This window comes from Rhizobium sp. FY34 (genome assembly GCF_005222845.1).
GTDB lineage: Bacteria > Pseudomonadota > Alphaproteobacteria > Rhizobiales > Rhizobiaceae > Neorhizobium.
The window spans coordinates 453,695-510,087 of record NZ_STFZ01000018.1; the positions used below are offsets into that span (position 1 = coordinate 453,695).

Sequence of the window (56,393 nt, forward strand, 5' to 3'; positions counted from 1 at the left end):
CGCTCAGAAAGCCCAGGCCGAAGAGAAGCGCGAATTCGATCACAGGAGACCTTTTTCAACAATGGTGATGCGGATGGAGCTACTCCATCCGCTCTCGCACAACAATAAGCGCCTGAATTTCGCGATGAAAGCTTCGCCGGCGTTATGCCAGTCTCAGAAGGGATTCCAGGTGGCGGCCTGGGTGAACTTCAGATAGCCGACATTGACACCTAAGCGCGCACCGATGCCGGTGCGGATCGGCACGATCAGCACATTGTTGTTGCGCAGCGCCGTCATGCCGACACCGGCCACCACGAAGGCTGAACCGCTGACGCCGCCATAGCGGGTGTAAAGGGTGTTGATATCCGGCAGGTTATAGACCAGCATCATGGTGCGCGCGCCCTGGCCACCATAATCGATGCCGAGCGACGGCCCCTGCCAGAAGGCCGGGTGCTGGCCGGCATTCTTGGTATAGAGTTCACCCTCGCCATAGGTCAGGCCGGCAATGAAGGCGCCGGACCCTTCCTGGCCGAGAATATAGCCATTCGGCAGTCCATATTGCTGGAACGCCTTTTCCACCACCTTGGCCAGGCCGCCGCTGGTCGAGCCGAAAAAGCCGTGGCCGGCATCGATGATTTCCTGGACATTGTATTGGGCAGAGGATTGTTGTGCGAAGGCAGTCGCCGGCGGCACAGCCGCAAGCGCCGCAAAAAGCGATATGGCAAGCAGCCGGGCGGCAGCGGTAAGTCTTTCGAAGCGCATTGGCCTGTCCGTTTTTTTCTGAATAGGATGCCTATAGTCGCGGCCGCACCATCTTGCGACCATCCTGTTAACAACCGGTTTACCAAAAATGGTGTCATTATGGCGGCGAACCGGGCACCTGCGGCGTCATTCGCTCAGGTTCACGCAATATTGTCGTGCAAGACGGTGTCATTGCACCGACGCACCAATCAGGAAAAGCCAATGCCGAAGAATCCGAAGCTCAACCTCAGTGGTCATGATCTGGCGGCGCTCCTGTGCAGCCGCGTCTGCCATGACGTCATTTCACCGGTTGGCGCCATCAACAATGGTCTGGAACTGCTGGACGAAGGCGGCGCCGATGCCGACGCGCTGGACCTGATTCGCACCTCGGCCATCAATGCTTCGGTTCGTCTGAAGTTTGCGCGTCTGGCTTTCGGTGCCTCCGGCTCTGTCGGTGCCTCGATCGATACGGGCGAGGCCGAAAAGGCCGCCAAGGATTTCGCCATCGCGGAAAAGAAGACGGAAGTGACCTGGAGCGGTCCGCGCGCCATCATTCCGAAGAACCGCGTGAAAATGCTGCTCAACCTGTTCATGGTTGCCTATAGCGCCATTCCGCGTGGCGGCTCGATCGATGTCGTCTTGGAAAACCCGGAGACGGACGCGAAATTCACGCTGACCGTCAAGGGCCGCATGCTGCGCCTGCCGACCAAATATGCCGAGATCTGTGCCGACTCGCTGGAAGAAGCTGTCGATGCCCATTCCATCCAGCCCTATTACACGGTGCTGCTGGCCGACGAATGCGGCATGGAACTGCGCCATGTGGTCTCGGAGGACAATATTGCGTTCATCGCCGAAGTGCCGGCCGTGTGAGGCTACGGTAACGGTTCTTTAGCCATCGCCGATTAACCTGCCCTCTGCTCCCGCCTTGCGGGGGGCAGCCCTTGTAGTGTCGAGGTTGGAGGTTCCATGACGCGCCTGATGATTGCCGACAGTTCCGATATCGTTCGCACCGTCGCAAAGCGCATTCTCTCCGAACTCGGCTTCGTGGTCATCGAGGCGGCACATGAGCAGGAGGCGCTGATGCGCTGCCAGGCCGAGTTGCCGGCCATTCTCGTTGTCGATGCGAGCATGGAAGGCGCGCTGGGCCTGATTGCCAGCGTCCGTGCCATGCCGGGTGCCGAAAAGCTGCGGATCTATTACTGCGTCATCGAAGCCGATCTGAAAAAGATGATGATGGGCAAGCGCGCCGGAGCCGACGACTTCCTGATGAAGCCGTTTGACCGCAAGATCCTCTCGGCGGTCTTTTCGCCCTATGCGGCTGCGGCCTGACGCCAGCGTTTTTCATCTCCCGTGACTATCCTTTGCGCCTCGAGCTTTTAAAAGAAGGCCGGGCCGTTTTTGCATGCGCGCTTTGTGTCTGGGCAAGGTGCCTTGCATTCGCGTCTCGGGGCGCAAACGAAAAACGCCCGGACAATGCCGGGCGTTCAACTATGGATGATCGCGACTGTGACGAGGTTTACGCGGTTTCGGCGTATTCGTTGCTGTCCGGCTCGCGCAGCACATAGCCGCGGCCCCAGACCGTCTCGATATAGTTTGCGCCGCCAGCCGCATTGGCAAGCTTCTTGCGGAGCTTACAGATGAAGACGTCGATGATCTTGAGTTCCGGTTCGTCCATGCCGCCATAAAGGTGGTTCAGGAACATTTCCTTCGTCAGCGTCGTGCCCTTGCGCAGCGAGAGCAGTTCGAGCATCTGGTATTCCTTGCCGGTCAGGTGAACCCGCTGGCCGCCGACCTCAACGGTCTTGGCATCAAGGTTCACGACCAGTTCGCCGGTGACGATGATCGACTGGGCATGGCCCTTGGATCGGCGCACGATGGCGTGGATGCGTGCAACAAGCTCGTCCTTGTGGAACGGCTTGGTCATGTAATCGTCGGCGCCAAAGCCGAGGCCGCGAACCTTGTCCTCGATGCCGGCCATGCCGGACAGGATCAGGATCGGAGTCTTGACTTTCGACAGACGCAGCGTCCGCAGAACCTCGTAGCCGGACATGTCCGGAAGATTGAGATCCAGCAGGATGATGTCGTAGTCGTACAGCTTTCCGAGGTCGACGCCCTCTTCTCCGAGATCCGTCGTATAGACGTTAAAGCTCTCGGACTTCAGCATCAGCTCGATGCTCTGAGCAGTCGCGCTGTCATCTTCGATGAGTAGAACCCGCATATTTTTCCCCTTTACCGCCGCGAAGGTGTGGATGCCCCCCAACGCGAAACGGATCCAGACGTTGCCTGATGTGGAAGCTGACACCAATTGGTTAACAAACTCTGACCGCCTTTGGCAAGGCATAGGAATTTGTTAAACAAAGTCGGTATTGGCCTGATTTTCATTGTGAATCTGCCAGCGCCATACCTGAATCCCTTTGGCAGGTTTTACCCTTAAGTGATTCATACGACTCATCATTGTCGTCAGCCGAAATCGGCCATGGCATTTACGGACCCTTAAACGATCGTCCCTATCATTAACGATGCCCGTAAATGAAAGGTTACCGCGGACGCCAATTCCTTAACGCCGCAGCAATTTTTTCGTCCGAACTGTGGCAGTTCGGACTCAGGGTCTAAGAGTGTAAATAGCCGGGGTCTCGCTATCCACGGGAGTATTGCGTATGAAGACGCGTGACAGCCTTGTGCGCCTGAAAGAATTTCAGGTGAATGAAAAGCGCCGCCAATTGCAGCAGTTGCAGCTGATGATGGCGGAATTTGAACGTATGTCGAAAGAACTGGAACACCAGATTTCGATCGAAGAGAAAAAATCGGGAATCACAGACCCGAATCACTTCGCCTATCCGACCTTTGCCAAGGCGGCCCGCCAACGTGCGGACAATCTGCAAGGCTCCATCCGGGAACTCCGCGTCCAGCAGGACAGCGCAGAACTTGCCCTGGAGGAGGCTCAGGCTGAGCTATCCAAAGCAACCGCTCTTGAAGAGCGGGACGGCGGCATGCGCGCTCGCGCCTGATCCGTTTGTCAGCACTGTCCTAATCATGCGTGGATGCCAAGTGTATCCGCGCGTGCTTTTTTGTGAATTCCTGACAGGTTAACCTTGGATCACATTCCGCCAGTCGGGGTGACGGGAAACCTGTGCCTGAAAGAACGGGCAGAGCGGGATGATTTTCCAGCCACCCTTGCGGGCTTCATCGACGGCATGTTCGGCGAGCGCCTGACCGACACCTTTGCCCCGAAGGGCATCATCCACCTGTGTATGATCGATGACGATCAGGTGCGGATCGGCGCGTGAAAACGTCATTTCAGCGCTATGCCCAGCCAGTTCGGCGTGGTAGCGGCCGCCGGACTGCGTGTCTTCGAGGATGATCTGCATGGGCTTTGCGTCCAATCGTCAAGGCGTATCAAAGCTGATATGGGACGCTTGCGGTGCAAAACCAGACGCGGGCCAAATGCCACACTCTAAAACGGGAGATCACATGGCCCGATGGCGGATGCTGCTGATGGCCCTGGCGGCGGTGTCGCTGGTGCTTGGGCTTGTGCTGCCGATCATGCGGCTGGAACGGCTCTATGTGTTTGCCGACAGCCCGTCGATCCTTGATCTGGTCGTCGGATTGTGGCGCGAGGGCGAGTGGCCGCTTGCACTTCTCATCGGGCTGTTTTCGGTGGTGTTCCCGCTCCTCAAGCTCATTCTGCTTGCCTGGCGCGAGGCCGGGCGGGCTCTGCCGGAGGGGTCTTTCGGCCGCGCGCTGCCGCATCTGTCGAAGTGGTCTATGATTGACGTGATGCTTGTGGCAATTGTGATATTCGCGGCCAAGAGCAGTGGCCTGGCATCCGCAGTCGCGCAGCCTGGCCTCTGGTTCTATGCAGCCTCGGCGGTGATCGTCGGGCTGATGATGTCGACGTCTTCCACGTCTGGCAGGGGATAGGGGCACGTATTCCGACCGAAAAATCCCATTGGGCCAAAGGCCCTGGGATCTCGGTTGATGCCGTCAGCCCTTCAGCCGCCTAATGGCGGTACTGCTGGATGCGGGTGGTGCGCAGGCCAGCCAGGCCATGATCGTTGATGGATGCCTGCCAGGACAGGAATTCTTCGACGGTAAGCGTATATCGTTCGCAGGCTTCCTCGAGGCTCAAGAGGCCACCACGCACCGCTGCAACCACTTCCGCCTTGCGACGGATGACCCAACGGCGCGTATTGGCCGGCGGAAGATCCGCAATGGTCAGTGGGCTGCCATCGGGGCCGATGACATATTTAACTCGAGGACGGATCATTTCGGTCATTGGACTCTCTACACTACACAAGACCACATGAACGACCGTACCGTCGCAGCTTTAACAATTGACTAAATGGGAACCTTGAATTGTCTGAATCCTGCCCGGAAGGCTTGATATTGCAGAGAGATAATCAGTTTCCCCCTTGATTCCCGAGTGTATCTCGACTTTCAAATATGGGGTTTATGCTTGGAAAAGAGATGGCGACCCGGCTTCAACCGGCCGAACGCCATCTTTTTCCGCCTTTGTGAAGGTCAGACGCGCAGGATCGACAGCTCGGTTTTGCCCGGTCCTTCGTCAAATGTGGCGGTACCGGCATGCTGGAATGTCAGCCGGTCAGCAGCGTAGAGCTGGAAAACGCCACTGGCATGGATGGTCAGCGGAACGGCGGTTGGCCCGCGCAGCGCAAGCAGCGTCGTTGCCGCATTGCGCCGGACATTGACCGTATAGCCGGAGGATGCCGTCGCCGTGATATTGGCGCAGATGAGGTAGAGCCCGTCCGCCGGAACGGTCAGCGCATTGCCGCCGCCAGCCGCCGCCAGACCCAGCGTCACGCCGCCTTGCTGGAGCGCAAGCGTCGTGAAGCCTGTTTCAGCGCCGGCTGCCGGTGCGGACGTGCCGGCCGTGCGGTGCGCGCGTGCCAAAGGCGCATTCGGCAGAGTGACACGACCGCCGCCGTCGATGGTAAGGCCGGTATTCCAGCTGCTGCCATCGGCACTCACTTTCACGGAAAACTGGTCATTGCCGGCAAGGCCCATTTCGGCCCGGCCGGACCAGCCGCTCTGGTAAAGCAGTGAGGCCGTATCGCCGATGCCGGCCTTGTTGATTTTCAGCTGATGGCCGGCGCCGGCATTGTTGAGAAGGGTTGCAGGCGAGGTGACCGCCAGCCGGTTGGTCAGGTCCGGCGTTGCGCCGACGCCGAGCATCGATGGCGCCAGTGTTGCGGGCAGAGCCGGGCGCTCCCAGATACTGCCTGAGAACACTTTGATGGCGCCGGCATCCCTGAACCAGGCAAGATAGCCGGGGCGCGGCGCGGCAAACAGCCAGCGTCCATCCTCGAAGATGGCAATGGTGCCAGCGCGTCCGCTCCAGGCGCCCGATGGGGTGCCGATCACCGAAAAGCGCTGGCCTTCCTGGGGCAGGCCGGGCGGTGCCGCACCCTCATATTCGATGATCAGCTGCACCAGCCGGTCGAGGATGACGAGGGCCTCGTTATGGGTAACGTGCTTCTGCGCCTGCGAAGGCAGGATGAAGGGCAGGGCAAGATTTGCGGTAGTATCGGCCATGGAAATGCGCTCCGCTCGGGTTTCGCATCAAGAATAGCCGCAGGCGTCGAGGCGGGGAGGCCATGCCGCCCAAGCCCTTGATAAACATGAGGCACGATCAGGGATTTATCCCCAGGCCGTGCGGCGTGGCAGAGGGGCCACGGTGGCGATCTTCCTGTCTTGCAGCAGTACAACCTGCTCTTTGGCGCCCGGATTGCGCTTGTCCTTTGTGGTGCATGTGCGAAGGTGAGACGCATACAGTCAGGGTATTGAAATGCGCTATTCCGCTCTCGAGATCGTCCGGCAAGCCTTTTCCGGCAACCGCAACTGGAAGCCCGCCTGGCGCGAACCGCAGCCCAAGCCGCATTATGATGTGATCATTGTCGGCGGTGGCGGCCATGGCCTGGCGACGGCCTATTATCTGGCCAAGGAATTCGGTATCACCAATGTCGCCGTTCTCGAAAAGGGCTATCTCGGCTCCGGCAATATCGGCCGCAACACCACGATTATCCGCTCCAATTACATGCTGGAGGGCAATGAGCCCTTCTACGAGTTTTCCATGAAACTGTGGGAAGGGCTGGAGCAGGACTTCAACTACAATGCGATGGTCTCGCAGCGCGGCATCGTCAATCTCTTCCATTCCGATGGACAGCGCGATGCCTATGCGCGGCGCGGCAATGCCATGAAGATGCATGGCGTCGAGGCCGCTCTTCTGGATCGAGAAGGGGTGCGCAAGATGATGCCCTACCTCAATTTCGACCATGCCCGTTTTCCGATCCTCGGCGGTCTCTATCAGAAGCGCGCCGGCACTGCCCGGCATGATGCGGTCGCCTGGGGCTATGGTCGCGGCGCTGACATGCGCGGCGTCGATATCATCCAGCAGTGCGAGGTGAACGGCATTCGTCGCGATGAGAGCGGCCTTGTGACGGGCGTTGAAACCTCGAAGGGTTTCATTGGCTGCAACAGGCTGGCACTGGCCACGGCCGGGCATACGTCTGTGACGGGAAAGATGGCCGGGCTCGACCTGCCGATCGAGACGCATGTGCTGCAGGCCTTTGTCTCGGAAGGGCTGAAACCGGTGATCCACAATGTCATCACCTATGGTGCCGGGCACTTCTACATCTCGCAGTCCGACAAGGGCGGCTTGGTATTCGGCGCCGATATCGACTATTATTCCTCCTATGCCCAGCGCGGCAATCTGGCCACTGTCGAGCATACGATCGAGGAAGGGGTATCGCTGATCCCCGGTCTGTCGCGAGCCCGCGTGCTGCGCGCCTGGGGCGGCGTGATGGACATGTCGATGGACGGCTCGCCGATCATCGACAAGACGCCGATCGCCAACCTCTATCTCAACTGCGGCTGGTGCTATGGCGGTTTCAAGGCGACACCCGCCTCCGGCTTCTGCTTCGCCCATCTGATTGCCAAGGATGAGCCCCATTACACGGCGCGGCTTTTGCGCCTGGATCGCTTCGAGCGCGGCCTTGCCATCGACGAGGGCGGCAAGGGCCCGCAGCCGAACCTGCATTGACGAGATGATATCATGGCAAGCCTGATCACCTGTCCCCATTGTGGGGTTCGCCCCAAGGAAGAATTCTCGATCCGCGGCGATGCGGTGCCGGTGCGTCCGGCGCCCAATGCGTCTGACGAGACCTGGAACCGCTATGTCTTCGTGCGTGACAACCCCAAGGGTGTCATTCGCGAATACTGGCATCATGTTTCCGGCTGCCGTCGCTATCTGGTGGTCGAGCGCGACAATGTCAGTCACGCGGTGTTGTCCGTGACCGATGCGACTGTGGCTGGGCGCGCGGGCCAGAAGGAGGGGGTACGATGAGTTCGTTTCGGCTTTCCTCCGGCGGTATCGTCAACCGTGGCAATGCCATCTCGTACACCTTCGACGGCAAGGCGATGCGCGGCTTCGAGGGCGATACGCTGGCCTCTGCACTGCTTGCCAATGGCGAAATGCTGGTTGGCCGCAGCTTCAAATATCACCGCCCGCGCGGCATCGTGACGGCAGGTGCCGCCGAGCCGAATGCGCTGGTGACGATCGGCGAGGGCGCACGCCGCGAACCGAATACGCGGGCAACCGTTGCCGAGCTTTACGACGGGCTGACGGCTGCAAGCCAGAACCGCTGGCCGTCACTCAGATACGATATCGGCAGCGTCAATGGCCTCTTGTCGCCCTTCCTGTCGGCGGGCTTCTACTACAAGACCTTCATGTGGCCGAAAGCCTTCTGGGAAAAGCTCTACGAGCCGCTGATCCGCCGGGCCGCAGGTCTTGGCCGCATCGTGACCGAGGCTGATCCGGACCGCTACGAGAAGGCCTGGGCGCATTGCGACCTTCTGGTGGTGGGGGCCGGACCGACAGGGCTGATGGCGGCTTTGGCGGCGGGACGCGCCGGTGCGCGGGTGATCCTGGCGCATGAGGATTTTCGCTTCGGCGGCTCGCTGCTGTGCGAAAAGCTCAACATTGGCGGTGTGCCGGCGGACGAGTTTGCAAGAGCGATCGTTGATGAGCTTGTGAGCCTGCCGAATGTGACGCTGATGGCGCGCACCACCGTCTTCGGCTGGTATGACGACATGGTCTTCGGCGCGGTGGAAAAGGTGCAAAAGCACGTGGCCCGCCCAAGCGCTGATCTGCCGGTCGAGCGGCTCTGGCGCATCGTGGCCAAGCGCGCCATCCTGGCCTCTGGCGCGGAAGAGCGCCCGCTGGTGTTTGGCGGCAATGACCGGCCCGGCGTGATGATGGCTGAGGGCGCCCGTATCTATCTCAACCGCTATGGCGTCGCGATTGGCCGCAAGGTCGCCGTCTTTACCAATGGCGGTTCCGGCTATGGGCTGGCGCGCGACCTGATGGCAGCCGGTGTCGAGGTGACGGCGCTCATTGATCCGCGTCGCGATAGTGGCGATGCCGTGCCCGAGGGTTTGCGCGTTCTGCGCGGTGCGGGCGTGATCGCCACCACGGGGCATCTGTCGCTGAAGGGCATGATTGCCGAGCGATCCGGTTATGAGGAAGCGATCGACTGCGATGCGCTTGCCATGTCCGGCGGCTGGTCGCCCATCGTGCATCTTCTGTGCCAGCGCGGTGCAAAGCCCGTCTGGTCGGACGAAAAACAGGCATTTCTCGCCCCCGATTTTGGTTCGGCCTTTGTGGCAGCCGGCAGTGCCGCGGGCCTTGCCGCACTTTCCGAATGCCTGAAGGATGGCGCCGACAAGGCGATAGCGCTCTGTCGCGATCTGGGCTTTGCCGCCTACGAGATGGACATGCCCGAGGTTGAAGGCGCCTATGATCCGGCCTTTGCATCGCTCTGGTATATGCCGGGCTCCAGGGGCAAGGCCTTTGTCGATTTCCAGAACGATGTGACCGTTGCCGATCTTGCGCTGTCGCAGCGTGAGGCCTTTGGCCATGTGGAGCATACCAAGCGCTATACGACCGCCGGCATGGCAACCGACCAGGGCAAGCTTGGCAATGTCAACGCTATTGGCATTATTGCCGGCATGCGCGGCATGTCGCCCGCCGACATCGGCACCACCACCTTCCGGCCCTTCTACACGCCCGTTTCCTTTGGTGCGCTGGCCGGCACGGCGAGGGGGGAACATTCACGCCCCGTGCGCCGCTCGCCGCTGCATGGCTGGGCTGCCAAAAATGGTGCGGTCTTTGTCGAATCCGGGCTCTGGCATCGCTCTTCCTGGTTCCCGCGCGAAGGTGAAAAGACCTGGCGCGAGGCGGTTGATCGGGAAGTGAAAACCGTTCGCTCCAGCGCCGGGCTCTGCGATGTCTCGACGCTCGGCAAGATCGAGATCTTCGGGGCAGGCGCTGGGGAATTCCTCAACCGCGTCTACAGCAACAATTTTCTGAAACTGCCGGTCGGCAAGGCGCGCTATGGCCTGATGCTGCGTGAGGATGGCATCGTCTATGATGACGGCACGACCAGCCGGCTTTCGGAAAACCATTATGTGCTGACCACGACCACGGCCTATGCCGCAGAGGTGATGGCGCATCTGGAATTTGCCGCCCAGACGCTCTTTCCTCATCTCGACGTGCGGTTTGCCTCCTCGTCCGACCAATGGGCGCAGATGTCGCTGGCCGGGCCGAAAGCCCGCATCATCCTGCAGCGGCTGGTGGAAGATGATCTATCGAATGCCGCCTTCCCGTTTCTTGCCGCCCGCGAGGTGACCCTGAAGGGCGGGCTTGCTGCGCGCCTCTTCCGCATCTCGTTTTCCGGCGAACTGGCCTATGAACTGGCTGTGCCTGCCGGCTATGGCGAGGCGGTGGCGGATGCGATCATGGAGGCCGGGCAGGGCGATGGCATCTGCGCCTATGGCGTCGAAGCGCTGAACGTGCTGCGCATCGAAAAGGGCCATGTGACGCATAACGAGCTGGAAGGCCGCACCACCGCCGATGATGTGGGGCTTGGCCGCATGATGGCGATGCAGAAGCCGGATTTTATCGGCAAGCGGCTCTCCACGCGCTTTGGTCTCACCGCTGCCGACCGGCTGCAAATGGTGGGTCTGAAGCCGGTCGAAGCCGATGGCGAGATCAAGGCCGGTGCGCATCTTCTGAAGGAAAACGCCAAGCCGTCCATGATCAATGATCAGGGCTTTGTCTCGTCTGCCTGCTATTCGCCGACGCTTGGCTCCCACATTGCGCTTGCCATGCTGAAATCCGGGCGCGAGCGGTTTGGCGAAAAGATCGTTGTTTGGGATGCGCTGCGCGGCCAGGAATTGCTGGCGGAAGTCTGCGCGCCGGTGTTTGTCGATCCCGACAATCTGAAACTGCATGTGTGAGGGAAAGAACCGATGACCATTTCCTTTGCCCACCGTCATGTGCTGGAAGATCACATCATTGGCTTTGAAATGAAGCCGAATGCCCATCACCTGAGTGTTTCCCGCCGCCCGACCATCGTCACGGTGCTCGCGCATGCCGAGGCCGAGGAGGATGTGCAGCTGGCGCTCGACCTTCTGGAGGATGTCTCGATCCGCAGCTGCGGCCCGTGCGAGTGGCTCGCCGTGTCGCAATCGTCATCGCCCGAGGCGCTGCTGCGGCTCCTGCGTGCCATTCCCGGCAGCTCGGCTTTCGACCAGAGCGACGGGCGCGTGCTCATGCAGATCTCTGGGCCTGATGTGCGCCGCATCCTCGCCAAATGCGTGGGCATAGATCTGCATGCCGATGTGTTTGCTGTGGGTGCCAGCGGCAATATGCTGATTGCCCATGTGGCCGGCAATCTGGCGCGTAGCGGGCCAGACAGTTTCGAGATCATCGTGCCGCGTTCCTATGCCGGCACGGTGTTCGAAGAGTTGAAGGAAATGGGCCGCGAATTTGCCCTGACGGCTGCATTCGGGTGAGGTGTGAGCGCATGGGCCTAAGGAACTGCTACCCCACGTAAATCATCTGTGGCATGATAGGAAACAGTTGGAAAAGGTCCGTGCCATGCAGGGTTCTCGCTCACTCAACATTATCCTGCCAGCCGATCTGGCGGATATGGTGGCGTCAAAGGTCGCATCCGGCGAATATGCCAGCGAAAGCGAAGTCATTCGTGAGGGGCTTTTGTCGCTCGTCTCCAAGGACGAGGAGATGGAGCGCTGGCTTCTGGATGAGGTTGCCCCGGCCTATGATCGCTACAAACAGGATCCGGCCCGCGCCCTGCCTATCGATGATGCAATGACGAGGCTTGATGCCCGCATTGCCGCCCTGGAGAGCCAACGGTCGTGAAGACCTATTCCGTTCGCCTGACACCCGAGGCCGAAGCGGATCTTTTCGACATCTATCTCTACATCCGCGATGCGTCAGGGTCTGCAGTGCTTGCGGCGAATTACCTGTCGAGGCTCCGTCGGTTTCTCTCGGCTTTGGAGATCGCCCCTGAACGCGGCACGATCCGCACGGATGTGCGCGAAGGGTTGCGCATCATCGGTTTCGAGCGGGCCGCCAGCATTGCCTTTGTTGTTGAAAACGAGAACGTCGTCATTCTGCGGATAGCCTATCGGGGCAAGCTTCTGGGGCTTTAAGCGGTCTTGGTCTTTGGGGCAAAGCGCACGCCACCGCCTTCTCCGCAGTGACGCAAACGGTACAGTTTCTTTCGTAAAAGCGACTATTGTCTGTCATGCGCAGTCACTAGGCTTCGCTCTATCGTCGTGCAGCAAAGGAATGTCTTTCTATGAAAAACCATGCCAGGGTTGTCGTGATCGGTGGGGGTGTCGTCGGCTGCTCGGTGCTCTATCACCTGACGAAATTCGGCTGGACCGATGTCGTTCTGGTCGAGCGCGCCGAACTGACCTCCGGGTCCACCTGGCATGCGGCGGGTGGCATGCACACGATCAATGGCGATCCCAATGTTGCCAAGCTGCAGAAATATACGGTCGAACTCTACAAAGAGATCGAGGAATATTCCGGCCAGGATATCGGCTTGCACATGACCTCCGGCCTGATGCTGGCGGCCACGCCCGCGCGCTTCGACTGGCTGAAATCGCTGCTGGCCAAGGGCAAATATGCAGGCGGGGAAGCGCGCCTGATTTCGGTGGAGGAAGCCTATGAGATGATGCCGCTGCTTGATCCGACGCAATTCGTCGGTGCGGTGTTTGATCCGCACGAGGGGCATCTCGATCCTTACGGCACCACGCATGCCTATGCGAAATCGGCGAAGAAAAACGGTGCCGAGATCTATCTGCACACCCGCGTCGAGGAATTGCAGCAGATGCCCGACGGCACCTGGCGGGTGATGACCAACAAGGGCGAAATCTATGCCGAGCATGTGGTGAATGCGGCAGGCCTCTGGGCGCGCGAAGTGGGCCGCATGGTGGGGCTGGAACTGCCGGTGCTTGCTATGGAGCACATGTATCTCATCACCGAAGACATGCCGGAAGTTATCGATTTCAACCGCACGCGTGGTCGCGAACTGATGCATTGCGTCGATTTCGACGGCGAGCTCTACATTCGCCAGGAACGCAACGGCATGCTGATGGGCACTTACGAGAAGGATTGCCGGCCCTGGTCTCCGCTCAAGACGCCCTGGGATTTCGGCCAGGAACTGCTGCCGGCCGATCTCGATCGCATTGCCGGTGAGCTGGAAGTGGGTTTCCGGCATTTCCCCGCCTTCAACAATGCCGGCATCAAGAAGGTCATCAACGGCCCCTTCACTTTCTCGCCGGATGGCAATCCGCTGGTCGGGCCGGTGCGCGGCTTGACGAATTTCTGGTCGGCCTGCGCGGTCATGGCCGGTTTCAGCCAGGGCGGCGGCGTGGGACTGGCGCTTGCCAACTGGATCATCGAGGGCGATCCGGGCTTTGATGTGTTTGCCATGGATGTCTGCCGCTATGGCGACTATGCAACGCTCACCTATACCAATGCCAAGGTGCGCGAAAATTATTCGCGCCGCTTCTCCATCCGCTATCCGAACGAGGAATTGCCGGCGGCGCGTCCGTTGCTGACAACGCCGATCTATGACCGGCTGAAGGGAGAGGGGGCAGTCTTCGGGGCTTCATATGGTCTTGAAACGCCGCTGTGGTTTGCGCCAAAGGGCGTCGAGGACGCATTCTCCTGGCGCCGGTCTGCCGATTTCGAACCGGTTGGTGCGGAAGCGCGGGCGGTGCGCCAAAGTGTCGGCCTTATGGAAATCTCCGGCTTTGCCAAATATTCGGTGAGCGGCGAGGGGGCGGCGGGCTGGCTCGACCTGATGCTGGCGGCCAAGCTGCCACCGGTCGGCAAGATGACACTTGCCCCCATGCTGAACGAGGCTGGCAAGCTGATCGGCGATTTCACGCTGGCCAATCTGGATGACGAGGAATTCATGCTGATCGGCTCTGGGATAGCCGAGGATTACCATATGCGCTGGTTTGAAGCGCATCTGCCGCGCGATGGCTCGGTGGAACTCAGCGCCCTTGGCCTTGGCCTTGTCGGGCTTGGGCTTGCCGGTCCGCAGTCGCGCGCCGTGCTGGAGAAACTGACGAAGAGTGACCTTTCCAACGAGGCCTTTCCCTTCATGACGATCGGCGAGCTGGAGCTGGGCATGGCGCCGGTTATGCTCGGGCGGGTCAGCTATACGGGTGATCTCGGCTATGAAATCTGGATGCGGCCGGAATTCCAGCGCCACGTGTTCGAGGCGCTGATGGAGGCGGGCGCCGAATTCGGCATCACGCTGTTTGGCCTGCGGGCCTTGAATGCGCTTCGCCTGGAGAAGGGCTTTGGCAGCTGGGCGCGGGAATACCGCCCGCTCTATGGCCCGATGGAAGCCGGGCTTTCCCGCTTCATCGCCTTGAAAAAGGACGTCAATTTTATCGGCAAAATGGGCGCGATCGAGGAAAAGCTCGCCGGAGGCAGTTTGCGCCTCGTTACCTTCACAGTTGCCGCCACCGATGCCGATGTTCTGGGAGACGAGCCGATTTCACTGAATGGCGAGGTGGTGGGCTGGGTCACCTCGGGTGGCTATGCGCATGGCTCAAGCGTTTCTGTCGCGCTCGGCTATGTGCCGAAGGCGCATGCGGCCACGCAGGAAGGCTGGCAGATCGAGGTGCTGGGCCAGATGCTGGAAGCAAGATTGTGCTTGAAACCGCTCTTTGATCCGGAAGGTTTGCGCATGCGCGCATGACTGGCGGCGCGTTTTTGCGCAGATCCTGCCGCATTTCTGGGACTGCTGTTGTTTAAGGCGCCAATTGAGGCAATGACTGGGGGTTTTTGCCGTGTTCCCGCCTTTTTGACTTCACATTTCAATCGAAACCAGTATGAATTTTTTAAAACCTAAGAACCCGTAAGGGCCACACATACAAGAGGCGCGGCTGAATATCGGACCGCGTCCGGGGGAAAATGAATGGAGTATTTTGTCCAGCAGCTCCTTAACGGGCTGACTCTTGGTTCCATCTATGGCCTTGTCGCGATCGGCTATACGATGGTCTACGGTATCATCGGCATGATCAACTTCGCCCATGGCGATATCTTCATGCTCGGCGGCTTTGCCGCATTGATCGTCTTCCTGATTCTCACATCCTTCTTTGCCGGTATTCCAGTCGCATTGGCGCTTCTGGTCATGCTGGTCGTGGCCATGCTGGTCACCAGCCTGTGGAACTGGACGATCGAGCGGGTGGCCTACCGGCCGCTTCGCGGCTCGTTCCGCCTTGCGCCGCTGATCACGGCCATCGGCATGTCCATCGTGCTGTCCAATTTCATCCAGGTCACGCAGGGCCCGCGCAACAAGCCGGTTCCGCCTCTGGTCAATGATGTCTATCACTTCGGCTCGGTCACCGTATCGCTGAAGCAGATCCTCATCGTTCTGGTCACGACGATCCTGCTCACGGCATTCTGGTACATCGTCAACAAGACGCCGCTCGGTCGTGCCCAGCGCGCCACCGAACAGGACCGCAAGATGGCGGCACTGCTCGGCGTTGATGTTGACCGGACCATCTCGATCACCTTCATCATGGGGGCCGCGCTCGCTGCCGTAGCCGGTACCATGTATCTGATGTATTACGGGGTGGCCTCATTCAATGATGGCTTCATTCCGGGCGTCAAGGCATTTACCGCAGCCGTTCTCGGCGGTATCGGCTCACTTCCCGGTGCCGTGCTCGGTGGTCTGCTGATCGGCCTCATCGAGTCGCTCTGGTCGGCCTATTTCTCCATCGCTTACAAGGACGTGGCGACCTTTGCCATTCTTGCCTTCGTCTTGATCTTCAAGCCGACCGGCATTCTTGGCCGCCCCGAAGTGGAGAAGGTTTGACATCATGGCAAACACACAATCGCCGGCGCCTGACATTGCGCCGGGCCTGATGGCAAAGGCCATCAAGGAAGGCCTGTTCGCCGGAGTTCTGGCGCTCGGCATGTTCCTGCTGTTCGTCGGTATCGAAACCTACCAGGATATCGATAACCGGCTGGTCTGGCGCACGCGCTGGGAACTTCTTGCTGTTTTCGTTCTGGTCGCAGCCATTGGCCGCTTCCTGATGGTGGGCTTCATCACGCCGCATTTCGCCGCGCGAAAGCTTGCCAAGGGCAAGGCCGGGCAGGCGGATTCAGCCGAGGAAGAGAGCTTCTTCAAGCGGAATTTCTCCAAGATCGCGATCCTGGCGCTGCTGTTTTACCCGCCGATCGTCGTTTATCTCTACGGCGTGCAGGGCTCGCTGAAATTCGTCGACAATTTCGGCATCCAGATCCTCATCTATGTGATGCTGGCCTGGGGTCTCAACGTCGTCGTCGGTCTCGCTGGCCTGCTCGATCTCGGCTATGTCGCCTTCTATGCGGTGGGCGCCTATTCCTACGCGCTCCTGTCCGATCACTTCGGCCTGTCCTTCTGGGTGCTCCTGCCAATGGCCGGCATTCTGGCCGCTTTCTGGGGCATTATCCTCGGCTTTCCGGTCTTGCGTCTTCGGGGTGACTATCTGGCCATCGTGACGCTGGCCTTTGGCGAAATCATCCGCCTCGTGCTGATGAACTGGTCGGAAGTCACCGGCGGTACGGCCGGTATCTCGGGCGTGGCAAAGGCCTCGATCTTCGGCATCTATTCGTTCGATGTCGGTGCGCCGAACAATTTTGCCCGTGCCTTCGACCTGCCGATGTCGTCGGCCTATTACAAGATCTTCCTGTTCTACGTGATCCTGGCGCTCTGCCTGCTCACCGCCTATGTGACGATCCGCCTGCGCCGCATGCCGATCGGCCGGGCCTGGGAAGCGCTGCGCGAAGACGAGATCGCCTGCCGTTCGCTCGGCATCGATACGGTGAAGACCAAGTTGACGGCTTTTGCCATCGGCGCCATGTTCGGCGGCTTTGCCGGCTCCTTCTTTGCGGCCCGCCAGGGCTTCGTATCGCCGGAAAGCTTTGTCTTCCTGGAATCGGCCGTCATCCTTGCCATCGTCGTTCTCGGCGGCATGGGCTCGCTCACCGGCATTGCGGTGGCAGCCGTTCTGATGGTCGGCGGTACCGAACTCTTGCGCGAGATGGAATTCCTCAAGCATGTTTTCGGGCCCGATTTCACGCCGGAACTTTACCGCATGCTGCTCTTCGGCCTGGCCATGGTCGTGGTCATGCTGTTCAAGCCGCGCGGCTTTGTCGGCTCACGTGAACCGACGGCCTTCCTGAAAGAACGCAAGGCCGTTTCCGGAAGCTTCACCAAGGAGGGTCACGGCTGATGACCCCCGGAAACCAGACAATGACAACCGAGACGATCCTGAAGATCGAGCATCTGTCGATGCGCTTCGGCGGACTGATGGCGATCAACGACCTGTCGTTCGACGTCAAGCGCGGCGATATCACCGCACTGATTGGGCCGAACGGCGCGGGTAAAACGACGGTGTTCAACTGCATCACCGGCTTTTACAAGCCGACCATGGGCATGATCACCATGACCCAGAAGGGCGGCAAACAGTATCTGCTGGAACGGCTGACCGATTTCGAAATCACCAAGCAGGCCAAGGTCGCCCGTACCTTCCAGAATATCCGGCTGTTTTCGGGCCTCACGGTTCTGGAAAACCTGCTGGTGGCCCAGCACAACAAGCTGATGAAGGCCTCCGGCTATACGGTTCTGGGTCTTCTCGGTATCGGGGGCTACAAGGCGGAAGCCGAGGCGGCCATCGAAAAGGCGCGGGTCTGGCTGGAAAAGGCCGATCTGATCGACCGCGCCGACGATCCGGCCGGCGACCTTCCCTATGGCGCGCAGCGCCGTCTGGAAATCGCGCGTGCCATGTGCACCGATCCGGAAGTGCTGTGCCTGGATGAGCCGGCAGCCGGTCTCAACCCGCGTGAATCGCTGGCGCTCAACACGCTGCTGAAGAGCATTCGCGATGAAAACGGCACCTCGCTTCTCCTCATCGAACACGACATGTCGGTGGTGATGGAGATTTCCGATCATGTGGTGGTGCTGGAATATGGGCAGAAGATTTCCGACGGCACGCCAGATCACGTGAAGAATGATCCACGCGTGATCGCGGCCTACCTCGGCGTCGAGGACGACGAGGTAGAGGAAGTCATACATGAAGAACTCGACGGGAGCATGCGTTGATGGCTGATGAACCTCTTCTGAAGGTCAGCGGCGTCGAGACCTATTACGGCAATATCCGCGCACTCGCCGGTGTCGATGTCGACGTGAAAAAGGGCGAAATCGTCAGCCTGATCGGTGCCAATGGCGCCGGTAAATCGACGCTGATGATGACGATCTGCGGCAGTCCGCAGGCGCGTCACGGCTCGGTCGTTTTCGATGGCACGGATATCACCAAGATGCCCACGCATCTGATTGCCCGGCGCCGCATCGCCCAGTCTCCTGAAGGTCGCCGCATTTTTCCGCGCATGACCGTCTATGAGAACCTGCAAATGGGTGCCGGTCTCGACAACCTGAAATATTTCAACGAGGACGTGGAAAAGATCTTCACGCTGTTTCCGCGCCTCAAGGAACGCCAGAGCCAGCGGGGCGGCACGCTTTCGGGCGGCGAGCAGCAGATGCTGTCCATCGGTCGCGCGCTGATGGCACGGCCGAAGCTCCTGCTTCTCGACGAGCCGTCGCTTGGCCTTGCCCCCCTGATCGTCAAGCAGATCTTCGAGGCGATCAAGGTGTTGAACGAGAAGGAAGGTCTGACGGTCTTCCTGGTGGAACAGAATGCCTTTGCAGCCCTGAAATTGTCGCACCGGGCTTATGTGATGGTGAACGGCAAGGTGACGATGAGCGGTTCTGGCAAGGATTTGCTTGCCAACCCGGAAGTTCGCGCCGCCTATCTCGAAGGTGGACGGCATTGAGCGCGCAATCGTCATTCCGTGTAAGGGCAGGGAGAGTTTGAGATGCAGGGACTTTTCTTCGAAAGCGATACGGGCGCCCGCTATGTGCTGCGCTTCATCGTCCTGATGATCGGCTTGTGGACGGCATGGCGCACCGGTCGCGCCGTGGCGGAAGGCTGGAACGAGCTTCCGCTTGTGTTCGCCTACACATTGCTTCTGGGCGTGATGATGCGCTTCCTGCATTTTTCGCTGTTCCAGGGACCTTTCCTCAGCATCGGCTACTACGTTCTCGACGTGGTGCTGCTGTTCATTCTGGCGGTGATTGGCTTTCGCATGCGCCGCACCGGCCAGATGGTGGATAACTATTACTGGTTGTATGAAAGAAGCTCAGCTTTTTCCTGGAAGAAGAAGAATTGACAGTCTGAGGATTTCGGCCTCAGATTGCGCAATCAGGGAACCAGTTACCGATGCAAGGATGGTGGGTCTTGCAGACGGTTCGTCACGAAAACCCGCCCAATGAACTGGGAGTAACACTATGAAGAAGTCTCTTCTTTCGGCGGTGGCGTTGACGGCAGTCGTTGCCTTCGGCGGCTCTGCCTTCGCCGATATCCTCGTCGGCGTCGCCGGTCCGTTGACCGGCCCGAACGCAGCCTTCGGCGCACAGCTCCAGAAGGGTGCCGAACAGGCCGCAGCAGACATCAATGCTGCCGGCGGCATCAACGGCGAGAAGATCAAGATCGTTCTCGGCGATGACGTGTCCGACCCCAAGCAGGGTGTATCGGTTGCCAACAAGTTCGTGGCGGATGGCGTGAAATTCGTCGTTGGTCATTTCAACTCGTCGGTTTCCATCCCGGCATCGGATGTCTACGCTGAAAACGGCATCGTTCAGGTCACGCCTGCTTCGACTGCCGAGAAGTACACCGACCGCGGCCTGTGGAACACCTTCCGCACCTGCGGTCGTGACGACCAGCAGGGCGGTGTCGCCGGCAAGTATATTTCTGAGAAGTTCAAGAGCGCCAAGGTTGCTGTCGTTCATGACAAGACCACCTACGGTCAGGGTCTTGCTGATCAAACCAAGAAGGCAATGAACGCGCTCGGCGTCAAGGAAGTGATCTACGAAGGCATTACCGTTGGCGACAAGGACTTCTCGGCCCTTGTGTCCAAGATGAAGGAAGCCGGCGTTGGTGTGGTTTACTTCGGCGGCCTGCACACGGAAGCCGGTCTCCTGATCCGCCAGATGGCTGACCAGGGCCTCAAGGCTCCCCTGATGTCGGGTGATGGCATCACCTCCAACGAACTGGCCGCGATCGCCGGGGATGCCGTCAACGGCACGCTGATGACCTTCCCGCCGGATCCGCGCACGAACCCCAATGCAAAGGACATTGTTGCGAAGTTCCGCGCTGCAAACTTCGAGCCGGAAGCCTACACGCTCTACTCATACGCCGCCCTGCAGATCCTAGCTGACGCTGCCAAGGCTGCCGGCACGAATGATCCGACCAAGGTTGCCGCAGCGATGAAGGCCAAGGGCCCGTTCAAGACCGCCATCGGCGACATCGGCTTCGATGCCAAGGGCGACATCACCCGTCCTGACTATGTCATGTACGAGTGGAAAAAAGGCACTGACGGCAAGTACGACTACTTCCAGATGTAAGATCCCTCGGGATCTTGATCGGGAGCCCGGTATTGCGCCGGGCTCCTTTTTTCATGGTCGGTGGTTTCGTGCCGATGCCGCTGTTTGTGACCGGGACAGGCACCCGTAAGCTGCTCTGTATCTGTTGCCAGAGGCTCGACATAATCAGTAGTGTTTTCGAGTATGGTCGGTTGCCTGTCAGCCGCGTGAGATGGGGTTCGTCCGTGCGATATGCAGTGCTTGCGGTGATAGCGTGTGCGGCTGGGCTGTCCTCGTGCTCACAAGTCACAGACAAAATGGAGAGTGCTGCCAATCGCTCGTTCACCAGCTATGCTCTGGGCAAGCCCTATGCCGAGGTTGCAAGCGTTGGTACCTCGCCGATGGAGAGGCTGGCCGGCAATGACCGCGCAACCTTCGGCCCGCTTCTCGGCTCGACGCCGCTTGTCAATGGCATGACCGTCTATCGTCATATGGCGCCATCGGCCCGCACTGAGCGTGGCTCTGATTTCGGGGGGCTGGTCGGCACCTCGTCAGTCTCCGAAAACAATCGGCTTTCCTATTTCCTGGTTGGCCAAGATGGCGTTGTGAAGGATTGGGCAACGGGATCGGTGCCGGGTAATGCCAGCAGTTGCATCAGCTATATCGGCGGCATTATCCAGCGCTGCTCGGATCTCACGCAATTCCAGGCATCATTGACACTTTATGACGCGCGGGTCCTGACCAAGGACGGCCAGCCTATTTCCGTTTGGGGCGCACCTGCAGCCACCGCGCCGGTACCGGCTGCGATTTCCAAGCCGACGAAAGCCGCGCCGCGGACATAAAAGAGGCTGCCTAACTTGCCCGACGCATTGTCTGGTCCAGCCCGGTGGACTGGGTTGGAATCCGCACGAAATCACTTGTTTCGCGCACGCTCGTCCTGCCCGTGGTCGGATGGAATGTCACCCATCGTGCCACCTGTCCGCCAAGTCTTGCCTCAATCAGTTTGATGCCATGCGCTCGCAGGAACTTTTTGGCGTATTCGGTATTGAGTGCGCCGGGATCAATACCGCTATCGTCTTTGAGGCGGCCACCAAACAGTTTGGCGACCAGTCGTTCGGGTTTTGCACCATTGCGGCACAGGTCCATGACAAGGCTGGCCATGGCAGTGTCGCCGTAGCGATATTGCTGTGCCACAGGTGCTCGGTCGCCGCCTTGAGGCAGTATAAAATGGTTCATTCCACCTATTGCCGCGAAGGGATCGTAGATACAGGCGCAGATGCAGGAGCCAAGCACTGTGCTGAAAAGGCATTCAGCATCATTTGATACCAGGCACTGCCCGCCAATAAGATGGATAACTTCAAATCCGTCGCTGTTCTGGCCCACGCGCTTTTCCGCTTCTTGAGTTTCAGGGCACCCTTCTGGATAAACTTAGAGCGTGTTTCGACCTGATTGAATCCAGTTTATCTGAATATTCGCATGTTATTATAATGTGCGAGACAGTTAAATAAACGAAGAATCTCGTTCCAACATTTTTAAGCAACCAAAACATTCGGCGTGGTCAATAGACTGGGTACACTCGTGGATGCAGGTCCCTTTTGAAACGGATACGTCTTCTTGTGATGGCATTGTCCGGATCATGTAAGGCACCGGGCGTGTTTTTCTCCCCGCCGTCGTGATTTGGTATCAGACCTCGTGGAGAACATTGGCGGCCCTGACGGCGGCCGATGCGCGCTTTTCCACGCCGAGTTTCACATAGATCTGTTCGAGATGCTTGTTCACCGTGCGCGAGGACAGGCCGAGAATATCGCCGATATCTTTGTTGGACTTGCCCTTGGCAATCCACATCAGCACTTCGGATTCACGCAAGGTAAGGGGAAATGTTCGTGCAGCACCACATCATCCGGGCGGCTGCTGGCAGCGGTGACCCGAAACAGGTATTCATCGGTGCCGATGGCGCCGAGGAAGGCAAATTGCCGCTTCGTCGCCTCGCCATCCTGGGTGAAGGGAAAGGTCGCATCGCGGGAAAATCCCGGCCTATCACGCCCGGCCATCCAACTGGCAATCTGGCCGATGACGAGGTCAGCCCGGCCTTGTGCCGGGCTCTTTGCATTGTCCCTGCGTGTCCTCCCAAGCCATGTCGGGGGCGTCCCAGAGTTGTCTCGTGATGGGATATCGATGTGTAATAGTATGCAATACATACTAATTGACGGCTATCAAGCTTAGCGCTAACCTTATTGCTAAGGCAGTCGTCGCGATGAGTCAGGAGTGGCTTTGACGAGATGCCGGATCGTCTGAGGCTCTGAGGACGCCTCGCTACCGGGAGGAAACATTCATGCAATCCGATACGCACCTTCGCATGGGCGGAGGGCGAGCGCTTACGCTTGCCTTTCTCGCTGCCGTCATCGAAGGCTTTGACCTGCAGGCAGCCGGCGTGGCCGTGCCGAAGCTTGCGCCTGCATTTGGTCTCACTCCGGCGCAGATAGGGCTTTTCTTTTCATCGGCAACATTTGGCCTCATTCTTGGAGCGCTTGGCGGCGGCCGGGTTGCAGATGCCTGGGGTCGTCGGGCTGGTCTCGTCCTGTCACTGTTGACTTTCGGTATATTCTCGGCCGCGACAGCCTTTGCCTCTACTTATGAACAGTTGCTGATCCTGCGCTTCCTGACGGGGGTTGGCCTGGGCGGGGCTCTGCCCAATCTCGTCAATATTGCAGCAGAATCGGTCGATCCGAGCCGTCGGGGACGGGCAGTCTCCATCATGTATGCGGGCGTTCCTCTTGGCGGCGCGATTGCCAGCGGCGTGGCCATGCTTGGCCTGCATGGTGGCGACTGGCACTCGATCTTCCTGGTCGGCGGGATCATGCCCATCATCCTTGCGCCCTTCGTGCACTCTATGCTGCCGCCGCTGGCTGTCGTCAAAGGCCAGGCAAGATCTGCAGCGGCTGCCGTATCTGCGGTCTTTGCTCACGGCACGTTTGTGCGGACGCTTGCGCTCTGGGTGTCCTTCTTCCTCGGTCTTCTGGTTGTCTATCTGCTTCTCAACTGGATGCCGCAGCTTTTGGTGGCGCGCGGTCTGGAGCGCAACGATGCCTCTCTGGTTCAGTTGCTGTTTAACGTTGGTGGCATTGCCGGTAGCCTGATTGGCGGGCGCATGCTCGATCGCAGCCGTCCCGGCCTGCCTGTTGCGCTGTCTTTTGCCGCTGCTGCCGCTGCACTCTTGATGCTCGGTCTCCTGCCGGCCAATGTCGGGCTGATGCTGATCGGCGGTACGCTTGTCGGTGCAGCCATTCTCTGTATGCAGGCCATTCTCTATGGTGTGGCGCCGCAATGCTATGCTTTCGAAATCCGTGGCACCGGCGTCGGCCTCGCCGTTGCCGTCGGTCGGTTGGGTTCGATTGCAGGCCCTCTGTATGCCGGCTTCCTTGTGGCGCGGGGCAGCACGCCATCGGACGTGATGTTCGCCCTCGTGCCTATCACGATCCTGGCCGGCGTCACGACGTTGGTTCTGTTGTCGAAGCGCGCAGTAAATCCGAACTGACATTTGCTTCAAGCCGGGAAAGGCACCTTTCCCGGTTGCCGCCCGCCATGGATTCACCGGATGGATCCGGTGATATTCACGCCAGAAACTCAGACCTCGTGCAGAACATTGGCAGCCCTGACGGCGGCCGATGCGCGATTTTCCACGCCGAGTTTCACATAGATCTGTTCGAGATGCTTGTTCACCGTGCGCGAGGAAAGCCCGAGAATATCGCCGATATCCTTGTTGGACTTGCCCTTGGCAATCCACATCAGCACTTCGGATTCACGCAAGGTCAGCGGGAAATGTTCGCGCAGCACCACATCATCCGGGCGGCTGCTGGCAGCGGTGACCCGAAACAGGTATTCATCGGTGCCGATGGCGCCGAGGAAGGCAAATTGCAGCTTTGTCGCCTCGCCATCCTGGGTGAAAGGAAAGGTCGCATCGCGTGAAAATCCCGGCCTGTCGCGCCCGGCCATCCAGCTGGCAATCTGGCGGATGACGAGATCGAGCCCGTCATCGCGACCGGTGGCCGTGTTTATCAGTCGTGTTGCCTGTGGTGTAGACCAGTGCAGCGCACCGCTGCCCTTGACCGCCAGCAGATGACGACCGGCGGCATCGAGCGCCACGCGGGCGCTCTGGGTGGAGCGGGCATTTGAGAGATGCACGCGGATGCGGGCGCGCAGCTCATCGATATTGATGGGCTTGGTCAGATAGTCGACGCCGCCACTGTCCAGCGCATGGACCACATGCTCGGTTTCGGTAAGGCCGGTCATGAAGATGACCGGCACCTGCGAGGCTGAAGGACTGGCTTTCAGCCGCCGGCAGGTGGCAAAACCGTCCATGGCCGGCATGACCGCATCCAGCAGGATGAGATCCGGCGTGATGCGCTCGACGATATTGAGGGCCGATTGGCCGGAGGTGGCAATCAGCACGGAAAAGCCGGAGGCCTCCAGCGCTTCGGTGAGGAAACCCAGCGCCTCGGGGCTATCATCGACGAGAAGCACGATATCGCGCGGCATGGACACGTCAGACATGGTCAGCGGGTCTTTCCTCGGTGAAACGGTTGAGGAAGGTCATATAGCCTGCCAGATCGAAGGCCTGAATATAGGCTGTGAGCGCCTGCGTGAAGGGCTGATTTTCCGGCAGCTTGGCGAGATCGACAAGCTTTGCCTCGATACCCCGTACATAGCCGATTTCACCCAGCTGCAGCAGGTCCTGCACATGGGCATGGCCGGGGCTGGTGACCGGCGGCGCCTTTTGCGGCGGCAGCAGGGTCTCGCCCTCATAGATCCAGGTGAGGCCGAGATGCAGTGCCAGCTTATCGGACAGCTGGCGGATATCCACCGGCTTGGCGATCGTATCGCTATGGCCGTCGCCCTCACGGATCACCGTTGCGCCATCGCCGATATTGGCCGATAGCATCAGGATGGGAGCCGCCTGGCCATTATCACGCAGCCGCTCCACCAGTTGCCAGCCATTCATGCCCGGCATCAGGATGTCGATGAGGAAAAGATCAGGGCGAACACCTTCGATCAGTCTCAGACATTCCGCCCCGCCATTGGCGGTCAGCACGACGAAATCGAGCGGCGCGAGCACTTCGCGCATCATGTCGCGATGGTCTTCATTGTCATCCACCACCACGACGGTGCGGCGCGGGCCGGTATAGGAAACAATGCGCTTTTCCGGCGCCGGCATGGTGCTGGAGCGATCGACAGCGGACAGCAACAGGCGCACGCGGAAGGTGGAGCCTTCGTCCTTGCGGCTTGTGACCGAGATTTCACCGCCCAGCGTATTGGTGAGCAGCTGGGTAATGGTGAGGCCGAGGCCAAGGCCCGGCATGGGTCGCACACTTTCCGCCTCGCCACGCTGGAAGGGTTCATAGATCCGCCCGAGATCCTTTTCGGCAATGCCGCGGCCGGTATCGCTGATGGTGAAGGTTGCCACCTGGCTGCGATAGGCGACCTCGAAGCGCACCGTACCTTGATCGGTAAACTTGATCGCATTGGAGAGGAGATTGACGAGGATCTGGCGCAGGCGCTTTTCGTCGCTTCGGACATAATAGGGCAGGCTACGGGCGCGCTCATGCACGAAATTCAGGCCCTTGGCCTGCGCCTGCGGACGAAACATCTCGACGATCTGGTCGAGGAAATCCTCGATATTGATCTCGTTGGAATAGACCTGCAGGCGACCGGCCTCGATTTTCGAGATGTCGAGAAGCCCGTCGATGAGGCCGGAAAGGTGGTCGGCGGAGCGCTTGATCACCCGGATGGCTGATTGACGCGGCACGGGAATGGTCTCGTCGCGCTCCAGCAGCTGGGCATAGCCCATCACGGCATTCAGCGGCGTGCGCAGTTCGTGGCTGAGGCCCACCACGTAACGGCTCTTGGCGCGGTTGGCAGCTTCCGCCGTTTCCTTGGCTTTTTGAAGGGCCGCATCCGTCTTTTTGTGGGCGGCGATTTCCTTCAACAGAAGCGTGTTCTGGCGCGAGGATTCCTCTTCCGCCACCACCCGGCTGTCATGCGCCAGCACATAGAACCACGAGACGATGCCGGCAATGATGGCAAAGACGAAGAAGACGACGAGAATCGTGCCGTAAATGACATCGGCATTGGCGGGCGTTGCCTCGCTCACCTGAAAGGCGATCAGCGCCATGATGCCGCCGATCAGCGAGATGGATATCAGCGCGGTCATGGCATAGCGCCCCAGCCGGGTCATCAGCCGTTCGACCACTAGATCGGAGAGGAAGGAGCGGGCAACGCTGCCCAGCTGCGCCTTCATCTGCGCCTTTGGCTTGCACATATCGTGGCAACGGCTGTCGAGCGAGCAGCATAGCGAGCAGATGGGGGCGGCATAGGCGGGGCACCAGGCCATGTCCTCCGGCTCGAAGGGATGCTCGCAGATCGAACAGGTGATCGAGCTCTGGTTCTTCCAGGCTTGGCGCGGCTTGCGCGCCAGGTAGAAACGACCCTTGGTTCCCCAGGCAATCAGCGGCGAGATGAGGAAGGCCGACAGCGTCAGATAGGTGGAGAGCGAGGCAAGCAGGCTGCCGAATGTGCCGAAATGCGCAGCCAGCGCGATGGCTGTGGCGCCAAACATGCTGCCAAGGCCGACAGGGTTCAGATCATAAAGATGGGCGCGCTTGAACTCGATGCCGGGTGGCGACAGGCCGAGCGGCTTGTTGATGAACAGATCTGCCGAAATGGTGCAGAGCCAGGCCATGGCGATGATCGAGAAAATGCCAAGCGTCGCTTCCAGGATGCGATAGATGCCAAGCTCCATCAGGAGAAGCGCAATCGCCACATTGAAGATCAGCCAGACGACCCGGCCCGGATGGCTATGCGTGAGGCGGGAAAAGAAGTTCGACCAGGCGAGCGACCCGGCATAGGCATTCATCACATTGATCTTCAGCTGCGATACGACAACGAAAGCTGCCATCAGCAGCATGGCGGCTGTGTCATTGGGGATCATGTAGCCGAAGGCGGCGAAATACATATGCGCCGGATCGGCAGCCTGGCTGATCGGCACGCCGGTGGAGAGGGTTAGTACCGCAAGGAAAGAGCCGGCCAGGAGTTTTGGCACGCCCACCACCACCCAGCCGGGGCCGGCGAGAAACACGGCAAAGCGGTGGCGCCATTTCTCCTGTCCTTCCGGCGGCAGGAAGCGCAGAAAATCCACCTGTTCGCCGATCTGCGGCATCAGCGCCAGGATGACGGCAGAGGCGGCGCCGAATTCCAGCAGGTTGAAAGGGGCATTGCCGCCCACCTGCGCATTGGAATGGTTGATGCCGGCAAAGGCACGCCAGAGATCGAATTTTTCCCAATCGATGAAGGCGATGAAGATGAAGGGCAGGATGTTGAGGACGATCCAGAAGGGCTGCGTGACCAGCTGGAAGCGCGAGATGAGCTGCACGCCATAGATGACCAGCGGAATGACCACCACGGCGCTGATCATATAGCCGAGCCAGGGCGGGATGCCGAGCGCCAGTTCCAGCGCCGCCGTCATGATCGAGGCCTCGATGGCAAACAGCATGAAGGTGAAGCTTGCATAGATCAGCGAGGTGATGGTCGAGCCGATATAGCCAAAGCTTGCGCCGCGGGTCAGAAGGTCGATATCGACGCCGTGGCGGATGGCATAGCGGCTGATCGGCAGGCCGACGACGAGCATGACGACGGCGGCCACCAGAATGGCGAAAAAGGCATTGGTGGTGCCATAGGAGAGCGTGATTGCCCCGCCGATCGCTTCCAGCGCCAGGAAGGAAATCGCGCCGATGGCGGTCTGCGAAATGCGGCTGGAGGAAAAGCGCCGTGCACTTTTGGCGGTAAAGCGCAGCGCATAGTCTTCCAGCGTCTGGTTGGCGACCCAGCGATTGTATTCGCGCCGAACGGGGATGATGCGTTGCCGCGCTGCCATGCGTGTTCTGGCGTCCTTTTGTGCATGATGATCAACTAGGCATTTTCATGGGTTCGCCCGCCAAAAGCAAGCGGGATTGCTGTTGCAGGCATCGCAAACTGCGGGAGTGACAGGCTATTGGAAGCGGGCGGAGAGGAGGCGTGCGTTGGCGAAGCGTTTCCACATGCAAATGCAGGTGATGGCCATGACCAGGGCGGCAAAGGCAAAGGGTGCGGCAAGCGCCAGTTCGCGGCTTGTCACGCTTTCCGTCACCCGCACGATGATGCCGGACAGCAAAAGGCCGATCGGGATCGACCCCCAGCCGAAGAAGCGGTTGACGCTGTTGACGCGGCCGAGAATATGCTGCGGCACGAGGCTCTGGCGCATGGTTACCGTGATGGTGTTCCACACCATGCCGAAGAATTCCGCCAAGACCAGTGCACACCAGACCGGTGCGGCATGGGTGGACAGGGCAATGACGGCGAACTGAACCGTCGAGGCAATCAACGTCAATCGCAGCGCATTGCCGGGGCCTAGCCATTTGACGAGCGGAGCGGCGCAAAATCCGCCGATGATGCCTCCGGCGGCGGCTGCCGTCAGCAACAGGCCATATTGCATGGCCGACATTTGCAGGACTTCCTGGGTGTAAAGCACCAGCGCCACCAGCATCAGATGGCCCATGCCGTTCATGACCGCAACACCGAGCGCCATATCGCGCAGCAGGGTGTTGCGCCAGAGAAAGGCTGCGCCATCGCGGATTTCGGCCAGCCAATGGCGCTTCTCGGCGGCAGGCTTTGCCCGAAACACGCCTTTGATGGAATAGATGCAGAGGGCGGCAAACACGAAGCCGAAGCCGTTGGCCACAAAGGCAAGCGGCAGCGCGACGGCGATGATCAGGCCGGCAAGCGGCGGCCCCAGCAGTGAGTTGCCGACAAGCTCGACGCTCCACATGCGACCATTGGCGGCGGCGAGCCGCGAGGCCGGCACGATGGCCGGCATCAGGGTCTGGGCGGAATTGTCGCGCAGCACTTCGGCGCAGCCGTAGACCAGGGCGGTTGCGAGCAGCAGCCAGTAGATGGGTTGTGACGGCAGCCCATTGCCTTCGTTCAAGATCAGCGGTTGCGACGCCCAGACGGCCAGCCCAAGCCCGGTCAGCAGCAGGAAGCGCAGAAGATCCATGGCCAGCACCAGACGCCGGCGATCGACCCGGTCGATGATGACGCCGGCGGGCAGCGAAAAGACGAGCCAGGGCAGGCGCAGCGAAACACCCACCAGCGCAATCGCGATCGGGTCACGCGTCAGAAGCGAGGCAACCCAGGGCCAGGCAACCGTGCCGATGCCGTCGCCCAGATTGGATATGCCGCTTGCAGTGATCAGCGCCGCATATTTGCGGCCAAGAGGCTCTTTGGGAGAAGAGCCAGCAGGAAGCTCGGTCATGCGCAACATAGAGCATTCAGCCGCTACCAAGGCAAGCGTCCGGCGCCTTCTACGTCATGCTTCCCGTTTCGCCCCCTTCCTTACGTCATTCGACGTATGTGGTTTTGCAGTGCAGCGAACCATTATTCGTGAAGCAACGATTAACGGCCACACAAAGGCGCGTTGCACACGAACAAGAAGAGGGGTTCGACTGATGAATTTCAAAGCCAAACTTTCCGGCGCGATGATCGCTGCCATTCTCTCCACCACCGCATTCCACGGTGCATTCGCCGCTGATGACACGATCAAGATCGGCGTTCTGCACTCGCTCTCCGGCACCATGGCGATTTCGGAAACGACGCTGAAGGATGCCATGCTGATGCTCATCGACGAGCAGAACAAGAAGGGCGGCGTTCTGGGCAAAAAGCTCGAAGCCGTCGTCGTCGATCCGGCTTCCGATTGGCCGCTGTTTGCCGAAAAGGCCCGCGAGTTGATCGCCAAGGACAAGGTTGCCGCCGTATTCGGTTGCTGGACGTCTTCGTCGCGCAAGTCCGTTCTGCCGGTCTTCGAAGAGCTGAACTCCATCCTCTTCTACCCGGTTCAGTACGAGGGTGAAGAATCCTCGCGCAACATCTTCTACACCGGTGCCGCTCCCAACCAGCAGGCCATTCCGGCTGTCGATTACCTGGCCGAGAAGGAAGGCGTTCAGCGCTGGGTTCTGGCCGGCACCGACTATGTCTATCCGCAGACGACCAACAAGATCCTGAAGGCCTATCTGATGTCGAAGGGCGTCAAGGAAGCCGATATCATGGTCAACTACACGCCGTTCGGCCATTCCGATTGGCAGACCATCGTCTCCGACATCAAGAAGTTCGGCTCGGCCGGCAAGAAGACCGCCGTTGTTTCCACCATCAATGGCGATGCCAATGTTCCCTTCTACAAGGAACTCGGCAACCAGGGCATCAAGGCTGAAGACATTCCGGTCGTCGCCTTCTCCGTCGGTGAAGAAGAACTGGCCGGCATCGATACCAAGCCGCTGGTTGGCCATCTGGCTGCCTGGAACTACTTCCAGTCCGTCGATGCGCCGGTCAATGCCGAGTTCATCAAGACCTGGCATGCCTTCACCAAGAACGACAAGCGCGTGACGAACGACCCGATGGAAGCCGCCTATATCGGCTTTAACGCCTGGGTTAAGGCCGTCGAGGCTGCCGGCACCACCGATACGGACAAGGTTCTCGACAGCATTATCGGCGTTTCCGTGCCGAACCTGTCTGGCGGCACCTCCACCGTCATGCCGAACCACCACATCACCAAGCCGGTGCTGATCGGTGAAATCCAGGCCGATGGCCAGTTCGAAATCGTGCAGCAGACGCCGTCTGTCGTGGGCGACGAATGGTCGGATTACCTGCCGGACTCCAAGGACCTGATCTCCGATTGGCGCAAGCCGATGGAATGCGGCAACTTCAACGTTGTCACCGGCAAGTGCGGCGGCAAGGGCAGCTGATTTTAAAACCCTTCCCTAATCCCTCCCCAAAAGGGCGAGGGATTAGGTCTGCGCTTGTCGCAAGATCATCACACGTTTTGGACCACGCTTACCCCCCTCTGTCCTGCCGGACATCTCCCCCTCAAGGGGGGTGATCGGCAAGAGACGAAGCCATCGCACAAGATCTGCGCCTCAAGACTGTTTCCGTTGTGATTGCTATGAGGCGTGCATGATGTGGGATCTCCCCCCTTGAGGGGGAGATGTCCGGCAGGACAGAGGGGGGTGAGCCCCACGCGTTGACGCTCACGGCGTCTGCTGCAACGAGGGGCGATCACATGCTGCGTTTCTTTCTTTCCACCCTTTTGCTGATGCTGTCTCTTGCAGCACCATCCATGGCGCAGAGCGATCCGACATCGCTGTTCAACGCGCTGGGCAAGGCCGATTTCAAGCAGGCCGAAGACGTGATCGGCCAGCTGGCCGCCTCTGCCGATCCGCGTATCGTGCCGGCCCTGCAAGCCTTCGGCGAGGGCGATCTCTACGTGCGCAAGGCCGATGGCGCGGTCTTCATCGCCAAGCCCGCCGGCGCCGATCTCGCCCTCATCGACCCGGTGACCGGGGCATCCGCCGGCGAGGCGCCAAAATCTGCCGTCACCAAGATCAAGGTCAACAACACGCTGCGCCGTGCGATCCGTTCCGCGCTTGGCGGGCTGACGCTTTTGAGCCCCGACCGCGCTGTGCGGCTGGCTGCGGCTCAGGCTGTCCTACAATCGCCCAGCGCTGAAAATCTCGAACTTGTCGAGGCAGCACTTGCCGCTGAAACCGACAAGCAGGTGAAAGCCCGCATGGAAGAGGCGCGTGCCGTTTCCGTTTTGGCATCCGATCGTTCCGTCGAGGAAAAGCGGGCCTCTATCGCAACCGTTGCCTCACTTGGCGGTCGTGAGGCGATCGGCATCCTGATGTCGGTTTCTGCAAATCTTGATGCCGGATTGAAACCGGATGTCGATGCAGCGATTGCCGGTATCGAAAGCAAGCTTCTGTTCTGGGATATGGGCCAGAACATCTGGTACGGCCTGTCGCTCGGTTCTGTTCTGCTGCTTGCTGCGATCGGCCTTGCCATCACCTTTGGCGTGATGGGCATTATCAACATGGCGCATGGCGAAATGGTGATGATCGGCGCCTATTCCACCTTCATGGTGCAGCAGGTGATCCGTAGCCACTATCCCGACCTGTTTGACTGGTCGCTTGCCATTGCGCTGCCCGTCGCCTTTCTGGTGACCGGTGCCGTTGGCCTCGTCATCGAGCGCGGCGTCATCCGCTTCCTCTATGGCCGCCCGCTGGAAACGCTGCTCGCCACCTGGGGTATTTCGCTGATCCTGCAGCAGACCATCCGCACCATTTTCGGTCCGACGAACCAGGAGGTCGGCAATCCGTCCTGGATGTCCGGCTCGTTTGCGCTGGGTGGCCTGACCATTACCTGGAACCGGCTGTGGATCGTGCTGTTTTCGCTCACCATCTTCTTTGCACTTCTGGCGCTGATGAAGCGCTCCGCCTTTGGGTTGCAGATGCGTGCTGTCACCCAGAACCGCCGCATGGCCTCCTCCATGGGCATTCGCACGCCTTGGGTGGATGCGTTCACCTTCGCGCTCGGTTCCGGCATTGCCGGCATTGCCGGCGTTGCCCTGTCGCAGATCGACAATGTCTCTCCCAATCTCGGCCAGGCCTATATCATCGACAGCTTCATGGTCGTGGTGTTCGGCGGCGTCGGTAATCTCTGGGGCACGTTTGTCGGGGCTCTCTCGCTTGGTGTGCTGAACAAGTTCCTCGAACCCTCGGTCGGCGCCGTGCTTGGCAAGATCCTCGTCCTTGTCCTCATCATCCTCTTCATCCAGAAACGTCCGCGCGGCCTCTTCGCGCTCAAGGGAAGGGCGATCGAAGCATGATTACCGGCTTTCTTCTTCGTGCGCTCGAAGGCAAGATCATCATTGCCGCGGCCATTCTGGTTGCCATCGGGCTTCTGGTGCCGGCGCTCAACCTGCTGATGCCGCCTGAAAGCGCGCTGCATATCCCCACCTATATCGTCTCGCTGCTCGGCAAATATCTCTGCTATGCGCTGCTGGCGCTGGCGCTGGATCTCGTCTGGGGCTATTGCGGCATTCTCTCGCTCGGCCACGGTGCATTCTTTGCCCTCGGCGGCTATGCCATGGGCATGTATCTGATGCGCCAGGTCGGCTCGCGCGGCGTTTATGGCGATCCGATCCTGCCGGATTTCATGGTCTTCCTCAATTGGAAGGAACTGCCGTGGTTCTGGCATGGCATGGACATGTTCCCTTTGGCTATGGCCATGGTTCTCATCGTGCCGGGTCTGCTCGCCTTCGTCTTCGGCTGGTTTGCCTTTCGCTCACGCGTCAACGGCGTCTATCTGTCGATCATCACACAAGCCATGACCTATGCGCTGCTTCTCGCCTTCTTCCGCAATGACATGGGCTTTGGCGGCAATAACGGCCTGACGGATTACAAGGAAATCATCGGCTTCAATGTGCAGGCGGATGGCACGCGCGCCGTTCTGTTTGCGCTATCGGCGATTTTCCTCGCGCTCTGCCTGATCATTGCGTCCGGCATCGTGCGCTCGAAATTCGGCAAGGTTCTGGTCGGTGTGCGCGATGCGGAAAGCCGCGTGCGCTTCCTTGGCTACCGGGTGGAAAACATCAAGCTCTTCACCTTCGTGGTCTCGGCCATGATGGCGGGCATTGCCGGCGCGCTCTATGTGCCGCAGGTCGGCATCATCAATCCGGGTGAATTTGCACCGGCCAATTCCATCGAAGTGGTGGTGTGGACGGCGGTTGGCGGGCGCGGCACGCTGATTGGCCCGATCATCGGCGCCATTCTCGTCAATGTCGGCAAGAGCTATTTCACCGGCGCCTTTCCCGATCTCTGGCTGTTTGCGCTTGGCGGGTTGTTCATCTTCGTCACCCTGTTCCTGCCCAAGGGCATTGTCGGCACCGTTCAGCAATACTTGGCGCGCCGCAAGGATTTTGCCCGTGCAGCCGACAGTGATGGCGCCCGTACAGACGTGAAAACCGAACCGGCCCCGGCGGCTGCGGAGTGATGTCATGAAAGAGAAAACCACCAGCAGCCTGCTCTATCTCGATGGTGTCTCGGTCTCCTTCGATGGGTTCAAGGCGCTGAATTCGCTGTCCTTCATCGTCGAGCCCGGCGAGCTGCGCGCCATCATTGGCCCCAATGGCGCCGGCAAGACGACGATGATGGATATCATTACCGGCAAGACCCGGCCCGATAGCGGCGACGTGTTCTTTGATGGCGGCAAGATTGACCTTACAAAGAAGGACGAGGCCGATATCGCCCAGCTCGGCATCGGCCGCAAATTCCAGAAGCCGACGGTGTTTGAAAGCCATACGGTCTGGGACAATCTGGAACTGGCGCTCAACCGCAAGCGCGGCGTGTTTGCCACGCTGTTCTACCGGCTGACGGAGACCGACAAGGCGCGCATCGAAGAGATCATGACGACGATCCGTCTGACCCATCGCCGCGACGAACTGGCCGCCAACCTTTCCCACGGCCAGAAACAGTGGTTGGAGATCGGCATGCTTCTGGCGCAGGAGCCAAAACTTCTGCTGGTCGATGAGCCGGTGGCCGGCATGACCGATGCGGAAACCGCCGAAACCGCCATTCTTTTGCGCGAAATCGCCAAGACCCGCTCGGTCGTGGTGGTGGAGCACGACATGGGCTTCATCCGCGATCTGGGCGTCAAGGTCACATGTCTGGCGGAAGGTTCGGTTCTGGCGGAGGGTTCGATCGATTTCGTCTCCAGCGATCCCAAGGTGATCGAGAATTATCTGGGGCGGTGAGGATGAACGCATTGCCATACATACCCCCCTCTGCCCTGCCGGGCATCTCCCCCTCAAGGGGGGAGATCGGCAGAACCTTTATCGCTCGGCCCACAACTGCGTCGGTAGGATTCCGATATCTCAGACCGAAGCGTCTCTTTTTGGATGTGAGGCAGTTTGCGCGCCGCGAATCGATCTCCCCCCTTGAGGGGGAGATGCCCGGCAGGGCAGAGGGGGGTAACGCCTCCTTCTTAAGCATCAAGGGAGGCGAAGAATGCTGACAGTCAACAATATCAATCTCCATTACGGCGCAGCGCAGGCGCTGCGCGGCGTTTCCATAGAAGCGCCGATGGGCAAGATTACCTGCGTTCTGGGCCGTAACGGCGTTGGAAAATCATCGCTTCTGCGCGCCATCACTGGCCAGCAAACGGTTAGCGCCGGCACGATCGACTTCAATGGCGAGAGCCTGAACGGTCTGGCGCCCTATGCGCGCGCCAAGCATGGCATCGGCTATGTGCCGCAGGGGCGGGAAATCTTTCCGCTGCTGACGGTGAAGGAAAACCTGGAAAGCGGTTTTGCGCCGCTCGCCCGCAAGGACCGGTTCATTCCCGACGATATCTTTGCGCTGTTTCCGGTGCTGAATTCCATGCTGTCGCGGCGCGGCGGCGATCTTTCCGGTGGTCAGCAGCAGCAGCTTGCCATTGGCCGCGCCATGGTGACACGGCCGAAGATCCTCGTGCTGGACGAGCCGACCGAAGGCATCCAGCCATCGATCATCAAGGATATCGGTCGCGCCATCCGTTACCTGCGCGACAGTACCGGCATGGCCATCCTGCTTGTGGAACAATATCTGGATTTCTGCCGAGAGCTTGCAGATCATGTCTATATCATGGATCGTGGCGAGATCGTGCACCAGGGGGCAGCCGAAACGCTGGATACGCCGGAGGCAAGGCGCCACCTGACTGTCTGATGCGGTTTTGTCGCATGGCTGCTCTTCCTTCGAAGGGCAGTTTAATCGTGAATTCTAATAGGGTAAGTAGGGCTCGGTTTTCTCCTTCGCATGGATTTGAATTCATCCGCTTCGAAAGGCGATTGATGTTGCTTGGCCTTGGTGTTTCCAGCGCACGTACGTGTTTTCGTGCCGTCACCACCTGCGCATTCTTTCTTGGCTGTGCCATCATGGCGCAAGCCGGGTGCGGCACAGCCCTTGATAGCGGCTATCATCAGATGAATATCGCGGTAGGTCCTTCGCTGCGCCAGGCCGTGTCCTTCCTTCCAACGAGCTATCGCGGCACGGACAAAGTGCCGGTGGTCTTTGATTTTCATGGCAGCAACAGCCATCCGCGCGGCCAGATGCGCCGAAGTTCCTGGGACAGCGTCGCGGAGCGCGAGGGGTTCATCGTCGTTGCGCCGCAGGGCAGTCTCCTGGGCAGTATGCCGCAAACCTATGCCTGGAATGTTCCCGGCGTGACCTTCCGGGAAGGCGGGCTGGATGAGGTGGCTTTCATCAAGGCTGCGATCGAGCGGGTCAAGCAAGAATATTGCCTCGATCCCACCCGCATCTATGCCTCGGGTTATTCCGGTGGCGGGCGCATGCTGTCTGCCTATCTCTGTGCTGGCGGCGATGAGTTTGCCGCTGCGGGCTTTGTCAATTCGCTGCGTTCCGGCTTGCCGGTCGAGACCCGCGATGGACGCTGGGTGCCTGATGCGACCAGTTGCACGCCGGCAAGGCCGGTGTCGATCATCGCCTTTCATGGCGCAAAGGACGAGGCAAATCCCTATGCCGGCGGCGGAAAGCCCTATTGGCAATATGGTTTCAAGACGGCATTGCAGCGATGGAGCCAGCTGGATGGCTGCAAGGGCAAGGGCGTATCAGAGAGCGCCGATGGCGTGACGTTTGACCTCTATGACACCTGCAAGGGTGGCGTGCGCATCGCAGCCTATGAATTTGCCGAGGGCAATCACGACTGGCCGCGCCCCGGCGCCAGGGCCAATGTGGTGGCAGCGGCGTCCGGCAGCCAGGCCGCTGGCCTTGTTAAAGTATCGGGCACCCGCAAGCCGGGTTTCGATGCCTATATTGATCCGGCGACGCGGATGTGGGACTTCTTCCGCAAGGCCGACACTTCCGATGTCATTGCCACCGCAGCATCGCCCGTGACCAAGGTCAGGGCGGACCTGCCTTGCGGGGCAGATGCGGCATCGGTTACCGAAACGCCCGAGGGAATGACGTGCAGCAACAGCCACCAGCCAATAGACCAGCGCCGCAGCGGGCTCGGGGCAAAGGGCGCCTTGTAACCAAATATCTGGCAGGCCGGACACGGATTGCCGAACTGTTTCAGGAAGGCTGCGGCAAGATCCGCCTGCCGGAAACCTTTGATTCGTCGCTGGAAGCCATCCTCATCAACAGTTCCGGCGGCCTGACCGGCGGTGACCGCCTGGAATGGGGCTTGCGGGCCGGTCCGGGAACGCAGGTCACCGTTACCACCCAGGCGAATGAGAAGATCTATAAGGCATCGGCCGATACCGCGCTGCTCTCGAGTCATATCGAGGTGGGAGCCGGTGCACGGGTTGCCTGGCTGCCGCAGGAAAGCATTCTGTTTGATCGTGCCTCGCTGACTCGCGAATTGTCCGTGGATCTGGCCGAGGATGCCGAGTTCCTGGCCGTCGAGGCCATCATCATGGGGCGCACGGCCATGGGTGAGCGGGCGGAAAACGGCCTGTTTCGCGATCGCTGGCGCGTGCGCCGGGCAGGCCGACTCATCCATGCCGAAGAGATGCGCTTCGAAGGCGAGATTGCAAGCCTTGGCGAACGATCTGCCGTTCTGTCGGGCAAGGTGGCCTATGCCACGGTGTTTTACACCGGCGCCCAGGCGGAGGCGTTTTTGCCGCGCCTGCGCAACATTCTGTCGGGCGGATATTCCGGCGCAAGCCATTGGCAGGACAAGCTTGTTGTGCGTATCGCTGCCGAAGACGGCTTTGCTCTAAGAAAAATACTCGTGCCGGTGATTTCGCTCTTGCGAAATGGCGCTCCAGTGCCGAAAGTCTGGAACACGTAAGAACAGCATATTCGGGGAAACCATGAACCTCAGCCCACGGGAAAAAGACAAGCTTCTCATCTCCATGGCCGCCATGGTCGCCCGACGGCGGCTGGAACGTGGCGTGAAGCTGAACTATCCGGAAGCCATTGCGCTGATCAGCGATTTCGTCGTGGAAGGCGCGCGCGATGGCCGCGCCGTGTCCGATCTGATGGAGGCGGGCGCGCATGTCATCACCCGCGACCAGGTGATGGAGGGCATTGCCGAAATGATCCACGACGTGCAGGTGGAAGCAACCTTTCCGGATGGCACCAAGCTGGTGACCGTTCACGAACCGATACGGTAAATCCATGCTGGAGCTGCGCCCCAATTGCGAATGCTGCGACCGCGATCTCGCCCCGGAAAGTCTGGACGCCATGATGTGCAGCTTTGAATGCACGTTTTGCGTGGATTGCGCCACTGGCACATTGGGCGGCATTTGCCCCAATTGCGGGGGCGAGCTGGTGCGCCGCCCGGTGAGGCCGGCCTCCAAGCTCATCAACAATCCGGCCTCCACAAAACGCGTGCTGAAAGCCGAAGGCTGCATGCCCGTCAAGGCTGCTTGAGAAGAACAGGGGATACGATCATGATACCCGGTGAAATCATTGCCGCAGAAGGCGATATCGAATTGAATTCCGGCCTGCCGACGGTGACCGTCAAAGTGTCCAATACCGGCGACCGGCCGGTGCAGGTGGGCAGCCATTATCATTTCTACGAGACGAATGCCGGCCTGTCCTTCGAGCGGGAAGTGGCGCGCGGCATGCGGCTCGATATTCCGGCGGGCACTGCCGTGCGCTTCGAGCCCGGCCAGACACGCGAAGTGACGCTGATCCCGCTTTCGGGCAAGCGCGAGGTCTATGGTTTTCGCCAGAAGATCATGGGCGCGCTTTAACATAGAACTGCGTTGGGGGGACGTGCGATGAAATTTGTGCTGAGCAGTTTGATGTTGTGCGGCTGCGTGCTGCTGATCGATGGCCCAAGCTCCGCGCAGGAGCCGGTGGTGGATTGCGGCAAGGCGGAAACGCAAAACGAGATGACCTATTGCGCAGAGCAGGATTATCTTGCCGCCGACAAGGCTTTGAATGCCCAGTGGAAACTGACGAAAAAGATTGTCGTGGATTGGGATAAGCAGTTGGAAGCCAATGCGCGCGGTGCTGAAGAGGCTCTGATGAAGGGACAGCGTGCCTGGATTACCTATCGTGACGGCCAATGCGAAGCGGCGGGCTTTGCCGCTCGCGGGGGCACAATGGAGCCCATGCTGATCTATGCCTGCCAGGCAGAAATGACCACGAGCCGAACGGAAGAACTGAAACAACTTGCCGAGACCATCGGCCAATAATCATCAAGGGCAGGCTCGGCGCGAGGGGCGCCGATCCCGCCCACGCAGTCCGGAGCGAGAAGCCCATGCCTTACAAGATGTCCCGCGCAGCCTATGCCTCCATGTTCGGCCCGACGATTGGCGACAAGGTGCGGCTTGCCGATACCGAATTGTTCATCGAGGTGGAGAAGGATTTCACTACCTATGGCGAAGAGGTGAAATTCGGTGGCGGCAAGGTGATCCGCGATGGCATGGGGCAGAGCCAGGTGACGCGCGCCGATGGCGCTGTCGATACAGTGATCACCAATGCTGTCATCATCGACCATTCCGGGATCATTAAGGCGGATATCGGCCTGAAGGACGGTCGTATCGTTGCCATCGGCAAAGCCGGCAATCCCGATACGCAGCCGGATGTCAACATTATCGTCGGTCCCGGCACGGAAGCCATTGCGGCTGAAGGCAAGATCATCACTGCCGGCGGCATGGATGCGCATATCCACTTCATCTGCCCGCAGCAGATCGAGGAGGCGCTGATGTCGGGCCTTACCTGCATGCTCGGCGGTGGCACCGGCCCGGCGCATGGCACGCTTGCCACCACCTGCACGCCCGGCCCCTGGCATCTTGCCCGCATGATCGAGGCCGCCGATGCCTTCCCGATGAACCTTGCCTTTGCCGGCAAGGGCAATGCCTCGCTGCCCGGCGCGCTGGAAGAAATGGTTCTGGGCGGCGCCACATCGCTGAAACTGCACGAGGACTGGGGCACGACCCCCGGCGCCATCGATTGCTGCCTGACGGTTGCCGATGAATATGACGTGCAGGTGATGATCCACACCGATACGCTGAATGAGAGCGGCTTTGTGGAAGACACGATCGGCGCCATTCGGGGCCGCACCATCCACGCCTTCCACACGGAAGGGGCGGGCGGTGGCCATGCGCCGGATATCATCAAGATCTGCGGCCAGATGAATGTCATCCCGTCTTCGACCAATCCGACGCGACCCTATACGATCAATACGCTGGCCGAACATCTCGACATGCTGATGGTCTGCCATCACCTGTCATCGTCGATTCCCGAAGACATTGCCTTTGCCGAAAGCCGTATCCGCAAGGAAACCATTGCGGCGGAAGATATTCTCCACGATATCGGCGCGTTTTCGATCATCTCGTCCGACAGCCAGGCCATGGGCCGCGTCGGAGAAGTCGCCATCCGCACCTGGCAGACGGCGGACAAGATGAAGCGCCAGCGCGGTCGGCTGGCCCAGGAAACCGGCGAGAACGACAATTTCCGCGTCAAGCGCTACATTGCCAAATATACGATCAACCCGGCGATTGCCCATGGTCTGTCCCATGAGATCGGCTCGGTGGAAGTGGGCAAGCGCGCTGACCTCGTGATGTGGAACCCGGCCTTCTTCGGCGTCAAGCCGGATATGGTTCTGCTCGGCGGCGTGATTGCAGCCGCCCCGATGGGCGATCCGAATGCCTCCATCCCCACACCGCAGCCGGTGCATTACCGCCCGATGTTCGGCGCCTATGGCAAGGCCCGCACCAATTCTTCCGTGACCTTCGTTTCCCAGGCCTCGCTCGATGCGGGTCTGGCAAACCGTCTCGGCGTTGCCAAGCAATTGGTGGCGGTGAAGAACACCCGCGGCGGCATTTCCAAGAAATCGATGATCCACAATGATCTCACGCCACATATCGAAGTGGACCCGGAGACCTATGAAGTGCGCGCCGATGGCGAGTTGCTGACCTGCGAGCCCGCGACCGTTCTGCCGATGGCGCAGCGGTATTTCCTGTTCTAAGGCCCCCTTTGGTAGGCTGGTGGTCTGTGATAGGATGTCGTCATGAGCTTCAAGCAGACTGTCAGCATCGACGGTGATTTGAAAAAGCGCGTCGCCGCCATCGCGGAACGCGAAGGGTCAACCGTGTCTGAACTGGCTGAAAGCGTTTTGCGGCTTCATTCGGAGGATGTGGAGCGCCAGGAGCATGAGTTTGCCGAGGATGATCGCCGATGGGCGAGATATCTGGAGACGGGCGAGTGCATTTCTTTGGAAGATTTCATGGTCGAGCTTCAGTGCTTGGCTGACGAGGCAGGTCGCAAGGCGGCGGGCAAGAGGATGTGCCGGCACCTCGCGGCAGGACAAACCGGATGAATCGCCTCTTTCGTCGGGTGCTGATCCTCGCGAGTATCCCCATTTTCATGCTTGTCCTCGGCACGCTCGTGCCACGCCCGCTCTCCTATCCATCTGGTGGCGATGGCAATCCACCAACCCGCCAAATCCTCCTCCTGCACAACCCGATCCACACGGATATTGCCCTGCGGCTGGACGACGATCTTCGGGCGGAATTTTCAGCGCTCGGTGAGCAGGGCTTTGCCGTCGATCATCCGAATGCTGTCTATCTGGTGCTCGGCTGGGGCGGGCGCGCCTTCTATATCGAAACGCCGACCTGGGGCGACCTGAAGCCGGGGCCGGTGGTGAAGGCGCTGACGCTTGATCGCTCCGTCATGCATGTCAATCTGGCCGGCGAGATCCCCCGCGATGACCCTGCCGTGCGCCGCCTTGTCTTGTCAGAGGCCGGCTACCGGCAGATGCTTTCGGCGATCAAAAAGAGCTTTGCCACCGATGCGGCAGGCAGCCTTCAGCCGATTGCCGATGCTGCCTATGGCGAAAACGACATGTTCTTTGAGGCCAATGGACGCTTCAACGCGCTTCTCGGCTGCAACACCTGGACAGGTGCCATGCTGCGCGCCGGCGGGCTTCGCACCGGATGGTGGACGCCGCTTCCGCCGCTGCTGACCTTGTCGCTCGATCTCCACGATTGAGCTTTTCTGCCATGTCTGCAGCGCATAGCCGCCATGCGTGGTTGTTGAAATCGCCAATCCATGCTGCACTGCACGCAAAAACTCGCTAGATCTATCCGGCTATTTCCGCTCAGTGCTTTCTCTGGGAAAGCCTTGGCACATATGATGTTTTTCAGGAGACGATCCATGCTGATTGGCCGCAAAGTGCCTGATGTAACGTTCCGCACGCGTGTGCGTGATGAAGCCGTCGGTGGTCCCAACCCCTTCCGCTGGCAGGAAATGACCTCGAGCGATTATTTCGCCGGCAAGCGCGTCGTGCTGTTTTCGCTTCCGGGCGCCTTTACGCCCACCTGCTCGACCTTCCAGCTTCCGGATTTCGAAAAGCTGTATAGTGAATTCCAGGCGGAAGGTATTGATGCGCTCTATTGCATTTCGGTCAATGATGCCTTCGTGATGAATGCCTGGGGCAAGACTCAGAACCTTGAAAACGTGCAACTGATCCCGGATGGTTCCGGTGAATTTACCCGCAAGATGGGCATGCTGGTTGCCAAAGACAATCTCGGCTTTGGTATGCGCTCCTGGCGCTACGCCGCCATCATCAATGATGGCGTGGTCGAGCAGTGGTTCGAGGAAGAAGGTTTTTCCGACAATTGCGACAGCGACCCCTATGGCGTGTCTTCGCCGCAGAACATTCTGGAAAACCTGCGCCGCAAGATCGCCGCCTGAGTTTTATAGGTGGCGGCTTTGCAAATTATTGCATCCGCTGCCCCTCATCCGGCTGCGTCCTGCGGACCCTTCTCCCCGTTCCGACGGGGAGAAGGCTAGGGTGAGGGGCAGTTTACTGCCACCGTAAACCCTATGTATCGCAAAATCCCGCTTGTCATGTGGACCTGCCTTGGCAATGATGCGGGCCTGTTATCACAGGAAAAACTCCATGCAGCATGTCCATTCCTACCGTCCGGCTGGCGAGGTGTCCGATCCGCCCGTCGATATCGTCACGCTTCCTCATGATCTGCGCCATCTGCGCCGCAAGCTCCTGCATCTCTCCAATGGCGACATGGTGATGCTGGATCTGAAGGAAGCCGTGCTGTTTCACGATGGCGACCGGTTGGTGCTGGAGAATGGCGATACGGTGGAAGTGAAGGCGGCGGCGGAGAAGCTGTTCGAGGTGCGCGCCAAGAACCGGCTGCATCTCATCGAACTCGCCTGGCATCTCGGCAACCGGCATCTCTCGGCGCAGATCGAGGAAGACCGTATCCTCATCCTGCGCGATCATGTGATCCGCTCCATGCTGCAGGGGCTCGGCGCCACGGTTCTGGATGTCGAGGAAGGCTTTCAGCCGGCTCGCGGCGCCTATCATGCACATGGGGGCCATGAGCATGCGCATGGCGCCCATGACCATGCCCATGGCCACGCGCATCACAGCCATGACTGACTTCACATGAGTTCGGCAAGCCAAACGCAGGCGTTGCTGCGGCTGATGGCCTGGCTGTCGCCAGCCTTTCCGGTCGGCGGCTTTGCCTATTCCGGCGGGCTGGAACGCGCGGTGCACGACCGTCTAGTCTCCGATGCGCTGGGCCTGCGCGACTGGCTGTCCACGCTTTTGACGCATGGCAGCGGCTGGAACGATGCGGTGCTGCTGGCGGCTGCCCATCGGGCGGTCGGGCGGCCAGAGGAGATCGTCGAACTCAGCGCACTTGGTCTGGCGCTGGCCGGTTCGGCGGAACGGCATCTCGAAACGCTGTCGCTCGGCCGGGCTTTTGTGGCGGCAGCCTCCGCCTGGCCGCATCCGGTGTTCGACAGAATGCCGAAGGATTGCCCCTATCCGGTGGCGGTGGGCGCCATTTCCGCCGCGCATGGCGTGGGCCTGGAACAGGCACTGGCGGCCTATAGCCATGCGCTTGTCTCGCAAGGCGTGTCTGCCGGCATTCGGCTTGGGATCTGCGGCCAGCAGGAAGGTCTGAAGATCCTGCAGGGGTTGGAAGCGCTGGCAGAGAGCACGGCGCAGCAGGCGGCCGGCTCCTGCCTCGATGATCTGGGTTCTGCCAGTGTGCAGGCCGATATCGCCTCGCTGCGGCACGAGACGCAGGTGTCGCGGCTGTTTCGATCGTGATGAATGGAAGCCTTGTGCGGCGCAGCAGCGGCGCTATTCTGGGCCTTGAAATTTTGAAAAGGGCATGAACCATGAAATCGGCAAACGGACCTCTGCGCGTTGGCATCGGCGGACCGGTCGGCTCCGGCAAGACGGCATTGACGGAAAAGCTCTGCAAGGCCATGCGCGACCAGTATTCGGTCGCCGTCGTCACCAATGATATTTACACGAAGGAAGATGCCGAGGCGCTGGTGCGGATGCAGGCCCTGTCCTCCGAGCGCATTGTCGGCGTGGAAACCGGCGGCTGCCCGCACACGGCCATTCGCGAGGATGCGACGATCAACCTGCAGGCGATTGCCGGCTTGAACGAGCGTTTCCCGGATCTCGACCTGATCTTCATCGAATCGGGTGGCGATAATCTGGCTGCAACCTTCTCGCCGGATCTTGCCGATATCACCATCTATGTGATCTCCACCTGCCAGGGCGAGGAAATTCCCCGCAAGGGCGGGCCGGGCATTACCCGCTCGGATATGCTGGTTATCAACAAGAAGGATCTGGCGCCTTATGTCGGTGCCGATCTCGACGTGATGAACCGCGATGCCACCCGCATGCGCGCCGGCAATCCCTTTGTCTTTACCGATATGAAGCGCGGCGAGGGGATTGATCACATCGTGCGCTTCCTGGAAGTGCATGGCGGATTGCAGCATGCCTGACGGGCGGCGGTTCGGTTCCTACGATGCGACGGTGCTCATCGACGGCGTGTACAAGGCGCCCATCGAGCACCTGACCCATATGAGCAGCGATGCGGTGCGCGATGCGGCGGTTGCCGCCTGGGGCGCGTCGACCGTGGATATGGATGTCAACCTGTTCCTGCTCAGGGGGCCGGACGGCGTCACGCTGGTGGATGCCGGCACTGGACCGTTCTGGGGCCCGCAGCTCGGCCTTGGCCGGGCGGCGCTGGCTGCGGCGGGAGTTGCACCGGAGGATGTGGTGCGTGTGCTTGTCACGCATCTGCACGGCGACCATGCTCTCGGACTGTTTGCCGATGACGGCCCCTATTTCCCAAAGGCGGAAATCTTTGCGCCACAACCCGATCTGGAATTCTTCGGCAATGCCGCTCTGAAGGAGACGGTTCCCACCTACCGAAGGGGTGGTTTCGACATTTGCGCACGCCTGCTGGCAAGTTATGGTGAGCGGGTGAGGCCGGTGGATGAGGGCTCCGTGCTGCCAGAGATCGAGGCCATAGCCATGCCGGGCCATACGCCCGGCCATTTCGGCTATCTCATCGGAACGGGCGCAGAAAAGCTATTGCTCTGGGGCGATCTGGTTCACGCGCCTACACTTCAGTTTGACGACCCGGATTTCTGCTTCATCTACGATGTGGATGGCGCGCAAGGGGCCCAGAGCCGTCGCACGATCTTCAAGAGCGCCAGCCGCAACGGCTGGATTGTCTCCGGTGGCCATGTCTCCGGTTTCGCACGGGTCGAGGAAGCCGGTGACGTCTGGAGATTGGTCGCCGCCTGACCGCCGCTATACTGTTTGTGCAAAAGCAGTATAACCGTCCTCACACATCCTTCAGCGCCGAGACATCGCCGATCTGGATCACCCGGCCACGCACGGTAACGCCGGTGCGGCGCAGGCTGGAAAAGGCGCGCGACAGAGCTTCCGGCGCAAGTCCCAGCATGCCGGCCAAAAGGTTTTTCTGGTAGGGCAGGCGGATGGAGGCCGAGCCGCTTTCCATCGGGCAGCGCGTCAGAAGATAGTCTGCCACGCGCTGCGGCGCGGTATGCAGGCGGTCGTTCACCACGCAATCCATGGTCGATAGAAGATGGTCCGACAGTACCGTCATGATCGATTTTGCCACCGTCGGGTCCTGTTCGGCAAGCTCGCGCACTTCCTGCATGTCGAAGCGGGCGAGATTGGCGTTTTCTGCCGCCTGCGCCGAGAACCGATATTTTTCGCCGCCATAGATCAGGCATTCGGCAAACATGTCGCCGGGGCTGCAGACGCGGATATCGGCCTGTCTTCCATCACGGCTAACGCGGTAGAGACGCACATAGCCGGTCAGCACGCAGTAGAAGGCGGATGCCGGATCGCCTTCGCGAATAATGGTCGCCCGGCTTGGGACCATCGAGATATGGGCAATATCGAGAAGGCGCGACAAAGCTGTCGGGGACAGAGCCTTGAGAAAGGCGGTCTTTGCCAGAAGCCCGCGTTCGCGGATATTGGCTTTGTGATTCTTGTCCAGCATGCGCATTCTCCCCTGACAATCCGTAGCGTCTCCGGATGATTGTTGGAGAGAGATTAGCACCGCCGGCTTTGGTCCGATTTGACACCGATCAAATCGGACCGTCGCGCAGGTTGTATGCGCAAGCCTGCGTGTGGACGATCATTCCGCCGCAAGCGGCGGCAAGCGCAGAACATTGCTGCCGACACTTTTGTCCGGGCGTTCCCCTGCATCACCTGATGCCTTGTGCTCCATGGCTGTCAGGCGTTGCTGCAACTCGGCAATCTTTCCTTCGCTGGCACGGTGCGCATGGCTCAGTTCCTCATCGGAAAGCACGGGTTCCTCATGCTCCTTCTTGCCGACAAAGCGGCTGAAGATGTGCCCCAGAAGGTTGGAAATGTCGTCCATGATCAGGAAGAAGGCCGGCACGACCAGGAGGCTGAGTACCGTCGAGACGATGATGCCGCCGATCACCGCAATCGCCATGGGAGAGCGGAAGGAGCCGCCTTCACCGACGCCGAGCGCCGAGGGCAACATGCCGGCCGACATGGCGATCGAGGTCATGATGATCGGTCGGGCGCGCTTGCGGCCCGCTTCCACCATGGCATGGATGCGCTCCATTCCGTGGCGCCGCATTTCGATAGCGAAATCAACCAGCAGGATGGCGTTTTTGGTGACGATACCCATCAGCATCAGAATGCCGATCAGAACCGGCATCGACAGCGAATTATTGGTGACGATGAGGCCGACGGCCACGCCACCGATGGCAAGCGGCAGCGAGAAGAGGATGGTGAAGGGCTGAATGACATCCTTGAACAGCAGGATGAGCACCACAAGCACCAGAAGCAGGCCCAGCAACATGGCATTGGCAAAGCCTTGAACCATTTCTGCCTGAACCTTTGCGTCACCGCTTTCGGCCAGACGGACGGCGGCTGGCAGCTGGGTCTGGCTAACGATGGTACGGAACTCCGCCTTGGCCGTATCGAGCGCCGTGCCCTGCGGGACGTCAGAGCCGATGGAAACGACGCGGCTGCGATCGTGCCGCTTGATCGAACTTGGACCTTCTGAATAGTCCACATCTGCAACGCTGGACAGAGGAACGGTAGATCCATTCGCTGTCTTGACCTTGAGGTTGCGAATTGCCTGCAGGTCGCGGCGGACATCGAGCGATGCCTGCACCCGGATGGGAATCAGGCGGCTATCGAGAGAGATCTTTGCCAGTGCTGCATCCACATCGCCGATGGTGGCAACGCGGACGGTTTCCGAAATCTGCTGCGGTGTCACGCCAAGCCGAGCAGCCTCATCCTTGCGCGGACGAATCTGCAGTTCGGGGCGAGGCAGGGCGCCTTCGGAAGAGACATTTTCAAGCACTCGCGACGCACGCAGCTTGCCTTCGAGCTTCGCAACCGCGTCGTCCAGCTCTTCTCCGTTGCTAGCCATGAAGTTGAAGGAAAGCTCACGCTCGCCACGATCGTTCAGCTTGGTGATCCGCACATCCGGGATGGAGCGGACCTTTTGGAAAAGCTCTTTCTCGATTTCCCACTGCGGCTTTGTGCGGCCCTTGTCTTCCATCCGCGGAATGTAGGTGCCAATCAGTGGCAGATTGCCCAGCCCCTTGTTCACCAAGGTCTTCAGCAGCGAATGGTCGATCTTGCCGAGAATGACGTTTACGGTTGCACGGCGCAGTTCCAGATCGCCCTTTGGCGAGGCGCCACCGAGCACGAATACGCTCTCCACGCCTTCGAGAGGCTTGATAGCTTCATAGATCTTGGTTGTGGTTTCCGCAGTCTCGTCCAAAGTCGCGTTCGGCGGCAGTTCCAGGGACAAGGTGATGCGCGAGCGATCTTCTGGCGGCAGGAAGCTGCCGGGTACCTGCATCAGCAGCATTATGGAGCCGATGAGGAATATGATGGCACCCAGAAGCGTGGCATAGCGCATGTACCAGCGCTGCGTCGTACCCGTGACCAGACTTGTATAGGCCTTCATGAGAGGACCGTCATTGTCGTGGTGGTCGTCCATCGCGTCTTCGGCGCGCATCAGATAAGCCGCCATCAGCGGCGTTATCAGACGCGCCACAAGCAGCGAGAAGAAGACGGAGACGGCGACGGTCAGTCCGAACTGGATGAAGTACTGGCCCGGAACGCCCGGCATGAACGATACCGGTACGAAGACGGCAATGATCGTGAAACTCGTCGCGATGACCGCAAGGCCAATTTCATCGGCTGCTTCCAGCGCTGCCCGATAGGGCGTCTTGCCCATTTTTATGTGACGGGCAATGTTTTCCACCTCGACGATTGCGTCATCGACAAGAATACCTGTTGCCAGCGTCAGTGCGAGGAAGCTGACAAGGTTCAGCGAGAAGCCCATCAGGTCCATGACCCAGAAGGTGGGAATGGCCGAGAGCGGCAGGGCGACGGCAGAAATCAGCGTGGCGCGCCAATTGCGCAGGAAGAGCATGACCACGATGACCGCGAGAATGGCACCCTCGATCAGGGTATGGATCGCGGATTCGTAGTTTCCGTAGGTGAAATAGACGCTGTCATCCACCAGCTTGATGGAAACGTCCGGGTGTGCGTTGCGGATCGTCTCAAGTTGCTCCCCGACGGTCCGGGAAACGGTGACTTCACTTGATCCCTTCGACCGGAAAACAGCGAAGGTTACGCTGGGCTCGCCGTTGAAGCGCGCGAAGGACTTCGGTTCCTCATAGGTATCGGTAACCGTCGCGAGGTCGGAAAGCTTGACGAAGCGGCCGTTGGAAAGGGCGATCGTCGTATTGGAGAGGTCTGATACCTTGCGGGCATCGCCAAGGGTTCGGATGGCTTGTTCACTGCCGCCAACTTGCCCGCGGCCGGAGCCAAGATCCACGTTGACGTTGCGAAGCTGGCTGTTCACTTCCGATGCGGTGATGCCGTAGGAATTCAGCTTGTCCGGTTCGAGGGCAATGCGCACTTCACGATCGGCTCCGCCGTAGCGGTCGATCCGTCCGATTCCGGGCTGTCCCTGAAGTGCGCGCTTCACGGTGTCGTCCACGAACCAGGACAGTTCTTCCAGCGTCATGTTGGGGGAGGTGACGGAGAAGGTCTGGATAGCCTGACCTTCAACCTCGACCTTGGAAACGATCGGTTCCTCGACGGAAGCGGGCAGGTTGGACCGGATGCGGTCGATTGCATCCTTGGTATCCTGAACGGCTTCCTGCGTCGATTTCTCGATGCGGAAGAGAACCGCGGTCGTGGAAAGACCATCGGTCACCGTGGATGTGATTTCATCAACGCCGCTGATGGATGCAACGGCGTCCTCGATCTCCTTCGTCACCTGCATTTCCAGTTCGCTCGGCGAAGCACCGCTCTGCGTGACGGAAATGGAGACAACGGGCACGTCGATATTGGGGAAACGCGTGATCGGCAGCTTGTTGAAGGACTGAATGCCCATGAAAAGCAGCAGCGCGAAAGCAAGGAGCGGGGCAATGGGGTTGCGGATTGACCAGGCGGAAAAGTTCATTCCAAAGTTCCTGTCAGTTTGAAGCGGTGTTTGCGGATTGAACCGGCTTTATCTGATCGCCATCGCGGACGAAGGCACCAGCCTTGGCAACCACCTGGTCGCCAGCCTTCAGACCATTCAGAATCTGGACGAAACCCGCATCCTGGATGCCGATTTCAAGTTTGACCTGTTTCACCACATTACCCTCGACGAGACGGGCAAAGGAGCCTCTGCGATCCGTCGCGACGGCGGATTGAGGAAGCGCGAGACCACGCGTCTCGTTGATGACGATTTCGGCATTGGCATACATGCCTGCCTTTGCGACATGCTCGTCATCCACGATAATGTGGACGGCCCCGAGGCGGCTTGTCTGGTCGACCACGGGGGAAATCAGACGTATTTTTCCATCGAGTGCTTTGCTTGTGCCGGCCACCGTAATCTTGGCCTTCATCCCCGCCTTGAGCCGGCCGATCTCGCTCTCGGGCACATCCGCCACAAGTTCGATATCGCCGTCGCGGATCATGGTGAAGAGCGGCGTTCCGCTTCCTGCGGCAATCGCACCGACCTTGGCATCCTTCTTGGAGATGACACCGGCGACGGGCGCCTTCACATCCGTACGTTCAAGCTTGAGATCTATGTCATCGATCTGCGCCTGAACGACCTTGATGTCGGCTTCACCCACACTCACGGCCTGTTTGGCAGCATTCAGCCGGGCAAGGGCCGCAGCCGCGGAAGCAGCTGTCTGTTCCACCTGTGCGGTCGAGGCTGTTCCGTTGCGGCTCAGGTTTTGTGTCCGGTCGCGCTGGCGCACGGTATCATCGGCATTTGCCTGGGCTTCGATCACCTGCGCCTGATACTGAGCCAGCCCGGCCTCAGCCTTTGCCTTGCTCGCCAGTTGCTGGCTCTTCTGCAGCAGCAGGGAATCGCTGTTCAGATCTGCCACCACCTGTCCTGCCGAAACCTTGTCACCTACATCGACCTTCAGCGACTTGATCGACAATCCATCGACCAGAGGCTGGACAAACACTTCCTCGACTGGCCGAATGGTGCCGCTGGCAACCACACTATCCTTGAGGTTTCTCTCCGTGACATTGGTGACGACGATGGCAGGCAGGTTGGCTTGGCCACCGTCCGCTGTCTGAGCAGGTTTCTGTTCTTGCGCGACACCCGGCGAAACAAGCGCGGTCGATGCCAAAGCAGCCAAAAACAGTGCACCCGATAGTTTGCGTGAGATTATCATCCCATCCGACCCATTCTAAGAGAAGCTATATTCAATTTGATAAGGTCGGCCGCATCGCTGCAAAGCCCATTTGCCCACGCCGCACCCCACAATGCAGCATCCGCTATCCCCTACCGCTACTTGTCCCAAGTGGTTACGCAGAGAAAGCCGCGCAAGGTCACTCAAAAACAAACCATAAATGAATTTATCTGTTGCAGCGTGCTGGATCAATCAGCTGTTGTTAATGGAACTGTTCCGGAAAATTGATGAAAGAAAAGGCGCGCGGTGTGTTTGCCGCGCGCCTGAAGGTTTTTCAATGCTTGTTTATTTCAGAGCCGCATTGGTGATGTCCATCGTATAGGCGCCTGTCGGGGCCTTGGAGATGACCGGATCGGAGCCACCGCCGAGCAGGGTCTTTACCGTGCGGTCGTAATCGGCCTTGTCCAGTGCACCGTTCGAACCGGCGGTCAGCTTGGCCACTTCGCCCATCATGCGCTTCTGGTGCTTTTCGGTCTGGGCGCCGGAGGCGTCGTTGTCGAGCACGATGCCGGCAGCTTCATCCGGGTTCTTCTCGGCATATTTCCAGCCCTTCATCGAGGCGCGGACGAACTTGACCATCTTTTCCTTGAAGGCCGGGTCCTTCAACTTGTCTTCCAGCACATAGAGCCCGTCTTCGAGCGTCGCCACGCCTTCCTTTTCATACTGGAAGGTCACCAGCTGTTCCGGCTTGATGCCGGCATCGATGACCTGCCAATATTCGTTATAGGTCATGGTGGAGATGCAGGCGGCCTGCTTCTGCAACAGCGGATCGACGTTGAAGCCCTGCTTCAGCACCTTGACGCCATCAGCCGAGCCATCCGTCTTGATGCCGAGCGTCGCCATCCAGGACAGGAACGGATATTCATTGCCGAAGAACCAGACGCCGAGTGTCTTGCCCTTGAAATCGGCCGGCTTGGTGATGCCGGTTTCCTTGAGGCAGGTCAGCATCATGCCCGACGACTTGAAGGGCTGGGCGATGTTGACGAGCGGCACACCCTTTTCGCGGGTCGCCAGTGCCGACGGCATCCAGTCGACAATCACGTCAGCGCCGCCGCCTGCCAGAACCTGCGGCGGGGCAATGTCCGGGCCGCCCGGCTTGATATCGACGTCGAGACCTTCTTCCTTGTAGAAGCCCTTGTCCTTGGCCACGTAATAGCCGGCAAACTGGGCCTGCGTTACCCATTTCAGCTGCAGCGTCACCTTGTCGGCAGCGGCGGCCTGCATGGCCGTCAGCGAAACGGCTGCTGCCAGCATCAGGGATGCGAGTTTGATGGTCATGGTTCAGTTCCCTCTTTTTGTTGTTGAACTCTTGAAGTTACGCCCGTCCACCACGGACGGACGGATGCCAGAAGGTGACGGCCCGCTCACTGAGCGCCACCAGTCCGTAGAAGACCGAGCCGGCGAGTGCGGCAACCGCAATCTCGGCCCAGACCATGTCGACATTGCTGCGCCCCACTTCCGTGGAGATCCGGAACCCCATGCCGACAATCGGGGTGCCGAAGAACTCGGCGACGATGGCACCGATCAGCGCCAGCGTCGAATTGATCTTCAGGGCGTTGAAGATGAAGGGCCAGGCGGCGGGCAGGCGCAGTTTCACCAGCGTCTGCCACCAGGAGGCGGCATAGGTGCGCATCAGGTCGCGCTCCATGTGGCTGGCCGCCGACAATCCCTGCACGGTGTTCACCAGCATGGGGAAGAAGGTCATGATGACGACGACCGCCACCTTGGAAGGCCAGTCGAAGCCGAACCACATGACCATGATCGGCGCCACGCCGACGACGGGAAGGGCTGCGACGAAATTGCCGATTGGCAGCAGGCCCTTTTGCAGGAAGGGCGAGCGGTCGATGAGAATGGCGACGAGAAAGCCCAGCCCACAGCCCGCCACATAGCCGGTGATCACCGATTTCAGGAATGTCTGCTGGAAATCGGCCCAGAGGATCGGCGTGGAGGAAAGGATGCGGGCCCAGATGGCGGACGGCGCCGGCAGGAGGATCGACGGAATGCTGAAGCCGTGCACCATGCATTCCCAGATGACCAGCAGCGTGGCACCGAAGAGCAGCGGCACGGCAATGCCGATCAGCCGTGCCACCCGCCGATCCTTCGGCTTTTGCTGCACCAGCCATTCATTGAAGGCCCAGGCGAGAAGCCAGAAGACAAGCGCAAAGACCAGATAACCGCTCATGGCTTTACTCCCATGCGTTTCAGAACCCGGACATGGGCATAGCCGACAATCGAGACGAGCAGGGCGGCAAGCCCGGCGGCCATGAACAGCGCGGCCCAGATCTGGATCGTCTGGCCGTAATAGGAGCCGGAGAGAAGCCGCGCACCGAGGCCTGCGACGGCGCCCGTCGGCAATTCACCCACAATAGCACCCACCAGCGAAATGGCGATCGCCACTTTCAGTGAGGTGAAGAGATAGGGCATGGAGGCCGGCCAGCGCAGCTTCCAGAAGGTCTGTGCCCGGCTGGCATTGTAGGTGTGCATCAGGTCGATCAGCAGCGTATCGGGGCTGCGCAACCCCTTCACCATGCCGACAACGATGGGAAAGAAGGACAGATAGGTGGAAATCAGCGCTTTCGGCATCAGGCCGGAAATGCCGATCGAGTTCAGAACCACGATGATCATCGGCGCAATGGCAAGGATCGGGATGGTCTGGCTGGCAATCACCCAGGGCATCAGCGAGCGGTCCATGGCGCGGTTGTGCACGATGCCGATGGCAAGCGTAATACCGAGCACGGTTCCCATGCCAAAACCCGCAAGCGTCGCCGAAAGCGTGATCCAGGCATGGTAGACGAGGCTGCGCTTGGAGGTGACAGCCTTGTTGATGGTCGTGTCCCAGAGTTCAGCCACGATCTGGTGCGGGGCGGGCAGGATCGGGCGTTCCTGGGCAAAAGTCCGTTCGATGATCTGCGACAGGCTGATCGTCTCGCCGGCGCGTGCGGCCTGATCGCGCACGAAGGGCGCGTTCAGATAGATGACGAAGACATGCCAGATGACGAGAATGGCGGCGATGACGGTCAGAACCGGCAGGATGCGGTCGCGGAAGAGGGAGGTCATGGGGTTGGCTCCCCGCTCAAAAATGGTGCCAGTTCTTGTTCAAGCATGATGAAGATCGCGTCGGGATTTCCGATGACATCGGCATTGTCAAAGCGCAGGACTGTGAAGCCCTGCTGGGAGAGAAAAGCGTCACGACGCTTGTCGTGAAGCCTGCCGCTATCGGTCTCGTGGCTGTCGCCATCGACTTCCACAATAATCCTCGCCGAAAGCCAAGCAAAATCTGCAATGTAAGGTCCGACAGGCGTTTCACGCCGAAAGCGAGCACCGCGCGGGCGAAAATCGCGCAGCAAATCCCACATTTCCTGTTCCGCTTTTGTCAGCTCCCGGCGAAGTGATCTGGCTCGCTTGCGCGTTTTTGTGTCGATATTGGAATGCGGCATTTGGATGTGCCTTCCATCTGGGGCGGTGCCAGTATTTTCCCGTCCCCAACCCCTCCCCACAAGGGGGAGGGGCTTTTCCGCCACCCTCACGGCTGAAGAGATCTTCCGCCATGCTTGGCGCTTTGAGAGCGCGTTGCAACGGCGCTGCATGTCTGGTGTTTCAGCAAGGTCATGCGGCAATGGTTGAATGCGGGGCAAGCTCCGGGCGCTTGAGCCCCTCCCCCTTGTGGGGAGGGGTTGGGGAGGGGTCTTTTCTTTCCTCGCGCTACTATTCCTCATAGCTATGCCCCGCCTTCAGCCCCTGGCGAACCCGATGCGCGATCTCCAGAAACTCTGGCGTTTCGCGAATGTCGAGCGGGCGCTCGCGCGGCAGTGTGGATTCGATCACGTCGGTGACGCGGCCGGGGCGCGGGCTCATGACCACGATCTTGGTGGAGAGATAGACCGCTTCCGGAATGGAATGGGTGACAAAGCAGATGGTCTTGTTCGTCTTGTCCCAGAGCTTCAGGAGTTGCTCGTTCAGATGGTCGCGGACGATCTCATCCAGCGCGCCGAAGGGCTCGTCCATCAACAGCAGATCGGCATCGAAGGCGAGCGCACGGGCAATCGAGGCGCGCTGCTGCATGCCGCCGGACAATTGCCAGGGGAATTTCTTGCCGAAGCCGGAAAGATTGACGAGGTCGAGCATCTGTTCGACACGCTGCTTCTGCTCGGCAGCGCCAAAGCCCATGATTTCCAGCGGCAGCGCGATGTTCTTTTCGATCGTGCGCCAGGGATAGAGGGCTGCGGCCTGGAAGACATAGCCATAGGCACGCGCCAGCCGGGCATTTTCCGGCGTCATGCCATTGATTTCGATCGAGCCGCTCGTGTGCTTTTCCAGATCGGCGATGACGCGCAGGAATGTGGTCTTGCCGCAGCCGGACGGGCCGATGAAGGAGACGAAATCGCCCTTCTTGATATCGAGATCAACGCCGGTCAGCGCATGCACCGGGCCATCGCCGGTCTCGAAAGTGAGGCCCAGATTTTTGGCGGAGACGACGGAGGCGGGCGAATTCATGGCGCAAGCTCCGGGAGGCGAGGGGACATGGAAAGCGGCATTTTATCTGTTATCTTCTGTGAATGAGGCCGTGCCGGCAGGCCTTGGGAGCCGCCGCCGGAAGGGCTGTTGGAGGGATTGGACCATGGACGCATCATTAAAACCCACCTGCCGGCTGGTGAAGCCCGGCGCCACCTATGACGGCAAGCAGGGCCTGCGCTATTTCGAGGGCATTGCGGCCGAAACGGTGGGCTCCACCGGCATCTGCATGCATATCCTGACCATGCCGCCCGGCGCGCGTGCCAAAGCCCATCTGCATGAGAGCCATGAAACGGCGATCTACATGCTGTCGGGCAAGGCGGACACCTGGTATGGCGACAGGCTGGAACACCATGTCGTCGTCAGCGCGGGCGAACTGTTCTACATTCCGGCGGGCGTGCCACATCTGCCGGCCAATAGCTCGGATGAACCGGCCACCGCCATC

At 59.8% G+C, this 56,393-nt stretch carries 57 protein-coding genes and 1 pseudogene (2 of these 58 running past the window's edge); 39 read left to right on the forward strand and 19 right to left on the reverse strand.

What is annotated here, in order from left to right:
• Together E8M77_RS16440 and E8M77_RS16445 are read right to left on the reverse strand one after the other, a co-directional pair.
• Positions 1-43 carry the beginning of a hypothetical protein gene (locus E8M77_RS16440; protein ID WP_137131695.1) on the reverse strand. 1,139 nt of this gene lie to the left of the window's left edge, so only the first 43 of its 1,182 coding nucleotides appear in the window; its start codon is at positions 41-43; its stop codon lies beyond the left edge, outside the window.
• Between the two features lie 110 nt (positions 44-153).
• Positions 154-741, reverse strand: coding sequence for an EipA family protein (locus E8M77_RS16445; RefSeq protein ID WP_137131696.1), 588 nt, complete (start codon positions 739-741; stop codon positions 154-156).
• 201 nt (positions 742-942) lie between these two features.
• Between E8M77_RS16445 and E8M77_RS16450 the strand changes: the two genes are divergently transcribed.
• Positions 943-1,590 carry a histidine phosphotransferase family protein gene (locus tag E8M77_RS16450; protein ID WP_137131697.1) on the forward strand — a complete coding sequence of 216 codons (648 nt, stop codon included), beginning with the start codon at positions 943-945 and terminating at the stop codon, positions 1,588-1,590.
• A gap of 96 nt (positions 1,591-1,686) precedes the next feature.
• Positions 1,687-2,049, forward strand: a complete 363-nt coding sequence (locus E8M77_RS16455) for a response regulator (protein WP_137131698.1) — start codon at positions 1,687-1,689, stop codon at positions 2,047-2,049.
• A 187-nt stretch (positions 2,050-2,236) separates the two neighbouring features.
• On the opposite strand, the gene ctrA is transcribed toward E8M77_RS16455, so the two are convergent.
• Positions 2,237-2,938 carry a cell cycle two-component system response regulator CtrA gene (gene ctrA, locus E8M77_RS16460; RefSeq protein ID WP_137131699.1) on the reverse strand — a complete coding sequence of 234 codons (702 nt, stop codon included), beginning with the start codon at positions 2,936-2,938 and terminating at the stop codon, positions 2,237-2,239.
• A gap of 439 nt (positions 2,939-3,377) precedes the next feature.
• Between ctrA and E8M77_RS16465 the strand changes: the two genes are divergently transcribed.
• Positions 3,378-3,728 (forward strand): flagellar export protein FliJ, encoded by a 351-nt coding sequence (locus E8M77_RS16465; protein WP_137131700.1) that lies wholly within the window; start codon positions 3,378-3,380, stop codon positions 3,726-3,728.
• Positions 3,729-3,806: 78 nt separating this feature from the next.
• Here E8M77_RS16465 and E8M77_RS16470 read toward each other — a convergent pair whose 3' ends face one another.
• Positions 3,807-4,088 (reverse strand): GNAT family N-acetyltransferase, encoded by a 282-nt coding sequence (locus E8M77_RS16470; protein WP_137131701.1) that lies wholly within the window; start codon positions 4,086-4,088, stop codon positions 3,807-3,809.
• A gap of 103 nt (positions 4,089-4,191) precedes the next feature.
• On the opposite strand from E8M77_RS16470, the gene E8M77_RS16475 reads away from it, so the two are divergent.
• Positions 4,192-4,641 carry a paraquat-inducible protein A gene (locus tag E8M77_RS16475; protein ID WP_137131702.1) on the forward strand — a complete coding sequence of 150 codons (450 nt, stop codon included), beginning with the start codon at positions 4,192-4,194 and terminating at the stop codon, positions 4,639-4,641.
• Between the two features lie 79 nt (positions 4,642-4,720).
• Here the strand turns inward: E8M77_RS16475 and E8M77_RS16480 are convergent, their stop codons facing one another.
• Positions 4,721-4,996, reverse strand: a complete 276-nt coding sequence (locus tag E8M77_RS16480; protein ID WP_062455190.1) for a DUF1153 domain-containing protein — start codon at positions 4,994-4,996, stop codon at positions 4,721-4,723.
• Between the two features lie 245 nt (positions 4,997-5,241).
• A complete protein-coding gene (locus tag E8M77_RS16485) occupies positions 5,242-6,273 on the reverse strand; it encodes a DUF2793 domain-containing protein (RefSeq protein WP_137131703.1) in 1,032 nt (343 codons plus the stop codon).
• A 253-nt stretch (positions 6,274-6,526) separates the two neighbouring features.
• Between E8M77_RS16485 and E8M77_RS16490 the strand changes: the two genes are divergently transcribed.
• The 14 genes from E8M77_RS16490 to E8M77_RS16555 all read left to right on the forward strand — a co-directional run bounded on the left by E8M77_RS16490 (position 6,527) and on the right by E8M77_RS16555 (position 21,382).
• Complete coding sequence (locus E8M77_RS16490) at positions 6,527-7,780, forward strand: sarcosine oxidase subunit beta family protein (RefSeq protein WP_137131704.1); 1,254 nt, start codon at positions 6,527-6,529, stop codon at positions 7,778-7,780.
• Positions 7,781-7,792: 12 nt separating this feature from the next.
• Positions 7,793-8,083, forward strand: a complete 291-nt coding sequence (locus E8M77_RS16495; RefSeq protein WP_137131705.1) for a sarcosine oxidase subunit delta — start codon at positions 7,793-7,795, stop codon at positions 8,081-8,083.
• Complete coding sequence (locus E8M77_RS16500; RefSeq protein ID WP_137131706.1) at positions 8,080-11,037, forward strand: sarcosine oxidase subunit alpha family protein; 2,958 nt, start codon at positions 8,080-8,082, stop codon at positions 11,035-11,037. Before E8M77_RS16495 ends, E8M77_RS16500 begins: the two co-directional genes overlap by 4 nt.
• Positions 11,038-11,049: 12 nt before the next feature.
• Complete coding sequence (locus E8M77_RS16505) at positions 11,050-11,595, forward strand: sarcosine oxidase subunit gamma family protein (protein ID WP_137131707.1); 546 nt, start codon at positions 11,050-11,052, stop codon at positions 11,593-11,595.
• Positions 11,596-11,662: 67 nt separating this feature from the next.
• Complete coding sequence (locus E8M77_RS16510; protein WP_348639908.1) at positions 11,663-11,962, forward strand: type II toxin-antitoxin system ParD family antitoxin; 300 nt, start codon at positions 11,663-11,665, stop codon at positions 11,960-11,962.
• Entirely contained in the window at positions 11,959-12,255 is a 297-nt protein-coding gene (locus E8M77_RS16515; protein ID WP_137131708.1) for a type II toxin-antitoxin system RelE/ParE family toxin, read from the forward strand. Before E8M77_RS16510 ends, E8M77_RS16515 begins: the two co-directional genes overlap by 4 nt.
• Before the next feature lie 149 nt (positions 12,256-12,404).
• A complete protein-coding gene (locus E8M77_RS16520) occupies positions 12,405-14,831 on the forward strand; it encodes an FAD-dependent oxidoreductase (protein WP_137131709.1) in 2,427 nt (808 codons plus the stop codon).
• Positions 14,832-15,050: 219 nt separating this feature from the next.
• The gene (locus E8M77_RS16525) at positions 15,051-15,953 is read left to right on the forward strand and encodes a branched-chain amino acid ABC transporter permease LivH (RefSeq protein WP_137131710.1); all 903 of its coding nucleotides are present in this window, start codon (positions 15,051-15,053) and stop codon (positions 15,951-15,953) included.
• A 4-nt stretch (positions 15,954-15,957) separates the two neighbouring features.
• A complete protein-coding gene (livM, locus tag E8M77_RS16530; protein ID WP_137131711.1) occupies positions 15,958-17,355 on the forward strand; it encodes a high-affinity branched-chain amino acid ABC transporter permease LivM in 1,398 nt (465 codons plus the stop codon).
• Positions 17,355-18,224 carry an ABC transporter ATP-binding protein gene (locus E8M77_RS16535; protein WP_137131712.1) on the forward strand — a complete coding sequence of 290 codons (870 nt, stop codon included), beginning with the start codon at positions 17,355-17,357 and terminating at the stop codon, positions 18,222-18,224. The genes livM and E8M77_RS16535 overlap by 1 nt, the downstream gene beginning before the upstream one ends.
• Entirely contained in the window at positions 18,224-18,952 is a 729-nt protein-coding gene (locus E8M77_RS16540) for an ABC transporter ATP-binding protein (RefSeq protein WP_137131713.1), read from the forward strand. The genes E8M77_RS16535 and E8M77_RS16540 overlap by 1 nt, the downstream gene beginning before the upstream one ends.
• A gap of 42 nt (positions 18,953-18,994) precedes the next feature.
• Positions 18,995-19,348 (forward strand): DUF6867 family protein, encoded by a 354-nt coding sequence (locus E8M77_RS16545; protein ID WP_137131714.1) that lies wholly within the window; start codon positions 18,995-18,997, stop codon positions 19,346-19,348.
• 118 nt (positions 19,349-19,466) lie between these two features.
• Positions 19,467-20,582: a branched-chain amino acid ABC transporter substrate-binding protein gene (locus tag E8M77_RS16550; protein WP_137131715.1), complete on the forward strand. Its 1,116-nt coding sequence runs from the start codon at positions 19,467-19,469 to the stop codon at positions 20,580-20,582.
• A gap of 275 nt (positions 20,583-20,857) precedes the next feature.
• Positions 20,858-21,382: a hypothetical protein gene (locus E8M77_RS16555; protein ID WP_246659290.1), complete on the forward strand. Its 525-nt coding sequence runs from the start codon at positions 20,858-20,860 to the stop codon at positions 21,380-21,382.
• Positions 21,383-21,392: 10 nt separating this feature from the next.
• Here E8M77_RS16555 and E8M77_RS16560 read toward each other — a convergent pair whose 3' ends face one another.
• Together E8M77_RS16560 and E8M77_RS16565 are read right to left on the reverse strand one after the other, a co-directional pair.
• Complete coding sequence (locus tag E8M77_RS16560; RefSeq protein ID WP_137131717.1) at positions 21,393-21,923, reverse strand: chemotaxis protein CheD; 531 nt, start codon at positions 21,921-21,923, stop codon at positions 21,393-21,395.
• Positions 21,924-22,223: 300 nt separating this feature from the next.
• Positions 22,224-22,621, reverse strand: a pseudogene (locus E8M77_RS16565) (LuxR C-terminal-related transcriptional regulator); the annotation flags it as partial.
• Positions 22,622-22,872: 251 nt separating this feature from the next.
• Here E8M77_RS16565 and mhpT point away from each other — a divergent pair.
• Positions 22,873-24,075, forward strand: a complete 1,203-nt coding sequence (mhpT, locus tag E8M77_RS16570; RefSeq protein WP_137131718.1) for a 3-(3-hydroxy-phenyl)propionate transporter MhpT — start codon at positions 22,873-22,875, stop codon at positions 24,073-24,075.
• A gap of 89 nt (positions 24,076-24,164) precedes the next feature.
• Here mhpT and E8M77_RS16575 read toward each other — a convergent pair whose 3' ends face one another.
• The 3 genes from E8M77_RS16575 to E8M77_RS16585 form a co-directional block, all read right to left on the reverse strand.
• Positions 24,165-25,091, reverse strand: a complete 927-nt coding sequence (locus E8M77_RS16575) for a response regulator transcription factor (RefSeq protein ID WP_137131719.1) — start codon at positions 25,089-25,091, stop codon at positions 24,165-24,167.
• Positions 25,084-28,467, reverse strand: coding sequence for an ATP-binding protein (locus E8M77_RS16580; protein WP_137131720.1), 3,384 nt, complete (start codon positions 28,465-28,467; stop codon positions 25,084-25,086). The genes E8M77_RS16575 and E8M77_RS16580 overlap by 8 nt, the downstream gene beginning before the upstream one ends.
• Before the next feature lie 114 nt (positions 28,468-28,581).
• Entirely contained in the window at positions 28,582-29,892 is a 1,311-nt protein-coding gene (locus E8M77_RS16585; RefSeq protein WP_137131721.1) for an MFS transporter, read from the reverse strand.
• Positions 29,893-30,076: 184 nt separating this feature from the next.
• Between E8M77_RS16585 and urtA the strand changes: the two genes are divergently transcribed.
• The 19 genes from urtA (at position 30,077) to E8M77_RS16690 (ending at position 45,998) form a co-directional block, all read left to right on the forward strand.
• Positions 30,077-31,366, forward strand: coding sequence for an urea ABC transporter substrate-binding protein (gene urtA / locus E8M77_RS16590; RefSeq protein ID WP_137131722.1), 1,290 nt, complete (start codon positions 30,077-30,079; stop codon positions 31,364-31,366).
• A 314-nt stretch (positions 31,367-31,680) separates the two neighbouring features.
• A complete protein-coding gene (gene urtB / locus E8M77_RS16600; RefSeq protein WP_137131723.1) occupies positions 31,681-33,285 on the forward strand; it encodes an urea ABC transporter permease subunit UrtB in 1,605 nt (534 codons plus the stop codon).
• Positions 33,282-34,451, forward strand: a complete 1,170-nt coding sequence (urtC, locus tag E8M77_RS16605) for an urea ABC transporter permease subunit UrtC (RefSeq protein WP_137131724.1) — start codon at positions 33,282-33,284, stop codon at positions 34,449-34,451. The genes urtB and urtC overlap by 4 nt, the downstream gene beginning before the upstream one ends.
• A gap of 4 nt (positions 34,452-34,455) precedes the next feature.
• Complete coding sequence (gene urtD, locus E8M77_RS16610) at positions 34,456-35,211, forward strand: urea ABC transporter ATP-binding protein UrtD (RefSeq protein ID WP_137131725.1); 756 nt, start codon at positions 34,456-34,458, stop codon at positions 35,209-35,211.
• 253 nt (positions 35,212-35,464) lie between these two features.
• Positions 35,465-36,160, forward strand: a complete 696-nt coding sequence (gene urtE / locus E8M77_RS16620) for an urea ABC transporter ATP-binding subunit UrtE (protein WP_137131726.1) — start codon at positions 35,465-35,467, stop codon at positions 36,158-36,160.
• A gap of 125 nt (positions 36,161-36,285) precedes the next feature.
• The gene (locus E8M77_RS16625) at positions 36,286-37,485 is read left to right on the forward strand and encodes a PHB depolymerase family esterase (protein WP_170975903.1); all 1,200 of its coding nucleotides are present in this window, start codon (positions 36,286-36,288) and stop codon (positions 37,483-37,485) included.
• Positions 37,419-38,246: an urease accessory protein UreD gene (locus E8M77_RS16630; protein WP_137131728.1), complete on the forward strand. Its 828-nt coding sequence runs from the start codon at positions 37,419-37,421 to the stop codon at positions 38,244-38,246. Before E8M77_RS16625 ends, E8M77_RS16630 begins: the two co-directional genes overlap by 67 nt.
• Before the next feature lie 22 nt (positions 38,247-38,268).
• On the forward strand, positions 38,269-38,571 hold the full coding sequence (locus tag E8M77_RS16635; protein ID WP_137131729.1) for an urease subunit gamma: 303 nt from the start codon (positions 38,269-38,271) through the stop codon (positions 38,569-38,571).
• A gap of 4 nt (positions 38,572-38,575) precedes the next feature.
• A complete protein-coding gene (locus E8M77_RS16640; RefSeq protein ID WP_137131730.1) occupies positions 38,576-38,830 on the forward strand; it encodes a DUF1272 domain-containing protein in 255 nt (84 codons plus the stop codon).
• 20 nt (positions 38,831-38,850) lie between these two features.
• Positions 38,851-39,156 (forward strand): urease subunit beta, encoded by a 306-nt coding sequence (locus tag E8M77_RS16645; RefSeq protein ID WP_137131731.1) that lies wholly within the window; start codon positions 38,851-38,853, stop codon positions 39,154-39,156.
• A 27-nt stretch (positions 39,157-39,183) separates the two neighbouring features.
• Positions 39,184-39,603, forward strand: a complete 420-nt coding sequence (locus tag E8M77_RS16650; RefSeq protein WP_137131732.1) for a lysozyme inhibitor LprI family protein — start codon at positions 39,184-39,186, stop codon at positions 39,601-39,603.
• Between the two features lie 65 nt (positions 39,604-39,668).
• Entirely contained in the window at positions 39,669-41,381 is a 1,713-nt protein-coding gene (ureC, locus tag E8M77_RS16655) for an urease subunit alpha (RefSeq protein WP_137131733.1), read from the forward strand.
• 42 nt (positions 41,382-41,423) lie between these two features.
• Positions 41,424-41,732 (forward strand): hypothetical protein, encoded by a 309-nt coding sequence (locus E8M77_RS16660; RefSeq protein WP_137131734.1) that lies wholly within the window; start codon positions 41,424-41,426, stop codon positions 41,730-41,732.
• Positions 41,729-42,403 (forward strand): TIGR02117 family protein, encoded by a 675-nt coding sequence (locus E8M77_RS16665; protein WP_137131735.1) that lies wholly within the window; start codon positions 41,729-41,731, stop codon positions 42,401-42,403. The genes E8M77_RS16660 and E8M77_RS16665 overlap by 4 nt, the downstream gene beginning before the upstream one ends.
• 168 nt (positions 42,404-42,571) lie before the next feature.
• Positions 42,572-43,108, forward strand: a complete 537-nt coding sequence (locus tag E8M77_RS16670) for a peroxiredoxin (RefSeq protein WP_170975912.1) — start codon at positions 42,572-42,574, stop codon at positions 43,106-43,108.
• 208 nt (positions 43,109-43,316) lie between these two features.
• Positions 43,317-43,817, forward strand: a complete 501-nt coding sequence (gene ureE / locus E8M77_RS16675) for an urease accessory protein UreE (RefSeq protein ID WP_137131737.1) — start codon at positions 43,317-43,319, stop codon at positions 43,815-43,817.
• A 6-nt stretch (positions 43,818-43,823) separates the two neighbouring features.
• Positions 43,824-44,495 carry an urease accessory protein UreF gene (locus tag E8M77_RS16680; RefSeq protein WP_137131738.1) on the forward strand — a complete coding sequence of 224 codons (672 nt, stop codon included), beginning with the start codon at positions 43,824-43,826 and terminating at the stop codon, positions 44,493-44,495.
• A 71-nt stretch (positions 44,496-44,566) separates the two neighbouring features.
• Positions 44,567-45,187 (forward strand): urease accessory protein UreG, encoded by a 621-nt coding sequence (gene ureG, locus E8M77_RS16685; protein ID WP_137131739.1) that lies wholly within the window; start codon positions 44,567-44,569, stop codon positions 45,185-45,187.
• Complete coding sequence (locus E8M77_RS16690; protein WP_137131740.1) at positions 45,180-45,998, forward strand: MBL fold metallo-hydrolase; 819 nt, start codon at positions 45,180-45,182, stop codon at positions 45,996-45,998. Before ureG ends, E8M77_RS16690 begins: the two co-directional genes overlap by 8 nt.
• Before the next feature lie 40 nt (positions 45,999-46,038).
• Here E8M77_RS16690 and E8M77_RS16695 read toward each other — a convergent pair whose 3' ends face one another.
• From E8M77_RS16695 to E8M77_RS16730, 8 genes are all read right to left on the reverse strand, one after another.
• The gene (locus tag E8M77_RS16695) at positions 46,039-46,731 is read right to left on the reverse strand and encodes a Crp/Fnr family transcriptional regulator (RefSeq protein WP_137131741.1); all 693 of its coding nucleotides are present in this window, start codon (positions 46,729-46,731) and stop codon (positions 46,039-46,041) included.
• A gap of 132 nt (positions 46,732-46,863) precedes the next feature.
• Positions 46,864-50,199: an efflux RND transporter permease subunit gene (locus E8M77_RS16700; RefSeq protein WP_137131742.1), complete on the reverse strand. Its 3,336-nt coding sequence runs from the start codon at positions 50,197-50,199 to the stop codon at positions 46,864-46,866.
• Positions 50,200-50,212: 13 nt separating this feature from the next.
• The gene (locus tag E8M77_RS16705; RefSeq protein ID WP_137131743.1) at positions 50,213-51,418 is read right to left on the reverse strand and encodes an efflux RND transporter periplasmic adaptor subunit; all 1,206 of its coding nucleotides are present in this window, start codon (positions 51,416-51,418) and stop codon (positions 50,213-50,215) included.
• 303 nt (positions 51,419-51,721) lie between these two features.
• Entirely contained in the window at positions 51,722-52,714 is a 993-nt protein-coding gene (locus E8M77_RS16710; RefSeq protein ID WP_137131744.1) for an ABC transporter substrate-binding protein, read from the reverse strand.
• A gap of 37 nt (positions 52,715-52,751) precedes the next feature.
• Positions 52,752-53,618, reverse strand: a complete 867-nt coding sequence (locus E8M77_RS16715; protein ID WP_137131745.1) for an ABC transporter permease — start codon at positions 53,616-53,618, stop codon at positions 52,752-52,754.
• The gene (locus tag E8M77_RS16720) at positions 53,615-54,493 is read right to left on the reverse strand and encodes an ABC transporter permease (protein ID WP_137131746.1); all 879 of its coding nucleotides are present in this window, start codon (positions 54,491-54,493) and stop codon (positions 53,615-53,617) included. The genes E8M77_RS16715 and E8M77_RS16720 overlap by 4 nt, the downstream gene beginning before the upstream one ends.
• Entirely contained in the window at positions 54,490-54,873 is a 384-nt protein-coding gene (locus E8M77_RS16725) for a DUF559 domain-containing protein (protein ID WP_137131747.1), read from the reverse strand. The genes E8M77_RS16720 and E8M77_RS16725 overlap by 4 nt, the downstream gene beginning before the upstream one ends.
• A gap of 268 nt (positions 54,874-55,141) precedes the next feature.
• On the reverse strand, positions 55,142-55,930 hold the full coding sequence (locus E8M77_RS16730) for an ABC transporter ATP-binding protein (protein WP_137131748.1): 789 nt from the start codon (positions 55,928-55,930) through the stop codon (positions 55,142-55,144).
• 124 nt (positions 55,931-56,054) lie between these two features.
• Between E8M77_RS16730 and E8M77_RS16735 the strand changes: the two genes are divergently transcribed.
• Positions 56,055-56,393, forward strand: partial view of a cupin domain-containing protein gene (locus E8M77_RS16735; RefSeq protein WP_137131749.1) — the 5' portion only. It continues 72 nt past the right edge of the window; the window shows 339 of its 411 coding nt (coding positions 1-339); it begins with the start codon at positions 56,055-56,057; the stop codon falls past the right edge of the window.

Excerpts from the sequence above, each read along its gene's own strand:
- E8M77_RS16445 (WP_137131696.1), bottom strand. The coding sequence starts at position 741 with ATGCGCTTCGAAAGACTTACCGCTGCCGCCCGGCTGCTTGCCATATCG.
- E8M77_RS16450 (WP_137131697.1), top strand. The coding sequence starts at position 943 with ATGCCGAAGAATCCGAAGCTCAACCTCAGTGGTCATGATCTGGCGGCG.
- E8M77_RS16455 (WP_137131698.1), top strand. The coding sequence starts at position 1,687 with ATGACGCGCCTGATGATTGCCGACAGTTCCGATATCGTTCGCACCGTC.
- ctrA (WP_137131699.1), bottom strand. The coding sequence starts at position 2,938 with ATGCGGGTTCTACTCATCGAAGATGACAGCGCGACTGCTCAGAGCATC.
- E8M77_RS16465 (WP_137131700.1), top strand. The coding sequence starts at position 3,378 with ATGAAGACGCGTGACAGCCTTGTGCGCCTGAAAGAATTTCAGGTGAAT.
- E8M77_RS16470 (WP_137131701.1), bottom strand. The coding sequence starts at position 4,088 with ATGCAGATCATCCTCGAAGACACGCAGTCCGGCGGCCGCTACCACGCC.
- E8M77_RS16475 (WP_137131702.1), top strand. The coding sequence starts at position 4,192 with ATGGCCCGATGGCGGATGCTGCTGATGGCCCTGGCGGCGGTGTCGCTG.
- E8M77_RS16480 (WP_062455190.1), bottom strand. The coding sequence starts at position 4,996 with ATGACCGAAATGATCCGTCCTCGAGTTAAATATGTCATCGGCCCCGAT.
- E8M77_RS16485 (WP_137131703.1), bottom strand. The coding sequence starts at position 6,273 with ATGGCCGATACTACCGCAAATCTTGCCCTGCCCTTCATCCTGCCTTCG.
- E8M77_RS16490 (WP_137131704.1), top strand. The coding sequence starts at position 6,527 with ATGCGCTATTCCGCTCTCGAGATCGTCCGGCAAGCCTTTTCCGGCAAC.
- E8M77_RS16495 (WP_137131705.1), top strand. The coding sequence starts at position 7,793 with ATGGCAAGCCTGATCACCTGTCCCCATTGTGGGGTTCGCCCCAAGGAA.
- E8M77_RS16500 (WP_137131706.1), top strand. The coding sequence starts at position 8,080 with ATGAGTTCGTTTCGGCTTTCCTCCGGCGGTATCGTCAACCGTGGCAAT.
- E8M77_RS16505 (WP_137131707.1), top strand. The coding sequence starts at position 11,050 with ATGACCATTTCCTTTGCCCACCGTCATGTGCTGGAAGATCACATCATT.
- E8M77_RS16520 (WP_137131709.1), top strand. The coding sequence starts at position 12,405 with ATGAAAAACCATGCCAGGGTTGTCGTGATCGGTGGGGGTGTCGTCGGC.
- E8M77_RS16525 (WP_137131710.1), top strand. The coding sequence starts at position 15,051 with ATGGAGTATTTTGTCCAGCAGCTCCTTAACGGGCTGACTCTTGGTTCC.
- livM (WP_137131711.1), top strand. The coding sequence starts at position 15,958 with ATGGCAAACACACAATCGCCGGCGCCTGACATTGCGCCGGGCCTGATG.
- E8M77_RS16535 (WP_137131712.1), top strand. The coding sequence starts at position 17,355 with ATGACCCCCGGAAACCAGACAATGACAACCGAGACGATCCTGAAGATC.
- E8M77_RS16540 (WP_137131713.1), top strand. The coding sequence starts at position 18,224 with ATGGCTGATGAACCTCTTCTGAAGGTCAGCGGCGTCGAGACCTATTAC.
- E8M77_RS16545 (WP_137131714.1), top strand. The coding sequence starts at position 18,995 with ATGCAGGGACTTTTCTTCGAAAGCGATACGGGCGCCCGCTATGTGCTG.
- E8M77_RS16550 (WP_137131715.1), top strand. The coding sequence starts at position 19,467 with ATGAAGAAGTCTCTTCTTTCGGCGGTGGCGTTGACGGCAGTCGTTGCC.
- E8M77_RS16555 (WP_246659290.1), top strand. The coding sequence starts at position 20,858 with ATGGAGAGTGCTGCCAATCGCTCGTTCACCAGCTATGCTCTGGGCAAG.
- mhpT (WP_137131718.1), top strand. The coding sequence starts at position 22,873 with ATGCAATCCGATACGCACCTTCGCATGGGCGGAGGGCGAGCGCTTACG.
- E8M77_RS16575 (WP_137131719.1), bottom strand. The coding sequence starts at position 25,091 with ATGTCTGACGTGTCCATGCCGCGCGATATCGTGCTTCTCGTCGATGAT.
- E8M77_RS16580 (WP_137131720.1), bottom strand. The coding sequence starts at position 28,467 with ATGGCAGCGCGGCAACGCATCATCCCCGTTCGGCGCGAATACAATCGC.
- E8M77_RS16585 (WP_137131721.1), bottom strand. The coding sequence starts at position 29,892 with ATGTTGCGCATGACCGAGCTTCCTGCTGGCTCTTCTCCCAAAGAGCCT.
- urtA (WP_137131722.1), top strand. The coding sequence starts at position 30,077 with ATGAATTTCAAAGCCAAACTTTCCGGCGCGATGATCGCTGCCATTCTC.
- urtB (WP_137131723.1), top strand. The coding sequence starts at position 31,681 with ATGCTGCGTTTCTTTCTTTCCACCCTTTTGCTGATGCTGTCTCTTGCA.
- urtC (WP_137131724.1), top strand. The coding sequence starts at position 33,282 with ATGATTACCGGCTTTCTTCTTCGTGCGCTCGAAGGCAAGATCATCATT.
- urtD (WP_137131725.1), top strand. The coding sequence starts at position 34,456 with ATGAAAGAGAAAACCACCAGCAGCCTGCTCTATCTCGATGGTGTCTCG.
- urtE (WP_137131726.1), top strand. The coding sequence starts at position 35,465 with ATGCTGACAGTCAACAATATCAATCTCCATTACGGCGCAGCGCAGGCG.
- E8M77_RS16625 (WP_170975903.1), top strand. The coding sequence starts at position 36,286 with ATGTTGCTTGGCCTTGGTGTTTCCAGCGCACGTACGTGTTTTCGTGCC.
- E8M77_RS16635 (WP_137131729.1), top strand. The coding sequence starts at position 38,269 with ATGAACCTCAGCCCACGGGAAAAAGACAAGCTTCTCATCTCCATGGCC.
- E8M77_RS16640 (WP_137131730.1), top strand. The coding sequence starts at position 38,576 with ATGCTGGAGCTGCGCCCCAATTGCGAATGCTGCGACCGCGATCTCGCC.
- E8M77_RS16645 (WP_137131731.1), top strand. The coding sequence starts at position 38,851 with ATGATACCCGGTGAAATCATTGCCGCAGAAGGCGATATCGAATTGAAT.
- E8M77_RS16650 (WP_137131732.1), top strand. The coding sequence starts at position 39,184 with ATGAAATTTGTGCTGAGCAGTTTGATGTTGTGCGGCTGCGTGCTGCTG.
- ureC (WP_137131733.1), top strand. The coding sequence starts at position 39,669 with ATGCCTTACAAGATGTCCCGCGCAGCCTATGCCTCCATGTTCGGCCCG.
- E8M77_RS16660 (WP_137131734.1), top strand. The coding sequence starts at position 41,424 with ATGAGCTTCAAGCAGACTGTCAGCATCGACGGTGATTTGAAAAAGCGC.
- E8M77_RS16665 (WP_137131735.1), top strand. The coding sequence starts at position 41,729 with ATGAATCGCCTCTTTCGTCGGGTGCTGATCCTCGCGAGTATCCCCATT.
- ureE (WP_137131737.1), top strand. The coding sequence starts at position 43,317 with ATGCAGCATGTCCATTCCTACCGTCCGGCTGGCGAGGTGTCCGATCCG.
- E8M77_RS16680 (WP_137131738.1), top strand. The coding sequence starts at position 43,824 with ATGAGTTCGGCAAGCCAAACGCAGGCGTTGCTGCGGCTGATGGCCTGG.
- ureG (WP_137131739.1), top strand. The coding sequence starts at position 44,567 with ATGAAATCGGCAAACGGACCTCTGCGCGTTGGCATCGGCGGACCGGTC.
- E8M77_RS16690 (WP_137131740.1), top strand. The coding sequence starts at position 45,180 with ATGCCTGACGGGCGGCGGTTCGGTTCCTACGATGCGACGGTGCTCATC.
- E8M77_RS16695 (WP_137131741.1), bottom strand. The coding sequence starts at position 46,731 with ATGCGCATGCTGGACAAGAATCACAAAGCCAATATCCGCGAACGCGGG.
- E8M77_RS16700 (WP_137131742.1), bottom strand. The coding sequence starts at position 50,199 with ATGAACTTTTCCGCCTGGTCAATCCGCAACCCCATTGCCCCGCTCCTT.
- E8M77_RS16705 (WP_137131743.1), bottom strand. The coding sequence starts at position 51,418 with ATGATAATCTCACGCAAACTATCGGGTGCACTGTTTTTGGCTGCTTTG.
- E8M77_RS16710 (WP_137131744.1), bottom strand. The coding sequence starts at position 52,714 with ATGACCATCAAACTCGCATCCCTGATGCTGGCAGCAGCCGTTTCGCTG.
- E8M77_RS16715 (WP_137131745.1), bottom strand. The coding sequence starts at position 53,618 with ATGAGCGGTTATCTGGTCTTTGCGCTTGTCTTCTGGCTTCTCGCCTGG.
- E8M77_RS16720 (WP_137131746.1), bottom strand. The coding sequence starts at position 54,493 with ATGACCTCCCTCTTCCGCGACCGCATCCTGCCGGTTCTGACCGTCATC.
- E8M77_RS16725 (WP_137131747.1), bottom strand. The coding sequence starts at position 54,873 with ATGCCGCATTCCAATATCGACACAAAAACGCGCAAGCGAGCCAGATCA.
- E8M77_RS16730 (WP_137131748.1), bottom strand. The coding sequence starts at position 55,930 with ATGAATTCGCCCGCCTCCGTCGTCTCCGCCAAAAATCTGGGCCTCACT.